We start from the raw sequence: 57,671 nt of genomic DNA, 5'->3' as shown, positions 1-57,671 counted from the left end.
ATCGGCCGAGGGTCCAGACCTGCTGTGGCGCAAGCACGGCTGGCCCGGCGGCGCCGCGAGGCGGTGTGAGGTGAGCGCACGGGCAGGTGCCTCGTCTCCGATCTTCCGAGTCCTCGCAGCGGGCGGAAACACTTCGATTCTGTGGTGCCCAAGTGGTGCACGCTCCGCTTCTACGGGGACGCACCATTGCATGATCATGGAAAGAGCTTGGGTGCAGATCTTTTGAGGGTGTCTGGCACGAGCGTGACCTGCGGGTTCGTGATCCAGCACGGCTACGCCGTGTCAGTTACGCCCGGCCGTACGGCGCCGACGCGGACCAACGGGTGCTGTGAGAGACAGACGGGCAGGTCGGCCGCGATGGGCTCCGTGGGACGATGGACTCGATCCGTACAAAACCGCAGGTGGGCCAGACCCTCAAAAGATCTGCACCCATCGAGCATCGTGAACTCCTCCCTGCGCGCCCAGCTGGTCATGGACGCCATCAGGCACGCCGTCGACTGCGACTTCCAGATCGCCTCGAACCTGATGGGCGAGATCCTCCGGAACAGCAACGGGCAGCAGATGTACGGGGTGTGCTGCGGTCTGGCGGACGCCGCCCGCCAGACCCTCGTGCGTCTCTACGGACACCAGGGCCCCGAGACGATGTGGGCCCTGGCCCCATCAGACCCGGCCGACGAACCCCAACACCCCGCGCACACCTTCTCCCTGCGCTTCATCGGTGCTTTCGCCAACAGCGACATGGAGACCTGCAAGGCCCTGTACCTGGCCGCGGCCAACGCCAGCGCCGACGACTACGCCCACTCGGTGATCGCGCTGCTCGGCGACGTCGCCCGCCTGGCCCGCCGCGCGCTGCTGGAGCTCGCCGAGGGCGGCGAGGAACCCGCGTCCCACCCGCACTGACCCCTAAGCCGGGCCGTACCCGCGGTGCCCACCACCCCCGCGGGTACGGCCCCCAACCGCGCGACCCTGCGGAAAGGAACGCAGCTATGCCACAACAGTTGACCTTCTTCGACGACCCCGCGCCGCCGCTGCAGCCACGGAATTCCGTAGGGATTACTGGACTGTGCGGCCTGGGCATTTTGTCTAACTGCCGATCTGGAGCATGACACCGTCCTTCTCGATCGGGGCGTTCGGCTTCAGGTTGAAGGTGATCGACTGGAAGGGCTTGGGCCTGCGAACGCGAATGCTGCCGTTGGAATCATCAGGCGCCGTGTCTGTGCGGTTCTTCGCCACGCCCATAACTACGTTGTTCGTGACCGTGAAACCGTCGTCGCCGCTCAGCTGGGTGACAATCGTATCCGTCGGAAACGTCAGGATTGAGCCGAACGATCCCAGGTAAAAGACGACATCCTGCACCTCGGCGCCCAAGTCGACCGTGAACTCAGGGTCGGTGGGCTTGCTCTCGAGTTCTATCGCGTCGGAGGTGGGCAGCGATGGATTGAAGGAGGGCGTTCCAAAGCCGGTGTACTCCTCGTTGAGGTCCGCTTCACCCAGGGGCCCGGTGACCGTCACCGGTCGGCCGTCCAGGGTCCCGGTGGCCTTCTCGTCGCTCTCGTGGGACGTCCAGTCGACGAACTGTCCCCTTCTACCGATCTTACCCAAGCACTCGTCGAGCACGTTGCGGACGATTGTCTGGAGGTCCGTATCGATGATCAGGCTGCCGCCGAAGGTGATGGAGCCGACAGAGAAGACCAATCCACCGGCGGCTGTGGTGTAGGTGGTCATGTCGGCACCGTACGGGCCGTGATCGCCGGCGTTGGTGCCGCGAGCGAGCAAGACGGTTCCGGGCGGTGGGGCGCCGCGGTCGTCGAGGGCCGACTCTATTTGCACGATCACGCCGTCGGGGGCTTCGCCGGGAATCGATGTGTCCATCTCTATCCCGCTGGCTCCGCCCCCGGCGAGGCCATCGGCGCCGATTTCGCTGAAGTTGTCGAGCCCTGTGTGGTTGAAGAACCGGTGGTCCGCCGCGAGCACCTGGTAGGGGGCGAAGGTGCGGCTGCCGACCCGGGACCCCACGCCCAGGAGTTCCCGCTCCGGTCGCGGCGGATCCAGGTTCACGAGGTAGCAGAGTGGTCGGAATGTGTTTTCGTCACCATTGAGGGCAACCATGCGGTTGTTGTCGAGGTCGAGCTCGACGCGTTCGAACAGGCTGTTACCGCCGAGATTGAGGAGGTTGCCGCCGGTGTCCAGATAGCCCTCGAGTTGGTCGAGCATCTGGTCGGTCCAGTATTCGGTGTGAGTATTGAGGACCAGGGCCGAGTAGCCCGATAGGTCAGGGATGCCACTGTGGAAGTCGGTATCGGTGTAGACGTCCACCCCGTAGCCGGCATCGACGAGCCATCCGAGCACCCAGAGTTCGGCGACGGTACGGTGCTTCGGCACGATATCGTCATCAATGGGCGTCGCGAACGGGTTGGGCCGCTCAAAGCTCAGGAACGCGCCGACCGGGGAGCTGTATTTCGACCTGCCGCCCCAATTGTTGTATGCGTTCCATGTGCTGGTGCTGGCCAGTACGGCAATCCGACCCGGCTTTACCGCAGCCGGTTTGACAACGAACACGATGTGACTGTCCAGACCAGTCGGGCTGCTGCATCGAGCCGAATACATACCCGACTCCCAGTCTTCCGGGATGGTTAGTGAGAATGTCGGGGCCCAGGAACAGCCGTCCTGCCAGGGGTTTTCCGGAGTCACCTGCAGGCCGCCGTCTATTGGTTGCGGGTCTCCCATGGCTGCCACTTCGTCGCCGTGAATTCCGATCTTGAGGAAGGTCACTTCGTAGGTGTCCTGTCCCGAGGTGCAGAAGTCGATCGTCTCGCCCGGTGCGGCGGACAGGGGAACGCAGTAGCCGTCGGTCACCAAAGAAGTGAGAAGGTAGTCGTCACTCCCCTTGTGGTCGTGAACGCCGCCTGCCGGGCAGGGGCCCATATCCCCCTCGGGATTGCCGGCATAGGTCAGACCCTGGCACTTTTTGCACCGCATCCATTCCGGCTGCTCATACGACTCGGGCGGCCTGTTCTCGCTCAGTACGTAGTCCAGTCCGCCCCCCAGCTGCTCATGCAAGCCACCTGCGGGGCACCGCCCCGGCCCTTGAGTGGAGTCTTTGGTATACGTCAAACCCATACAGTTCTTGCAGATCACCCACCCTGGCTGCTGATCTTCTCCAGCAGTAACACTCGCGGTCAGGACGTAGTTCCCGCTGCCCGCGTGGTCATGTACGCCGTCAGCCGGGCAGAAGCCCGACTGAGGGAAGCCTGCCCAGGCCAGGCCCTGACACTTGTTGCACCACATCCACAACGCTTGCGTGGCCATTCGAATCCCTCCGACCGGTCTGCCATAACCGCACCGAGTTCTAGGTCCTGGAGTTGATGGAGTCGCCGTTCAGATGTGCACTATCCGGTATGCGAGGCAACAAAGGTCGTGCTCACCAGTCATCGCAATGCTTCGTCTGGCGTTTTCCCGAAGAGGCCCTCTTGCTCAAGGGGTCATCTCATCCGAATCCTTCACCGCCGGTAGGACGAAGTCGCTCAGGCGTCAGGACTGAAGCCACAATGCAGCCCTCACTTCCATGACACCATCGTCCGAGCACTCATGCAAAGGGTGAGCGAGGACGGACCGGTTAGTCATTGGGTGTAGATCTTCTGAGGGTGCCTCGTTGGGGTGATTCGCAGAGGTTCGTGATGTGGCCGGTCATGCCGACTTCTACCGTCGCCGAGGTCGAGCCCGCCGTGAGGCGTGCGGGTGCTGAGCGAGGGTGGGTGTGGTGTGCCGTCGTTGATGGAGGCGTTGGAGGCCAGGCGAGCTGAGGTGCTGGGTCAGGCCGAGCGGCTTCGTGAACAGATCGCTGGTCTGTCCGAGGAGTTGTCGCGGGTCGAGGAGCGGCTGGCGCGGTTGCAGATCGCGCGGGAGACGGTGGAGGAGGTGCTGGCCGCGCCGTCTTTGCCGGTGCCGGGCACGGACGCCGCGGGTGGGGGCGACGGCGGGGTCGCCGTGGCGTTGGTGAAGGCCGAGGCAGAGCTGGACGTGACGGTGATGTCGCCGGAGTACCGGGCGATCATCGCTTTGTTCGCGACCTCGGGAGCGGCGATGCGCTGCAAAGAGGTCTGCCAGCACCTGGGTCTGGGGACCGAGCCGCGGCACGTCGAGGGGATGCGCTCGAAGCTGAAGCGGCTGGCGGAGCGCGGGATCCTGGCCGAGCCTTCGTCCGGGCTGTTCAAGGTCGACGGCAGGAAGCAGGGGTGGTGAGCGTGGTGGGATCGGCCCAAGGTGCGCTCGCGGAGTGTGAGGACGCCTTCGCCGCCTCGGCGGGTCTGTTCGCTGCGGCGTGTGCGGAGTTGGCGGCTCCGGAGGCGGCGGTGATGACGCACGCGCAGTTGGAGGACCTGCTGGGGGCGCGGATGCGCGAGGTCACCCGGCAGTTGTTCCAGGACCACCTGATGCTGCGGGCCAGCAACGAGGTGCGTCGGCAGGAGGTCGTGGACGTTGCCGGTGTCGGGCGCTCCCGGATCGAGCGGGGTCGGCACCGGACGCTGGCCACGGTGTTCGGCAAGGTCACCGTGGCCCGGATCGCCTACCGCGGCACCGGCGTGGCGGACCTGCACCCGGCCGATGCGGTGCTGAACCTGCCTGACGGGATGCACTCGCACGGGCTGGCCAGGCTCGCCGCGATCGAGTCCTCCCGCGGCAGCTTCGCCGACGCCTGTGAGCGGATCAACGCCGTCACCGGCTCCGGAGTCGGGCACCGGCAGGTGCAGGAACTCGCTGTCGGTGCCGCAGTGGACATCGACGCGTTCTACGACGCCCTCGTGCCCCTTCCGTGCACCGACGCCACGGCGCTGATCTTGTCGGTGGATGGCAAGGGCGTGGTGATAAGGCCCGAAGCGCTGCGCGAGGCCACCGCGAAGGCCGCGGCGGCCAAGGGCGGCAACGCAATGAGGATCCGTCTGGCGTCCGGGGAGAAGCACGGCAGGAAACGGATGGCCACCCTGGGAGCCGTCTACGATGCCGAGCCCGCGCCGCGCACGGTGGACGACATCATCGCCGATCCCGACCGGCAGGACGCCGCCCACGGCGCGGCGCCCGAACGCCGCCAGGGGCCGAAGGCCCGGTCGAAGTGGTTGTGTGGTTCGGTGAACGACACCGCCGCGCAGGTGGTGGCCGCCGTGTTCGACCAGGCGGAGCACCGCGACCTGGGCCATCGGCGTCCCTGGGTCGTCCTGGTCGACGGTGCCCGCCATCAGATCGACCTCATCAAGGCCGAAGCACAGCAGCGCGGCGTGGACCTCCACATCATCGTCGACCTGATCCACGTACTCGAATATCTATGGCGAGCGGCCTGGTGCCTGCACGACAGCGGCGATGCCTCCGCCGAGAGCTGGGTCGCCCGCCACGCCCGCATGCTGCTGGGCGGCGGCGTGCAGCAGACTGCCACCGCACTCGAGGCAGCCGCCCGCACCGCTGGACTGCGTGGCGCCCAGCGCAAGGGCATCGACGAGGCCGTGAACTACCTGACCGGCAAGGCCGAGCACCTGCACTACGACACCGCCCTGGAACGCGGCTGGCCGATCGCCACCGGGATCATCGAGGGAGCATGCCGGCACTTGATCGGCGACCGCCTGGACATCACCGGCGCCCGCTGGGGCCTCTCCGGCGCGGAAGCCGTGCTCAAGCTGCGTGCCGTCCGCGCCAACGGCGACTTCGACGCCTACTGGGCCTGGCACGAGCAGCAGGAATTCATCCGCAACCACCAGGCACGCTACCGCGACCGGCTCATACTCACCGCCTGATCGACAGCGCCCTCATTGGATCTGCACCCAAAGAGCTTTCAGTCGGGCAGGCCCAGGTCGTCCAGGGACTCCCCGGCGGCCCACTTCTGCAGCTGGTGGCCGCCGAGGAGGTGGACGCCGCCTTGGCGGGAGGCCCACAGCACATCGGCGCGGCTGTACGCGCCTTTGCTGACCACGACCCGGATCAGGTCATCGACCCCGGGGCGGCCCGCCTCGCGCAGCGGAGCGGGACCGGTCGGCACGTCCTCGTCCGCTGCCTCGTCCGCCGGGCGGAACCGCACGTCGAGCCGGCGGCCGCCGCGGTCGCGTGCGTACAGGCGCGGCCGCCTTGCGACCGGCATGGCGATGACGTGCCAGCCGTCCCGGAGCAGCATCCGTTCGGCGGCCGCCGCCAGGCCGTGGTCATCGAGCCCCGCGAGTTCGGCCGGGGTGTAGAGCCCACCGCGCCGGCGGGCGGCCGCGCGGCGCCAGCGGACGAGGAGCACAGCGGCGGCCGCGAGCACGGCGATGCCCAGCACCAGGCCGACGACGCCGAGTTCCGCGTACATCCAGGAGAGGAAGCCCACCGGCAGGCCGATGGCCAGGCCGAGGCCGACGAAGCCGGGCAGCACCTCCCAGAAGGTGGGCCCGTACCGGCCCTGTGCCCGCAGTTCTGAGACCGCGCGTTGCCGCTGAGAGCGCCGTGACCCGGGCACGGGAGGACGCCTCCACCACAGCTCCACCTGGGTCAACTCCCCATCACCACCCGCCTGTCCGTACGTGTCCGTAGAGATGCCCGCTCACGCGGTCGACCCGCCGGCCAGGGCGAAGTCCGGCCATAGAATCAGCCAGGCGAGATGAGCTGAACCGCTTGCGCGGAGTGTTGGGGAACCCCAACACGGACGGAAGGAACCGTACATGACGACCTCTCAGCACCAGCCTTTCGCACCCGGCGGTCGAGCCGATGACCCCAGCAGGCTGAGACTGGAGCCCAGGGAAACGGACGGACGGCGTACTGGCCGGACGGAGTGAAACACCTACACCCTCGCGTTCCACGGCGGGAAGCATAGATCGCGGACGAGGCGGACACCGCCATCCTGGCCATGGACGCGATCCAGTCCGGGGAGTGACTGGAACAGAAACCGGCTGTGCCAAGCGCCCGCGCCTCCGATGCGGCACGGCTGCACATCGACACGTGGATCGCCCCCTCCCACACGCAGGCCGCCCGGGTCGCCGACGGCAGCCTGGACCTGGCCGTGTGCTGGGTGCGAACTCAGGACCTGGAACAACGCGGCCTGAACGCCCGGCTCGTCGGTGCCGACCGGCTCTACGCCGTGGCCGCCGGCGACGACACCAGCGCGGTGCGCGCCCGGGACAGCTCCGTCCTCCTCGACGACGACACCACGTCATGGCAATCGTGGAATCGCTACGCCGAACAACTCGCCCACAACACCGGGGCACGCGCGCAGCACACTCCGACGGCGGCATCACGGGCCCCGCTTTCTTCGATCACGTCCGCCGCAGCAGCCGTCCGATCGTCAACTCGCCCAAGGGCCAGACCACCCCGCTGCCGCCCGGACTCGTCCAGCGCCCGCTGATCGGACCTGCGATCTACAGGACCTGATCGCTGGTCTGGTGCCGCAGCGCAGCCCGCGCCTCCGTTCTCGCCGCGGTCGACGCCCTCACCGAGGGCGTCGGTGACTTCGGAATCCATGCGTCGGACGCCTGGCTGCCCGACGGCGACCCGTACAAACGCGGTAGGGGCCTCAGCGGGCCCCGGCCCTGAGCGCGGTCCTGCCGGATCTCTGTTTACACCCTTTGACACCCGTCGACCGGTCGTCTATTCTGCGATAGACGACCGTTCGGCTAGTGATCGGTCAGCAAAACCCTCCCGTCGAAAAGGTCATCGTGAGCACGCAGGATCAGAAGGTCGCAGTCATCACCGGCGCATCGCAGGGCATCGGAGGCGCGCTCGTCACCGCCTACCGCAAGCTGGGCTACGCCGTCGTCGCCACCTCCCGCAGCATCGCCGAGTCGGAGGATGCAGACATCCTTACCGTCCAGGGCGACATCGCCGACCGTGCCACCGCGGAGCGTGTCATCGCCGCGGCAGTCGAGCGGTTCGGCCGGGTCGACACGCTGGTCAACAACGCCGGGATCTTCGTCGCCAAGCCCTTCACCGAATACACCGAGGACGACTACGACGCCGTGCTCGGCGTGAACGTGGACGGCTTCTTCCGGATCACCCAGCTCGCGGTCGAGCGCATGCTCGAACAGGGCGGCGGTCACATCGTGCAGATCACGAGCAGCCTGGGCGACCAGCCCGACTCGAAGGTAACCTCCGTGCTCGCCTCGCTGACCAAGGGCGGCCTGCAGTCGGCGACCAAGGCCCTGGCCATCGAGTACGCCACCCGCGGCATCCGCAGCAACGCCGTCGCCCTGGGCACCATCAAGACCCCGATGCACCCCGAGGAGCACCACGAGTTCCTCGCCGACCTGCACCCGGTCGGCCGGATGGGTGAGGTGAGCGACATCGTCGACGCGGTGGTCTACCTTGAGAACGCCCCGTTCGTCACCGGCGTCATCCTCCCCGTCGACGGCGGCCAGACCGCCGGCCGCTGAGCCGTCAGGCGCATCTGCCGCCCGCCCGACGATCCATACGGCAGCGCCCGTCCCGGAGCCTCCGCAGCACCGGTATGCCGGTGCTGCGGACGGTCCGGATCCGGCTCGCACGGTCCGCGCCCGGGGCACCACCCACGCTCCGGCCGCGCGGCCCCGTCACCAGCGGGCGGATACGGCCTGTCGCGCCGCGGCCGACGAGGCGCGCCCCAGCAAGCGATGGCCGGGGCGCGAGGCGTCCTGCTTTTCGGAATCTCCGCTGGAAGCTCCGCAGTCTTCGGCCCGTTCGGCGCCGAAGACGACCCGATCAGCGTCCGTCCGCATTCGGTCAGTGACCCGACGAGGCGGCCTCCCCACCTCACAGGAAGAAGAAACTCCATGGCTTCGCCGCTGACCGCTCTCGGGGTGGACGCTCCGATCCTGGCCGCCCCCATGGCCGGCGGGCCCAGCACTCCCGCACTGGTCACCGCGGCGGCGCGGGCGAACGGCCTGGGATTCCTCGCCGGCGGCTACAGGACGGCAGATGTGCTGGCCGAGCAGATCGCCAGGGTCCGCTCGGACGGCGTCTCCTTCGGAGTCAACCTCTTCGCGCCCAACCCGCTGCCGGTCGATCCGGAAGCCTTCCGCCGCTACGCCCGCGCGATCGCCCCCGAGGCCCAGACCCACGACGTCGACGTCCAGGCTGCCGGCATCGTCGAGGACGACGACCACTGGTCGGAGAAGATCGACCTGCTGCTGTCCGACCCGGTACCGGTCGTCAGCTTCACCTTCGGGGTCCCCGACGCAGCCGTCATCGCCTCGCTGCGTGCCGCTGGAACCCTGGTCGTCCAGACCGTCACCTCACCCGAGGAGGCCCGCCTGGCGGCGGAGGCCGGCGCCGACGTACTGGCCGTGCAGGCCTCGGCCGCCGGAGGGCACTCCGGCACGCTCACCCCGCAGCGCATCCCCGCCGCCATCCCGCTGCCCGACCTGCTGGCCCAGGTGCGCCAGGAGGTGTCGCTGCCGCTCGTCGCCGCAGGCGGGCTGGCCACCCCCGCCGACGTGGCCGGGGCCCTGCGCGCCGGGGCCACGGCGGTCATGGTCGGCACCGTGCTGCTGCGTGCGGACGAGGCCGGCACGTCGCTTCCCCACACGGCCGCGCTTGCCGACCCGGCACGCCACCGGACGGTGGTGACGAGGGCGTTCACGGGCCGGCCCGCAAGGGCCCTGGCCAACGACTTCACCGACCAGTACACCGATCTCGCCCCCACCGGCTATCCGGCGCTGCACCATCTGACCAGCCCGATGCGCAGGGCTGCCGCGGCGGCCGGCGATCCGGAGCGGATCAACCTGTGGGCCGGTACCGGGCACCGCCACGCCACCGCCGAGCCCGCTGCTCGGATCCTGCGGCGGCTGGCCTCCCGGCTCTGACCACGGCGCCCCCAGCTCCGACCACGACACCGTGCCGGGAAACGCCCCGCGGGACGACCCGGAGGACGCGCTCCCGGGCGGTTCCTCAGCGCAGGATCTGACCGAAGACGACGGTGAAGAAGACCTCGAACGCCCGGGGCGAGCGGTCGGCCCGGGCAGCAATCAGCGCCCCTTCCCAGGCGCTCAGCACGAAGCGCGCCAAGGTGGTTGCTTCCAGGGTCTTCGACACATCGCCCGCCTGCTGGGCCTCGGCGATGGTGGAGGCAGGGCATCGGCCCAGGTTTCCAGGCTCCGTCGCACCGACTCGCACACTGCCTCGCTGTGGTCGGCGACCTCGACGGCGAGATCCCCCACCAGGCAGCCTCGGTTGAACTCGGTGTCGATGTTCTCGTCGCGCAGGAACTCGCAGTGCAGGCGCAGCCGGGTCAGCGGCGCAACCGAGTTGTCGCGCAGGGTCTCCAGCCGACGGCCGGCGCCGTAGCGCTCCAGGGCCCGACAGCCAGGGCTTCCTTGCTCTCGAAGTGGTTGTAGAAGGACCCCTTGGGAGCTCCGGCGGCATCGGTGATGTCCTTCACGCCGGCTGCCGCATAGCCGTGAATGTGGAATTGCTCCACGGCTGCCGTGATGAGGTTCTCACGCAGGCTGGCTCTGGCCACTGTCAGCGCCTCCAAGCGGCAATATGGGCGATCGTCTCGTCATGGCGCCGATCTCCTGCCGAGCCCGCCTGATGCTTGACCATCACACGCCTTGCACGGGATGGGCCTTGGCCACATTCAAGGCGACCGGTCACTGGGGCGAGGATCTCCCGAGCAAAGGATCGACATGTCCGGCCACGCCGAGGTTGAAGGCGCCGGACAGCGGGCCTTCCGCGTCGGCGTGGCCGGACAGGCTGGTCCGGGAGCGCTCCACCGCGGGACCGCTGCCGCTGGGCACACAGCAGAGCCGGCGGAGCCACCTGCCACACCCCGCGGCCGGCATCACGCGCCGGCCGCTGCCTCCTGTGGCGCGCGAACACGCAGCAGGGCGAGGCAGTTCGCCCAGAGGGCGCCGAGCGGGGACAGGTTGTTGTAGAGCTTCGCGAACAGTACCTGGCCCTCGAGCTGCGCCACGATGCCCTGGGCCGCTTCCCGGGGGTCGGCGACGTCGACCTCTCCCCGCCGAAGGGCTTCGGCGACGACCGCCTCGACCATGCCCACCTGGGCATCGAAGATCTCCTGCAGGCGGCGGCGGATCGATTCGGTCTGATTGCTCAGCTCCAGGGTGAGGTTGCCGAACAAGCACCCCGAGATGGTGCCGCAGGTCTTCTGGCCGTCGCGCTGAGCGGCCTCGTTCTCCTCGAACAGTTGCCGCAGCCGCTGCAGGGGTTCCGCATCGCTGTCGAGGATGCGGCTCCAGTCGCGCCGCTCGCCGGCCCAGTGCTCGTCGAGGACCGTGAGCGCCAGGGCCTCCTTGGACTCGAAGAAGTAGTAGAAGCTGCCCTTGGGCACACCAGCCGACTTGCAGATCTCGGCCACACCCAGCGCTGAGTAACCGCGCAGTTCGATCAGTGACTGCGCGGCGGTGATGATTTTCTCTCTGGCGTCACTCGTCCGTCCCATGTTGCCAAGTATACGACCGCTCGACTAAATTATACTAGACCGGTCACCTAGTGACGTTTTGAGTCGACCTGGTGACATGAGGCGATCATTGAGCCAGGTGCCGCCTCGCTATCCCTTACGCATGGACAAGAGGTAACCCGATGAGCAATCCGATGCACGACGTACCGCCCGCACCCACACCATCAGGCGGCGACAGAACCACTCAAAGACTCGCCTCGACCTCCTCGGCGGTGGGGTACGACTCCTGCGCGCCGGGGCGCGTGACCGCCGCCGCGCCCACCCGCGCCGCGTACGCCGCCGCGTCCGGCAGCGACGAGCCCGTGCCCAGCCGCCATGCCAGCGCCGCCGTGAACGCGTCGCCCGCGCCGGTGGTGTCCACCGCGTCCACCTTCACGGACGGGACACGGGTCATGGACTCGGCGGTCGCCACCAGCGCGCCCTCTGAGCCGAGCGTCACCACGACCGACCGCGGGCCGAGCGCCAGCAGCGCGGCGGCCCAGTCCTCGGGCGAGCCGTCCAGGGCGGCGCCCGTGATGACCCGTGCCTCGTGCTCGTTCACGATCAGCGGGTCGCACGCCGCCAGCACCTCGGCGGGCAGCGGCCGGGGCGGCGACGGGTTCAGTACGAAACGGGTGCCGGACGGCAGGTTCCGTACGACCTCCACGACCGTCTCCAGCGGGATCTCCAACTGCGCCGAGACGATGCGGGAGGCGTGCAGGAGGCTGGCGGCGGCGCGTACGTCCTCTCGTGTGAGGCGGGCGTTCGCACCCGGCGAGACCACGATGCTGTTGTCCCCCGACGGGTCCACCGTGATCAGCGCGACCCCCGTGGGCGCCCCGCCGACCAGCACGCCCACGGTGTCCACGCCGGCCTCGCGCTGCGACTGGAGCAGCAGCCGGCCGTGCGCGTCGTCGCCGACCTGGGCCAGCAGCGCCGTACGGGCGCCGAGCCGTGCGGCGGCCACCGCCTGGTTCGCGCCCTTGCCGCCCGGATGGACGACGAGGTCGGAGCCGAGCACGGTCTCCCCGGCCGCGGGCCGTCGCTCGACGCCGATCACCAGGTCGGCGTTGGCCGATCCCACGACCAGGAGGTCGTAGTCGTACATGAACTGTCTCCCAACGGATCCCCACAGATCCCTATAGCGGTGAAAGCCGGTGCCACGACCGCGGACCGCGCCGCGGTGAACGAGCCGCACCGTGCGCGGCCCGCGGTCGAGGCGACCGGAGGGGCGCGGTGGTCAGCCGGTGAACCCCGCCACGTTCTCCTGCGTGACCACCTTCACCGGAACCATCACGGTCTCCTCGACCTTCTTGCCCTGGGCGGCCCGCAGCGCGTTGTCGACCGCGATCCGGCCCAGCTGGCTCGGCTGCTGCGCCACCGACGCGTACAGCGTTCCCGCCTTGACCGCGGCCAGGCCGTCGGGCTCGCCGTCGAAGCCGACGACCTGGACGGACCTGCCGGCCTTGGAGCCGAGCGCCTTGATCGCGCCGAGCGCCATCTCGTCGTTCTCGGCGAAGACGCCCTGGATGTCCGGGTGGGCCTGGAACAGGTTCGTCATCACGTCGAGCCCCTTGGCGCGGTCGAAGTCGGCGGGCTGCTTGGCGACGACCTGGATGCCGGGGTAGGCCTTCAGGCCTTCCTCGAAGCCCGCGCCGCGCTCACGGCTCGCGGACGTGCCGGCCAGGCCCTGCAGGATCACGATCTTGCCCTTGCCGCCCAGCTTCTCGGCCAGCGCCTTGGCGCCCAGCTTGCCGCCCTCGACGTTGTCGGAGGCGACCAGCGCGGCCGTCTTCGCCTTGTTGACGGCGCGGTCGACGCCCACGACGGGGATGCCGGCCTTGTTCGCGCCCCGCACCGCGGGGCCCGCGGCGTCCGAGTCCACCGGGTTGACGATGATCGAACCGAGGCCCGAGCTGGTGAAGTTCTGCAGCTGGTTGGCCTGCTGCGAGGCGTCGTTCTGCGCGTCGGTGACGGTCAGGTCGACGCCGAACTTCTTCGCCTCGGCCTGGGCGCCCGTCTTGGTCTGCACGAAGAACGGGTCGTTGAGCGTCGAGAGGGACAGGCCGACCTTCGGCGTCGTGGAGGACGAGCCGCCGTGCAGGAAGGACATCGCGCCGACCACGGCCGCCGCGACCACGGCGGCCAGCACGTACGTCATCGCCTGCTTGCCTTTGCCGCCCGGAGACGTCGTACCGGCCGCCACCGGCGTGGCCCCCGCCTTGCGCCGCACGGTGTCCAGCAGGACCGCCAGGGCGATCACGGCGCCGATGACGACCTGCTGCCAGAACGCCGACACCGAAAGCAGGTTGAGACCGTTGCGCAGCACCGCCAGGATCAGCGCGCCGATCAGCGTGCCCGACGCCTTGCCGGTACCGCCCGCGAGGGAGGCGCCGCCGATGACGACCGCGGCGATCGCGTCCAGCTCGTAGCCATTGGCGGCCTGCGGCTGCGCCGACGAGAGGCGCGCGGCGAGCACGACGCCCGCGGCGGCGGCGAACAGCCCGGAGAGCGCGTAGATGGCGAGCTTCTGCTTCTTCACGCGCAGACCGGAGAGCCGGGCCGCCTCCTCGTTGCCGCCGATGGCGTACATGGAGCGGCCGATGTACGTACGGCCCAGCACGAACGCGGTGATCAGGCCCATGACGACCATGACCAGCACCGGCACGGGCAGCCAGCCGCCGAGCGTGTCACCGAGGTGCGAGACCGAGTTCGGGAACGCGATCGGGGAGCCCTGCGAGATGACCAGCGACAGACCGCGGCCCACCGACAGCATGGCGAGCGTCGCGATGAACGGGGGCAGCTTCCCGTACGAGATCAGGATGCCGTTGACGAGTCCGGCGGCGAGGCCGGTCGCGATCGCGAGGAGCACCGCTATTGCGACCGGAACCCCGGCCGACGTGGCGCTCCAGGCGAGCACGGTGGCCGACAGTGCGGCGACCGAACCCACCGACAGGTCGATGCCCGCCGAGACGATCACGAAGGTGACGCCGAAGGCGAGGATGGCGGTCACGGCCGCCTGGACGCCGATGTTGAGCAGGTTGTCGGTCGTCAGGAAGTCGCCGGACAGCGCCGACATCGCGACGACGAGGACGAGACCATGGGCGTGCCGGCCTTCGCGGCGTCCAGCATGAGCGGCGACCCGCCGTCGGTCGGCGAGACGAGCAGGCCGTCGATCCGCCGGTCCAGCAGGGTCCGCACATGGTGGTCCTGGAGGTCGGGCCGCTCGTCGGCGTTGCCGATGATCACGCTGTAGCCGAGGGCGCGGGCCTCCTCCTCGACGGAGCGGGCCAGGTGCGTGAAGTACGGGTTCAGTACGTCGCTGATGACCAGGCCGAGGGCGCGGGTCTGGTCGGTGCGCAGCGACCGCGCGACGACGTTCGGGCGGTAGCCCAGCGCCTTGACGGCTGCCAGCACGCGGGTGCGCCGGCCACTGACGGCCGAGCGCAGTAGGCACCGTGCTGCTCCACGCCGGAGAGAGTGGTTCCTCACCGGTCTGTCAGGCTGTGTCGTAGCACGGTGCCGACCCGAGGCACGTGCCGAACACCTTCTCGTAGAGCGCCCTCGTCGGGGTATGCCGGATGCTGGAGCCGCGCAGCTCGCCCTCGCCACTCCGGATGGAGATTTCATGAGTGACAAGATCGCCCTGGCGACGTGGCCCACACCGATGGAGCCGATGCCTCGCCTCGCAGCGGCCCTGGGCCTGCGCGAGGACGACCTTTGGATCAAGCGGGACGACCTGATAGGCCTCGGAGGAGGCGGCAACAAGGCCCGCAAACTGGAATGGACCGTCGGTGCCGCACTGGCAGCAGGCGCAGACACCCTGGTCACCACCGGTGCCACACAGAGCAACCACGCCCGTCTCACCGCAGCCGCGGGTGCCCGCCTGGGACTTGACGTCGTGCTCGTCTTTCCGGGAACACCTGACAGCGTGGCGAACGGCTCTGGCAACCTTGTTCTCGACAGTCTCCTCGGAGCGAGGGTCTTCTGGGCGGGAGACAGTGATCCCGGCAGCATGGCCGACGTCGCCGCAGATGTTTGCCGGCAGTTGAGCCGCGACGGAGCACGGCCCTATCTGATTCCCTTCGGAGGCTCAAGTCCCCTCGGAGCACAGGGATACGTAGAAGGCGGCGAGGAACTTCGCGCCCAACTGCCCGACGTGGAACACGTTGTCGTGGCAGTCGGCTCCGGGGGCACCATGGCCGGTCTGATCGGTACACTCGGGGAGGAGCGTGTCCTCGGCATCCACTGCGGGGCGGTGGCAGATCCGGCCGTCACCGTAGCCGATCTCGCAAACGCACTCACCCACCGCAGCATCAATCCCGACTCCCTGCGCATCCGCACAGACCAGGTCGGCGGGGGCTACGGGGCACTCAACGAACCCGTCCTGGAAGCGATGAAGACCGCCGCAGCCACTGAGGGCATCGTCTTGGACCCCATCTACAGCGGGCGCGCCATGGCCGGATTGATCGCCGCCATCCGGGACGGCGACATCCGCAGGGGCCGATGCACCGTGTTCCTCCACACCGGTGGGCTTCCGGGTCTGTTCGGACATACCGAGGCCGTGCACCGATCTGTCACAACATTGCAGTCCTACAAGCCCGTTTGAGCGGGCGCTCGCGGCCAACCTCCTTGCCGCTGCGAGCGCCGCTGAGCCGTTCCTGATCCGGCGGCGTCCCGGCCGGCCCACCCGCACGGGAGCACCGACTCGGCGGACCGATGTGTGCGCCGGTCAGGTCGGCTGGCTGCCGACCACACGATGACGTCTCCGCCGCCGGTGAAGCCTCTGTTCAACACTTCTGACGCCCGCTCGGCGGCGACGAGCTGGAACCCACCCCGTGAAGGTCTGATACCGCAGACGGCGCGATGTACGCGGACGGTGTAGGACTCTGAGGTGAAAACTCTCCCGGGGTTGATCGTCGTGCTGCGGGAGGGGCGGCGGTGACCTGCTAGCCGAGCTTGCGGAGCTTGTCGAGGTGGTGGGCAGCCTGACGTTTCGGAGACTGGCGCTTCCCGAGCACGGTGCGGTGCAAGACCGCCCACGCCACGGCCTACGTCGCCCTCGGCCATCGCTATGCCTGCCGCCTCAACAGCCCCCGCCAGCCCGCATGGAGAACCGGCCAGGCCCTCGGTATCACCCGCCTCATCTCGCTGACCCACCGGCGGCGAACGAGGTTCTTGCCGACGTCCACCAGGGCGTCGGCAGGATCCTCCTCAGCCGCCCGCAGTCCCTCAATGCCCTGACCACGTCCATGGTCACCGCCATCGACTGGGTGCTGGCCGACTGGGAGCGGATGCCGCTCACCGCCGTGGTGCTGGCGAGTACGAGCCCGAAGGCGTTCTACGCCGGGGGACATCCGGGCGATCCGGGAGCACAGCCTCGCCGGGTACGCCGAGGCATGCGAGAGGTTCTTCGCCACCGAGTACCGGCTCAACGCCCGGATCGCCGAGTTCCCCGTCCCGTTCGTGTCCCTCGTCGACGGCGTCTGCCTGGGCGACGGCCTCGGTCTGGCCGTGCGCGGAAGCTTCCGCGTCGTCACCGAGAACGCGGTGCTGGCGATGCCCGAGACGGCCATCGGGTTCTTTCCCGACGTCGGCGCCGGCCACTTCCTGCCGCGGCTGCCGGGCGCGATCGGTATGTACCTGGGGCTGACCGGCCACCGGCTCGACGCAGCCGACGCGCTGTACACCGGGCTGGCCACGCACTTCATCCCGGCGAACCGGCTCGACGCGGTCGCGGACGCCCTGGCTGATGACGTCGGCACCCCGGTGGATACCGTTCTGGAGCGCCTCGGCCAGCAATCCCCGGTGGGGGACAGTCAGTTGGAGAAGGTGCGAGAGAGCTTGACTGGGCGTTCGGTGCCGTTAGCCTCGCCGGGATCAGGGAACGGCTGCACTGCCTCGACAGCCCGTGGGCAGCGGCCACGCGGGACACTCTCGACGCCGTCTCGCCGCAGAGCCTGCGCATCACCCACGCCCTGCTGGCGGGGCGGCCGGCAGGCAGCGCACATTGTGTGAGTGCCTCGATGCCGATCTCCGGCTCGCGCGGTCGACCATTCGTACCCCCGACTTCCTGGAGGGAGTACGAGCGGCCTTGGTCGACAAGGACCGCACTCCCGCATGGCAATACGGGTATTGACCAAGCAAAGTCGACAACTCGGCCGTATGAACGGCAAGTTCACACGGCCGAGTTGCGTAACTGCTCAGGGGCGCAGGGCCACCCAGTCTCCGTGCGGCGAGATCCGCAGGAGGGAGGACAGGCCCGCTTCGCTGAACGCCAGCTCGATGTCCGTCAGCCCTTCGGCGAAGTGGGTCCAGCCGTCGTAGTGGGCCGGAATCACGATGCCCGCGTCCAGGACGGCTGCCGCCGCGGCGGCCCGGCAGCTGTCCAGGGAAAGGGGCCGACCCTCGAATTTCGCGGGCACGCGTGCCGCCCCGGCGTTCAGAACGGCTGTGCCGATGTTCGGTACGCGGTGGGAGATTTCCGCGACTGTACGGATCGAGGCGTTGTCGCCACTCACTGACCGGGCTGGGCGGCGCCCCGGTGAGCGGAATGAAACGGAGGCGGGGTGCTGGGTGCGGCGCTGCGCCACCTCGGGGACGATGCCGATGCCATGGTTGGCACTCCTGGTCCTCGGGCTGTCCCCGCCTGCCTGCCGGCATCCACGTGATGAAGAGCCTGCCTCACCCTCACTCGGGATCGGCGCTCGTGCCCTGATCAGCGGCATGCCGATGCCTCCGATGCCCGGCGAAAGCACCCTTTCGATCGTGATCGACTGGGGACCTCGGTCATACCGGGCACGGAGGCCGGGAGCCCCATTGCGGGGCAACGTCTCGGATGTGGCAGGTTGTGCATTTGCTCAATTCGAACCGTCTCACTTGTGGCGGATGAACCTGGTGTCGTCGGGGGCGGGCCGAATCATTCTGGGTGAGGGTCATTCGATCCCCTGGTCCGGCAGGCACCTGAGAGTCGACCGGACCGGAAAAGTCCACCGATGTGGGTGCGTACGTGCCCGCAGCGGACTGAGCGAGCGGGAGAGCTACAGGTGAACACGCAGCATGATCACGGGGATGCGGATGTGCTCATCGTAGGTGCCGGCGCCTCCGGTGGGGTGGCGGCACTGGAGTTGGCCAGCCGTGGGTTTCGTGTGGTCTGCCTGGAGCAGGGCGACTGGGCCCTTCCCGATGACTTCACCGGCGGCAAGCCCGAGTGGGAGCTGACCCGCCTCAAGCAGTGGCACCCCAGTCCGAATGTGCGCGGGCGGAAGAGCGACTACCCGGTCGACACCAAGGAGAGCCCGATCGAGCCGTTGATGTTCAACGGCGTGGGTGGCAGCACTATCCTGTTCTCCGGACATTGGGTCCGGGCACTGCCCTCCGACTTCCGGGTCCGGACCCTCGACGGGGTCGCGGATGACTGGCCGTTCACCTACGAGGACCTGCGGCCGTTCTACGACGAGGTCACCCACCACATCGGCGCGTCCGGACTCGACGGCGACCCGGCTTACCCGGACCCGCACACTTTCCCGCTGCCGCCGATGCCGATCGGCAAGTACGGCCTCGCCGCGGCGAAGGGCATGGACAAGCTCGGCTGGCACTGGTGGCCCGCCCCGAACGCCATCGCGTCGCGTAAGTTCAAGAACCGGCCCGCGTGCCTGCGGTACGGCGCCTGCGAGTCGGGATGTCCGACCGGAGCGAAGGCGAGCACCGACTTCACGCACTGGCGCGACGCGATCGCCGCCGGTGCTGTGTTGGTGACCGGGGCCCGGGTGCGACAGCTCACGGTCGACAACCGGGGTCTGGTGACCGGCACCGAGTACGTCGACCGCGCGGGAGTCGTGCGCCACCAAGCCGCAGGCGTGACCGTGCTGGCCGCCAACGGGATAGGCACCCCGCGACTGTTGCTCAACTCGGCCTCTGCGCAGTTCCCCGACGGTCTGGCGAACTCCTCGGGCCTGGTCGGCAAGCGGCTCATGGTGCATCCCTACGCCTCGGTGTACGGGACCTACGAGGACGAGCTCGAGACCTGGCTCGGCCCGACCGGGCAGGCACTGCAGTCGATGCAGTTCTACGAGACCGACACCAGCCGCGGGTTCGTGCGCGGGGCGAAATGGAACCTGATGCCGACCGGCGGCCCACTCACCCACACCTTGTGGGAGCCGGGCCAGGACTGGCGCGACGCCTTCGGGCCCGCCTTCCACACCGGGTTGCGCACAACCTTCGGCCGGTACACCGAGTGGGGGATCACCACCGAGGACCTGCCTGAGGACCACAACGAGGTCGTGCTCGACCCGGACGCCACAGACTCCGACGGCATCCCGGTGCCCAGGATTCGCTACACCATCAGCGAGAACACCGAACGCATGCTCAAGTTCCACGTCGACCGGGCGGCCGAGGCCCACCTGGCCGCGGGCGCGACTTCGGTGCTCCCCATCCCCGTCGTTCGGGAAAGCGGCTGGCACCTCCTGGGCACCACGCGCATGGGTACCGATCCCGCCACCTCCGTCGTCGACGAGTACGGCCGCGCGCACGACGTGCCGAACCTTTTCATCATCGACGGGAGCGTGTTCGTCACCTCGACCGGCGTCAACCCGACCGCGACCATCATGGCGGTCGCGCTGCGGTCGATGCGCCACCTCGCCGACAACCGCCACAACCAGCCCGCCACCGACTGAGGACCCCGTGATGCTCGATCCCGACCAGCGGCGTAGCTTCGCCGCACTCGCCGACGTACTGATTCCCGCGTCCGATCCGATGCCCTCGGCCACCGCCGCAGGTGTGCCGGATGCGCTGCTCGACCAGGTGCTCGGCTACCGACCGGACCTGGCCGAACCGTTCGCCGAGGCGGTTGCCTGGTGCAAGGGCAAGGACCCGGAAGCTGCTCTGGACGCGCTCTCCGTGCAGCAGCCCGAGCAGTTCCAGGCCCTCACTGTGCTGACCGCCGGCGCCTATTTCCTGAGCCACCAGACGAAGGCCGCGCTCGCCTACGACCCCCCGCCGCGCACGGCCCTCGACGACGTCGACTCCTACATCGACATGTTGGCCACCGTCGTCGATCGCGGCTTCGCGATCCGTTGAGCTCGCGGCCTGAGCATCTGCACAACCAGGTCGGCGCGCTTCTGAGCAGTTGGACCGGTGCACCCGAGGTGGGCGGACCGGTCGTGAACCCGGGAACACGAACGAAGGATTGCAAGATGATCGAGGCGCAAAAGCAGATCCCCGTGGCTCACCTGGGAGGCGACCTGGCGCCGGTCGGTGCGGAGACCGCGGTGTTGACGCACTTCGTCAACGGTGCCAGCTGGGAGGGCACCGGGACGGAGACGCAACCGGTGTTCAACCCCGCGACGGGACAGCCGATTGCACAGGCCCTGTGCGGCACGCCGGCCGATGTCGACAAGGCGGTGGCCGCCGCCAAGGCGGCGTTGCCCGGCTGGCGGCAGCGGACGCCGAAGGACCGCGCCGACGTGCTGCTCAGGGCCGCGGCAGTGCTGGAAGCCAACGCCGAGGAGCTGGCGCACCTGGAGTCGGTCAACACCGGCAAGCCGATGCCGCTGGCCCGCGACGATGTCGCCGGGACGATCGACACGCTGCAGTTCATGGCTGGTGCGGTCCGGACGCAGCTGAGTCTGAGCGCCGGAGAGTACGTCACCGGCCGCACGTCGATGATCGTGCGGGAGCCGGTCGGGGTAGTGGCCGCAATCACGCCGTGGAACTACCCCCTGCTCACGGCGGCATGGAAGATCGCGCCGATCCTGGCGGTCGGGAACACGTGCGTATTGAAGCCGTCGGATCAGACACCGCTGACCGCCCTGCGCATGGCCGAGCTTCTCGCCGAGGTGTTTCCCGAAGGGGTGCTCAACGTCGTCACTGGTGCCGGATCGGTGGTCGGCGAGGCGCTCGCGACTCACCCGGATATTGCGCTGGTGTCGGTGACGGGCAGCGTGCGGAGCGGACAGGCGGTGGCCAGCGCGGCCGCAACCACGCTCAAGCGCGTGCACCTCGAGCTCGGCGGTAAGGCACCGGTCATTGTGTTCGCGGACGCCGACCTGGACGCGGTCGCCGAAGGCGTCCGGTTCGCCGGCTTCGGCAACTCGGGCCAGGACTGCGGCGCGGCCTGCCGGATCCTCGTGGAGCAGTCCGTCCACGACGAGCTGCTGAAGCGTCTCGTGCCCCGGGTGGAGTCGCTGGTCGTAGGCGACCCGGCGGCCGGGGACCACATCGAGATGGGGCCGCTTGTCTCGAAGACCCACCGCGACAGCGTGCTCGGCTTTCTCGACCGTGCCTTCGCGGAAGGAGCGCGGGCGGCGACGGGCGGGAGGGCCCCGGAAGGCGACGGCTACTACGTGCTTCCGACGGTGCTGGTGGACCTCCCGGACGATGCCGAGTCCACTCGTGAGGAGATCTTCGGGCCCGTGGTCACGGTGGAGACCTTCACCGATGAGGATGCCGCGGTCGAGGCAGCCAATCGCACCGCCTACGGGCTGTCTGCCTCGGTCTGGACCGAGGACGCCCGTCGCGCCGCCGATCTGCCCGGGCGGCTGGACTTCGGCACCGTGTGGGTCAACGACCACCTCGCATTCGCCACCGAAATGCCGTGGGGCGGGTTCAAGTCCTCCGGCTACGGGCGCGACCTGTCGGCGTATGCGCTCGATGACTACTCGCGTACCAAGCACGTCATGTTCAACCGGGCTCGATGCGCTGACGAGACGGAGCAGGCATGAGTGGGCAACTGGCTGGGCGGCGCGAGTCCGCCTCCAGCATCGAGTCGGCAACGATCCAGCCGGTCCCGCTCGACCAGCGGCATGGCACGAACCGGGACATGTTCACGATCTGGTTCGGCACGAACATCATGATCCTGTCCATTGTCACCGGAGGTCTTGCCACCACGCTGTTCGGCCAACCAGCCTGGTCGGCCGCGCTGGGGATCGTCGTCGGGAACCTCTTCGGTGCGATCTTCATGGCGCTGCACTCCGCCCAGGGTCCGCGGCTCGGGGTCCCACAGATGGTCCAAACCAAGGGGCAGTTCGGCTCCTGGGGTGCGCTGCTGATCGTCCTGATCGTGGTGGTCATGTACCTCGGGTTCTTCATCTCGATCCTGGTCTTCGGAGGACAGTCGCTGGCGTCGGTGATTCCGCACCTGAGCAGCAAGGCCGGCATCGTGCTGCTCGCGGCGGCCAGCATCGCGGCCACTATCTGGGGCTACAGGCTGATCCACGCCTATGCCCGGATCATGACCTACGCCTCGGGTGCCGTCCTGCTACTGGCGTTCGTCTGGGCGTTCGTCGTCCACCCGGTGCCGCACACCTTCTTCGGCACCGGTGAGGCCACCCTGTCCGGGTTCGTGAGCACTGTGTCGGTGGCCGCGGTCTGGCAGATCGCCTACGCACCGTACGTCTCGGACTACTCCCGTTATATGCCGGCCAAGACCGGCTCCAGGCCGGCGTTCTGGATGAGCTACTGGGGCACCAGCATCGGCTCGATCCTGCCCATGTTCCTGGGCGCGGGCATCGGGCTGCTCCTGCCCGGCGCGGACCCCATCGCTGCCTTGACCAAGGCAACCGCCGGGATCAGCCTGCTGGTCGTGGCCGTGTTCAGCATCGGGGTCGCCGCGACGAACGCGATGAACCTGTACTGCGGCACCCTGTGCACGATCACGATCGCGCAGACTTTCCTGCCGCGCTTCACGGCTCGCAGCCGCGAGCGTGCGGTGGTCGCGACCGGACTGTGCACGATCGCGCTCGCCGTAGCCCTCACCTCCGGGAGCGACTTCGTCGCCACTTACAACAACTTCCTCACCCTGCTGCTCGGCTCCCTGGTCCCGTGGACCGCGGTCAACCTGGTCGACTTCTACCTGGTGCGCCACGGTGACTACGCCGTCGAGGACTTCTTCAAGCGCGACGGCGGTCGCTACGGCCGGGTGAACTGGCCCGCGGTGCTCTGCTACCTGATCGGTGTCGCTGTGCAGATCCCGTTCATGATCATCGGGACCGCCTACACCGGCCCGATCGCCAAGGCGCTCGGCCACACCGACATCTCCTTCATCGCCGGCCTGCTCGTCGTCTCGCCGTTGTACTACTTCACGGTGAAGGCTGTGGCCCGGCTGCGGACGGCCGTGGCTGTCGAGGAAGTTCCGGCGCTCGTCCAGGGCGAGACCGGAGCCTGAGCACACCGGTGCGCCGGGCACCTGGCCCGGCTCCCCGTCGCAGCTTGTCCCCAATCTTGATCGGAGTCACCCCATGAGCGACCACAAGCCGATCGGTGCCCTCGAAGCCACCGTGGTCCCGCGCTTCGCCGGCCTCGGCACCTTCGCCCGGATCCCTTCCATCGACGCCGTGCCCGACTACGACATCGCGGTGCTCGGCGTCCCGTTCGACGGCGGTACGTCGTACCGGCCGGGCGCCCGGTTCGGGCCGATGGGCATCCGGCAAGCGTCCCGACACCTGCGGCCGCGGTTCCACGTCGAGCTCGATACGGCGCCGTTGGAGGCGGTCCAAGTCGTAGACGCCGGTGACGTGCCGTGCACGCCGTACTCCATCGACGAGGCGATGGGCCAGATCGAGCGGTATGCCCGCGAGGTCGTCGGCCAGCGTGACCGGCGCCTGGTGACGCTCGGCGGTGACCACACCGTCGCGCTGCCGATGCTGCGCGCGGCACGGGACAAGCACGGCCCGATCGCTCTGATCCACTTCGACGCCCACCTCGACACGTGGGACACCTACTTCAAGGCTCCGATCACCCACGGCACCGTGTTCCGCCGCGCGTTCGAGGAGGGCCTGCTCGTCGAGGACAAGTCGATCCACGTCGGCATCCGCGGTCCCATCTACGACCAGCTCGACCTCGTCGACGACGCGTCGTTCGGCTTCAGGGTCATCCGGGCCGGGGACCTCGACGTCCTGGGCATCGACGGAGCCGTCGATGTCGTGCGGCAGCGGGTCGGTGACGCCCCGGTCTACCTCTCGATCGACATCGACGTGCTCGACCCCGCGTTCGCGCCGGGCACGGGTACGCCGGAGATGGGCGGGTTCACCAGCCGTGAGCTGCTGCATTTGCTTCGTCGGCTCGACGGTCTCAACCTCATCGGGGCCGACGTCGTCGAGACCGCACCGGCGTACGACCACGCCGAGATCACCTGTGTTGCGGCCGCCACGGTGGCCTTCGACCTCATCACCCTGATGAGCAAGACCGATATACGCACTCCTGACCGCCCGGCTGCCGCCACGGCCTGACGCTGGCTGCGCAGTGCTGGGAGCGTTGGTCGGGCGACCGCTAGCCGTATGGGTCGCACGTTGCCTTCCGAAGGACTTCCACCTTCTGTGACCGCTTGCTCCCTCATTGTCGATCCACTGCTCAGTGTGCTTCCCGGCTCACACTGAGGATCACCCGTCTTACTGTTCCAGGGTGGTTTTAGCTCTTATGGCCACCGTGTTCCACCCAGGAGACGGCCCGTGGCAGGCCGGTCAGTGAACGTGACCGAGCGCTGACCGCGCCTGCCACTTCTGCACGAATAGGTGATATCGACCGCTGCGTGGACTATTCACTATGGTGATTAGATGATTTATGTTGCGGAACTGCTGGAGATGCCGCACCTGCGGCTTCGCCTTTTGTCTGGCCGAGACGGGCTGCAACGGGAGGTCAGCTGGACGCACACCTGCGACCTGCCTGAGCCGTGGCAGTGGCTGACCGGCGGAGAGCTGCTGATGACCAACGGCATGTCCTTTCCGAAGGCGGCTCGCGAGCAGGAGGAGCTTGTGAGACGGCTTGTGGACGCCGGTGCCAGTGCTCTCGCGATCGGCGAACAAATGTACTGCCCGCCGCTCACCGCGCGGTTCACCAGTGCCAGCGATTCGCTCGCCCTCCCGGTGCTCTCGGTGGAGTACCCAATGCCGTTCGTCGCGATTTCGCGCGAGGTGGCGGCGGCCAACCTGCCGCAGCAGTCGGACCGGCTGATTCGAACCGAGCGGATATATCACGCCCTGCAACGCTCGGTCACCGAAAAGCGTAAGCCGTCCCAGCTGACCACCGCATTGTCGCAGCAGCTGGGCTGTGAGCTGCACGTGTGCCATCGCGAGTCCGCCGAACCGTGGTTTCCCGACAGCCCTGAACCCGACGCGAGACTTCGCAAGGCCCTATCGCAGGCCGAACCCGGATCCCGACAGGTCAGCGCCGGCGCGTTCGTCACGCGTCTGAGTGACGGCCGGGAGCTGCGTCTGGCAGACATTCCCACCCAGACCGGTGCCGTGCTCGTCCTGGTGTCTGACGGGCGGAACGTGCTCGATGCCATCCTCATGCAGCACGCTGCGACCGTGATTGCCCTCGAGATGTCCCAATCGCTGGTGGACTTGGAGCACTGCCGCCGCCAGGGTGCCGAGTTCCTGGCCCGGCTCATGGACGGCGGTGCCGAGCCCAGGGGCGGACACAGCCAGCTCCTCGAGGCCGGGATCGACCCGACCTCCGCGATCCTGTACGCCGTATCCTCCGACGACAGCGCCCGGCTGTGTCAGTTGCATGTCGGCTTGTGGCGCAATGGGGTTCCGCATCTGGTCGTGCACCGCTCTGGTGCTCTCTACCTACTGGCGCCAGACGAGGAGAGGGTGCTGCGCGTCGTCCGTTCAAACGTCGGTCCCTCCGCATCGGTGGGAGTGAGCGCCGCGATCAAGACCGTGGATCGCATCCCCGAGGCGGCACGGGAAGCACGCTGGGCGAGCCGGTCAGCCGAGCGTGTCGAGACACATACCTTCCGCTACGGGGAGGCAACGCCGTTCCTCGGCGTTGCCAGCATCGAAGACGCGATCGCACTCGTCGACCGAGTGCTCGGGCGGCTCCTGGAGTACGAGTCCAGCCACCGAGGCGAGCTCCTGCCCACTCTCGAGAGCTTCTTCGACAATCAGCGCTCCTGGCAGAAGACGGCGGACGCCTTGCACGTGCATCGGCAGACAGTGCTCTATCGCATCCGCAAGGTCGAAGACATCACCGGCCTCGACCTCGACCGCACGCGGGACATCGCCGAGCTATGGCTTGCCCTGCAAGCTCGTTCGATGCTGCCGAGTGCCGCTTAGCCGAAAGCACTCATAGGGGATGTGTCCTGAGAAGTGGTGTACGGGCTCCCACCTGATCCGGGCGTTCGCCCCGGCGTCGGAGTGAGTGTCCGGAGGCAAGAACGGCCACCGGCTGATCTTCGAGATGTTGAAGACCCGAAGGAGATCAGCACGATGACCGCACCAGACAGTCTGCCCACCATGCGGCGACTGGTTGTTGGGACGTCCACGATATCCTGCCGACCAGCCAGCAGCCGGAGCTGGTAAAGGACTTCCGTGACTGCGGTGTGACGGCGTTTGCGATGGAGCTGGAGCCCCGCGTCTCCCGTGCGCAGTCCATGGACGCGCTGGCCTCGCAGGCCGTGGTGTCCGGCTACCGCTGCGCAATCGTCGCGGCCGAAATGCTCCGACGCTTCTTCCCGATGAACATGACGGCCGCCGGCACGATCCCGCCCGCCGAGGTGCTCGTGCTCGGTGCCGGTGTCGCCGCCTACAGACGACGGCGACCGCGAAGTGTCTGGGCGCGGTCGTCAAGGTGTACGACGTGCGCGCCGCCGCGGGACGACATCGGCGGTCGCTGCTGCACTCAACAGCCGACCCCGCAAGACCCTTGGCCGGAAGGCACCCGCCGAAGCCCTATCCACTTGATGCCGAACATCTCGGCATGGGCGGAGACGAAGTCCCAAGCGGCCGTCTTCACTCATCTCCCGGGCATCCGGTTCACCACGATCCACCCCGGCTTCGTCACCACCGAGCGCATCAGCGAAGACGGCCTGCCGGACCGCGACGCCGGGGTGGATGCCGATGCGATGAGGCAGAGAGGCGGACGGGGCCGGCGGTGTGCGGGCTGGGCCGTGGGGTGGATAACAGCGGTCCCTTCCCTGCCCTGTCTCCGTCATCCGCCACCTGCTGCCTAAGCAATCTCCAGGCGAGGTGGGTACGCCCCCGGTGCCGGAGGGGAGCGTCGGGGACAACTGGTGGCGATGCGCGCGGACTTCGATCGAGCGGACCGTGTATCCGGTTCAGGCAGCTGATCACCGCGCATGAGCTGCCTCTGTTCTTCTCGCCGACTCGCTGAGCGCTGTGGCGATCGACGATCGGCGGAAGTCGGTGCGCCAGACGTCGATCACATCACCGTGGTCGTTGGTGATGAGGTACTCGGGCCACCGGTCAAATGCCGAGCACGGGTGCGAGATCCCGAACTCGACGACATCCGTCACCTCAAGATTCCATGCGTCGGAGAGCACGGTGTGGTGGTCGTACAGCGCGCGCACACGTCCGCGGACATCGGACTTGTCCTGTCCGGCCGCCGTGCTGGCGGACAGAAGGATCGGCGTCTCGGTGTCGTAGGGAAGGTCGCGCTTCCCGGCTCCGACCACGGCGGTGCCGTCCTCGGCGGCGGACACGACGACCGCGCGCACGGCCAGGGCTGGGACGAGGCCGGGAATCGGGCTCACACGTGCGTAGACGCCGTGATCGTGCGTGACATAGCAACCGGACCTGAGCAACCGGATTGTGCCCGGAACGTCGTCGTCCGTCGGGAGGAAGTCGACGACACGGTCAGGAAAGGCCGATCCGCCCATCGAGTACACGGGGCGGTCGGTCTCGAAGAGTTCGGCGACGTCGAGGTAGACGTCGCGGACCCGGCGGCAGTGTTCGTCCACGGCCGCAAGCGTTTCGTCGGTCCTTGTGTTCGGGGCGACGCCTTCGTACCCGGCGACTCCCACGAGCCGGAGTCCGGGAGTCGCTCGGACGAGCTCCGCTGTGCGGCGGGCCTGCTCCGGGTCGCGGATACCGGTGCGGCCACCCGGGGTGCCGATGTCCAAAAGCACCTCGAGAGCGGGGCCGTGCGCGCCGAACACCTGTTTTGCTGCGGCGATCCCGGCCGCGGAGTCGACGAAGCACCGGATCTTCCGTTCCGGCTCGGCGGCGAGCCAGGCCCGAAGTCGCGCCAGTCCGAATGGATCGACGATCTGGTTCGCGATGAGGACGGTGTTGTGTCCCCAGCCGAGCACGGTCGCGACCTGGTCGACGGTGGCAACGGTGACGCCGGCGGCGCCGGCCGCGATCTGTCGTTCGATGATGGGAGCGGACATCGTAGTCTTGACGTGGGGAGCAAGCGCGACGTCATGGGTCTTGCACCAGTCGGCCATGACGCGGATGTTGTGATCGAGGGCGGCGGCGTCGAGACGCAGTTGGGGGTATGCGGCGGGAATCACGGCTGTTCCTTCAGGTGGCTGCTCGGCAGGGCGTCAGCGCAAGTGGATGGACTCAGGGCTCACAGCGCGCTCGGTGCCCGGGCCGGGACGTGCTCCTTGCGGGCGGCGTTTCGCGACGACATCCGGTAGCCGCCGATGAGAACCGCTGCCCAGACCGGCAGGGCGTACAAGGCGATGCGCTGGCCCTTGTCGAACGCGAGGAGAATCGTCAGAGCTGCGAGGAAGGCGAGGGTGGCCCAGCACAGGGCCTTGGCGTAAGGGAGCCGGAACGTACTCGCGGGTGCCTCACCGCGTTCGACGCGACGCCGGTAGACGAGGTGGCAGACGACGATGACACCCCAGCTCCAGATTCCTCCGAGGGTGGCGACCGACGAGATGTACGAGAACGCCTTCTCCGGGACGATCGCGTTGACCGCGACGCCGACGAGCATCAGAGTGCCGGAGGCGATGATGGCGGCCGCAGGCACGTGACCACGGCTGGTCTTCTCGAACACCTTGGGTGCGAGCCCGTCCTCGGCGAGCTTCTTGAGCAGGCGTCCGTTGCTGTACAGCCCGGCGCTGCACGCCGACAGAGCGGAGGCGAGGACGACGAAGTTCATGACGCCGGCGGCCGCGGGAAGACCAATGTGCGAGAAGCTCTTGACGAAGGGGCTCTCGTCCGCGCTGAACTGATCCCAAGGGAACAGTGACATCAGCACGATCAGGGTGCCGACGTAGAAGATCCCGATACGCCAGGGCACGGAGTTGATCGCCTTCGGTATCACGGACTCCCGGTCCTTGGTCTCGGCTGCGGTCATGCCGATGAGTTCGACGCCCTGGTAGGAGAAGACCACGATCTGGAAGGCCAGAAGGACCGCGAGCAGCCCGTGCGGGGCGATGCCTCCGTGATTCCAGAGGTTCTCGATCCCGCCTGCCTGGCCGGCTTGGCCGACGTTGAAGACCAGTGCGAAGATGCCGCCACCGATGAGGGCAAGGATGGTGACGACCTTGATCGATGCGAACCAGAATTCGGCCTCCCCGAAGAATCCGACCTTGGCCAGGTTCAATCCGACGAGTGCGAGCAGCGCGATCAGTGCCGTGAGGTATTGCGGCATCGACGGGAACCAGAACTTGACGAAGACCCCGGCTGCGGTGAGCTCGGCCATCCCGATGATGGTCCAGGTGATCCAGTAACCCCAGCCGGTGACGAAACCGTATGCAGGGCCCAAGAACTCGCGCGCATACTCGGCGAAGCTCCCCGCGACGGGCCGGTACATCAGCAGCTCGCCGAGGGCACGCATGATGATGAAGATGAACACGCCGGTGACCGCGTAGACGCCGATCACGGCCGGCCCGGCGTAGGAGATGCCTTTCCCGGATCCGAGGAAGAGCCCGACTCCGATAGCGCCACCGATCGCGATCATGCGGATGTGTCGTTTGTTGAGTCCTTGCGCGAGGCCGTCCTCGTTCGCCCCTTCGGGGGAGCTGTCGACTGTCATGATGTGTCCTTGTTCGAGGTCAGTGTTTGGTTATAGGTGTTCTGGGTCGGCGAGGACAGTCGTGGCAGACCGTGCCGGGCGTCGCTCGGTCGGGTCCGGCCGGGTGTCGGGGGTCAGGCAACCTCGACGATGAGTTCGACTTCGACGGGGGCGTTCAGTGGCAGTTCGGCGACGCCGACAGCCGAGCGTGCGTGTGTACCGGCATCGCCGAAAACGCTCGCGAGCAGATTCGAGGCGCCGTTGACGACGTCGGGCTGGCCGGCGAAGTCGTCGGCGGAAGCGACGAACCCGGTCACCTTCACGACCCGCACGACCGAGTCGAGGCCGACGAGGGCATCGATCGCAGCAAGTGCATTCAGAGTGCAGATTTCCGCTGCCCTCGACGCGTCCGTCACCGAAACCTCGCGGCCGACCTTTCCCGGTCGTTCGATCGATCCCCGCACCAACGGCAACTGGCCAGAGGTGTAGACCAGATCACCGGTCCGCACCGCCGGAACATAGGCGCCGATCGGCGTGGCCGTCGACGGCAGTTCGAACCCGAGCTCGGCAAGGCTTTCCGCCCAAGACGACATGGACGATGCGGAGACGGCGCACCGCGCGTCGTCGGATGCACCGGTGGTGGATGGTGTCGCGAACATGTAAACACTGCCTGCTTTCGGGGTGGGGCGTTGATGTGCACCAGCGTGCTGCGCATCACCACGACGTGCATCGTGCGGCCGCACCAATCACGACCGAGGCGTGGTGCGGATTCACGAACGACGTACGGTTGGGTGCAGCAGGAAGCAAACGAAGGGTGCCGATCATGACCAGCCCTGGAGCCAGGCTCGACAACGTCGTGAGCAACCTCGCCGGCACCCTGCTGGAGGTTCTTGCGGGGACCGTCGACGGAACGACGTTGATCACCGACGTCGTCGTCGACGATCCGCGGGAACAGGTACCGGTTCGCCCCGGGGCCATGCTTCTGTGTACCGCCGCCGACGTCCGAGATCTGCCGGCCTTGCTCGATCGTGCGGTCACACGTCAGGCTCCCGCCCTCGTGGTACGTGCGCCGCTGGATCTCGAGCCGGAGCTGCGTGCTCGCATCGAACGCAGCGGTGTGGCCCTGCTCGGCCTCGCCGGCGGAGCAACGTGGGCACAGCTGGTCGTCCTGCTCCGCTCGCTGCTCTCCAGCAGTGCGAGCGGCGAGGAACTGCTGGCCGGAATGCCCGCGGAAGACTCGTTCGCCCTGGCCAACGCGATCGGATCACTGCTCGACGCGCCGATCACGATCGAAGATCGCGACTCACAGATTCTGGCGTTCTCCGATCGCCAGAACGAGGCTGATCAAACACGGATCGAGACGATTCTCGGACGTGGCGTCCCCCAGCACGCCCGCCTCGCGCAGGAACGAGCGGGCGTCTTCAAACGGCTCTACGCCGGCGAGAAACCGATCTTCATCGACACACCGCAGATCGAAGGAGTGCCAGGTCTTCCGCGCGTGGCGATAGCCGTACGAGCAGGTGACCAAGTGCTCGGCTCGATCTGGGCGGCTGTCCCTGGGCCCCTGAGCGACGAGAAGGAGCAAGTACTCGTCGATGCCGCGAAAGTCGTTGCGCTGCACCTGCTGCGGCACCGTATCGGTGTAGACATCGACCGGCAGGTTCGCGCGGACCTCATCGCAACCGCATTGACGGGAGGCGCCCCGGCGTCGGGCGCGATCGAGCGTCTCGGACTGGCGCACCGGACCGTGACGGTGCTCGGCCTGTCCCTTCCGAATGGGAACTCGGCCGACACTGCCGTCTCCGGGCAAACGCGACGGCAGACCTTGGAACGGATCACCGGCTCCTTCGCATTTCACCTGTCGGTCGCGGCACCCGGCGCGGTTGCCGCATTGGTCGGCGACGTGTGTTACGCGATTGTGCCGGCGCCGATCCGGAAAGGAAAAGAAAACGTCACGGCCATGGCCCAGCGGGTTTCGAACGATTTCCTCAACCGTGCACGGGACAGACCTGGAGGAGCGGCGATCGGCATCGGTCGCGACGGCTCGTCATCCGATCCGGCCGACCTCGCTCGCTCGCGGCACGATGCGGACAGAACCCTACGTGTCCTGCGCCAGGAACCAGCCGGCCGAGTCGCGATGTTCGCCGACGTCCAACTCAACGCACTCTTGCTGGAGATCGGTGACCAACTGCACAATGAGGGCGGACTGCTGGACGGCCCCATCGCCCGGCTGCATCACCACGATCGAGAACACGGAACCACGATGGCGGAAACCGTGGCCCAATGGCTCGACCACCTCGGCAACACCCTGAACGCATCTGCGGCCATGGACGTACACCCCAACACATTCCGATACCGCCTTCGCCGAGCGGCAGAGATCGCGCAACTGAACCTGAATGATCCCGACGAACGCTTTGCGGCGATGCTCGAGTTCCGGCTCACTCGGCAACGACCGTCCGCGGAAGCCACCGCCGCAACTTGACGCTTATCCGAGTGGGATGTCTTGTCAGCGGCGACCGCGCCCGGCCGTGTGCGGGGCCGGGCGACCGGCCCGCGGACGCGGATCTTTTTCAGCACGGAAACCGCGCCCCGCCCGGCGGCAGTCAGCCAGGTTTTCATGTCCCCAGCCCGCCGGCAGGGGCCGACCTCTCAGCAGTTCGCGAGCCGTAGAGCTCGTCCGCAGACCGAGATCCCTGTCGGTCGCCGGAGACACTAACGGCTCATGAGATGGCGTGGCTCGAGCACTTCGTGGCTGCGGCGTTCGGGAACACCGGGCACCATCATGGAGTGTCGCGCCGGCTGCGCGTCTTTGGCCGGGATCTGGCGCATCGATCAGCCTACTGGCGCACCCACGCTGGATCCGGCGACATCGGGGATGCCGAAGAACGGTGAGGATGAACAGCACCGCGAACGCGCCCAGCGCGAACTGCCCGAACGAGAACACGCTGCCGAGGATCACGTGCGGCGCCGCGTCGTTCCAGATCTGCTTGACCGATGGCAGCGCCTTGCCGATCATGATCCCCGCGAACACCACGTTGATCATGAGACCGGGCAGCCGCGACATGACGTCGACCGCCTGGGCGGGGACGAGGCTCCAGCCGGTGAGCCCGAGCACCTGCGGCCCCAGCAGGAGGATGAGGAAGCCGGCGATGACGCCTCGCGGGCAGGTACAGTCGCGCCAGGACGGGCACGAACCGCCGGATCAGCAGCGCCACGACCTGGGCGATGCCCAGGTAGACGAACCCGAGCCCGACCCACTGCACATCCGTGTACTCACCGAAGATGAGCACAGTCCGGCGTATGGGGCCGGCCGGTGCGACGAGCGACCATGTCGCTCCCCGCGCGGAGCAGGCTCAGCCCTCCCGCACGGCGGCGGTACGATGCGCGCGAGCCACACGCGCCAGGCCGCTTGCGACTCCCGCACCCACCAGTGCGAGTGCGGCCATCAGGATGAACACCAGGTGGTACCCCGCCGCACCCGGGTTGGCATCGAGGATCGCGCCGTACACGAGGAAGGCGAACATCCCGGGGGCGTAACCGACGAGGCATGCGATGCCGAACGCGGTGCCGCTGACCTGGTTGGGGACGCCGACCTCGTCCATGGGCGCCCAGAACACACCGCGCATCGTGAAGATGATCAGTGAGAACAGCAGGCAGGCGGCCATCGCGGGGATCTGGTTCTCCCTACCGGTCGGCAGCAGCAGGATGATCGCTGCGATGGGGATCAGGCACACGAACGCGAGACGGAGGTACCTGCTGGCCCCCTTGAAGACCTTGTCGACGAGTACGCCGCCGAGCGGGCCGCCGAGGATCTTGAGGCCGTACTGGTTGATGATGCCGTAGGCGCCGGCGAGGGCGGCCGGCAGTCCGTACACGTACGTGAGGTAGGGGATGAAGTAGGTCAGACCGCAGTACACGACGTACGCCATGAACACGGTTGCACTGACCCACCACAGTTGCGGCAGCCGGGCGACATCCAGGATCTCGCTGAGGCCGACGCGCTTCTTTTTCGGCGTATCCACGGCGGACTCGGGGCCCTGGTCACGCAGCAGGAAGAACAGGAGCACGCCGACGGCGATGTCAATCATCGCGTAGAAGGCGATCGCGGCACGGAAGCCGGCGGCACCCGAGCCGAGCAGGGCGAAGACGCCGAGGGCCGAGAAGGCAACCAGTGTGTCGACGACGCCGCGACCGCCCTCGAGGAAGCCGAACAGCCGCCCCTGTTCTTCCGGCCCACCCAGGCGCCGGATGCTCTTGAGCAGTGCCGGCCAGACCAGGCAGTCGGAGCAGACGGCCAGCACCGCGAAGATCGGCACCAGCTGCCCGTACCCGGGGAACGTGCTCATATAGAGCCCGAGCCCGCCCGCGCCGATCAGTCCGAGCGGAATCAGGATGCGGGTCGAGAACCGGTCAGCCAGGTACCCTCCGACCACGAACAGTGCTGTCGCGACGATCGAGTTCACGCTCAGTAGCGCACCGATCTCGGTGTTGCTCAGCCCCATCTGCTGCTGGATCGGGACGTAGAAGACGTCCTTGATGTTGGCGAGCTTGTAGATGGTGCCGCCCGCCATCACGAGGACCGCGAAGCGCGCCCATTTGGCCTTGTCGAACCCGGTCTTGGCCGGCGCGGTCGTCATCATGGTGTCCGTCATCGCGCGCCTGCCGGGGCGTCGGCGGCGGCCAGGCGAGCTGCGGCGAGTTCGCGCATCCGGGCGAGCAGCCCGCGCACGTGGACGACCTGGTCGACGGCCCAGCCGGGCTCGGCGGCGAGCAGGTCGGGCAGCGTCCATCCTTCGGGAAGGCCCGTGGTGCTCAGTTCTCGGTAGGGGATGAAGGGGTCGTCGCCTTCGCTGTGATGGCGGAAGGCGGGCGCGTAGTACAGGTTCTCCTGTTCGAGCGCGAAGGTGATGACCTGCGGCTCGTCGTCGCCGAGTATGAGCAGGTCGAACAACATCCGCGCCCCCGGCAGGTCGTCCTCCGGGCTGCCCTGGAGCACGCCGCGGTGGCCGAACCCGTCGCCCTCAGGAAGGACGTGCACGCCCTTCAGGTGCGCTTGCAGGATATGCGGGGCCAGCTGGGCCAGGGCGTCCATCGGCCGTTCGCACGCGTTGATCATGTTGCCGAAGTCGAACATCGCGTGCAGGCGGGGGTGGCCGACGGTGCGCAGCAGCTGAGCGATCTCGCCGGAGCGCAGTTCTTCGTGCTGCTCGAACGAGAAGTGCAGGCCGTGAGTGTCGGCGAGGTCGCCGAGGCGGCGCAGGTCGTCCTCGACGCGCGACAGCACCTGCGACAGCTGCCCTTCGTAACGGGAGTAGACGCGAATGTGCTGGACGCCGAGGATGCCGGCGATCCGGACGGCCTCGTCCACGGGTTCACGCTCGGTCGTGCTGATCTCGAGGTGCAAGGCCAGGCCGTAGTCGCGGGCACGGGCGGCGAAGGCCCGAAGCTGGTCGTCGTTCATTCGGCTCAGGCTGCGCTCCTCTCCGTCGAGGACGTGGATGCAGACGCCGGCCAGATCGTGCTCTCGGGCGAAGTCGAGGACGTCGTCGGGGCTGTAGGCGCCGTAGGTGAGGTTGGTGAGCAGGGCGTACGCGTGACCGAAGAGCCGGACCCGGTCGATCCGGTCGATCAGCACCCGCGCGCGCTCGGTCGTCAGGTCGGGGATCTGTTCGATCTCGGCTGCGGTGAGGTTCGGACTCAGGAGCGTTCGGAAGTGCGCATCGAGGTGGGGCATCGTTGTCTCCTTAGAAAGCGGGTCGCGACCGTGCGTCGCCGCAACCCCTTCTTCCTATCAACGCAATGGATGGTGCGTTAGAGCCATTGACAGCCCAGTTCTGCGGACCAATTCGGCGGGCCCACCTCTCGGGCTACGCCTCGGCAGCTCCGCCGGATTCGAGCCGTTCGAACGCCTCTGCCATCCGCGCTACGGCACGCGCCATGTGCTCGGCTGCGGTGCCGGCGAACCCGATCAGCAGTGCGGGCGGCAGCCGGCGCTGCACGCGATACTCACCCAGGGGATACGTGAAGACGCCCTGCCGGGCGAGGCCGCGTGCGCAGTCGATGTCGTTGACGGATGCCTCGAGCCACCCCATCACGTGGAGCCCGGCGGCGACCGGCCTCGCCGTCAGCCGATGCGCGAGCTGCGTGTCGAGCTGTTCGAGCAGGGCGTCCTGGCGGGCGGCGTACAGTCGGCGCGTGCGCCGGAGGTGGGTGTGCAGGTGCCCTTCGGCGAGGAAGTCGGCGAGCGCCGCCTGCATCACGGTCGCGGGGGTGCGACCGATCACCGAGCAGGCCGACGTGAACGGCTCGACGAGGTCGTGGGGCAGCACGGCGTAGCCCAGTCGCAGCGACGGCGCCAGCACTTTGCTGAATGTGCCGACGTAGATGACGTGTCGCGCTTGGTCGAGTCCGAACAGCGGGGGCAGCAGCGTGCCATGATAGCGAAGCTCGCTGTCGCAGTCGTCCTCGACGATCCAACTCCCGTGCGCCTGTGCCCACGCGATCCACTCCCCGCGCCGCGCCGGACTCATGACCGTGCCCAGGGGATGCTGCCGGGACGGCGTGAGGTAGGCGAGGCGTGCCGATGGGTCGCCCCCTGCCGCCACCGCGCCCGCGTCGTCGACCGGCACGCCCTGGACGCGGCATCCCTGCGATTGGAACGCGAGCCTTCCGGAGATGTGGCCGGGGTCTTCGACGAGCACCGTGTCGGCGGGGTCGAGCAGCAGCACCGCGAGGACATTGAAGGCCTGTTGGGCCCCGGAGGTCACCACGATCTGCTCGGCGCCGCAGCCGAGGCCCCGCACGTCGTTGAGGTAGTCGGCGATCGCCTGGCGCAGTGGCTCGTACCCGTGCGGGTCGCCGTACCCGATGGCGGCTGCGTCGGTGCGCGCTGCGTGCCGCGCCAGCAGCCGCCGCCACACGCCGGCAGGGAACGCGGATGCCGCGACCTGGCTGGGGACGAACGACTCGGTGTCTTTCGGATCCCACGAGTGCGGCGCCTCGCTGAACAGGCTGGCACCGCGTGCCGACGTCGCTGCGCCGCGCTCGGACAGCTGCGGGCGCGCAACAGGCGCCGGTGCCATCGCGGCCGTCCAGAGTGCGTCCACATACGTGCCGTCCCCCTGGCGTGCACGCAGGAACCCCTCGGCCGTGAGCTGCTCGAACGCGGTGACCACGGTCAGCCGCGAGACGCCGAGCTCGGCGACGAGCGTCCGCGTCGAGGGCAATCGGGTTTCCGGCGGCAGGGTGCCGTCGAGGATGAGTCCCCGCAGATGCCGATACAGCTGCAGGTGCAGCGGCAGGGCGCTACCGCGGTCGAGCTCGACCGTGGCCAGCATCCGGCCCCCGGCACCTTTCATGATGCGCGGGCGCGCCGGTGGGTCTGACATGCCCTCATCCTAGCTAGTACTCCAGCAGCGGTTCGTGTCCTGAGCTGGCGGTTGTCGTTGTCCTGGTAGGGAGGGGATTATCGAAGTCGCTAGCTGGGCTGCTGAGTTGGAGTAGATGTTCGCTCGGTTGGCAGGCAGGTTCGCTCGTGCTGATCTGCGATGGCGGATGCGGGACTACGTCCGCGGTCTGCTGGGGCGGGCGGCACGTAAGAACGGCTGGCAGCTCGCGGAATGGGCAGGACATCACACTCCGGACGGCCTCCAGCGGCTGCTGAACAGCAGCGTCTGGGACGCGGACGCTCTACGCGACGACGTCCGTGTTTACGTCGGTGAGCGTCTCGGCCCGGGCGGTGTGCTGATCATCGACGACACCGGGTGTGCGCCACGAGGCGCTGAGGAATCGAGCGGGGAGGGAGAATGCCGCCGAGGCGATCGGATCGTCGTGTGTCGAGGTTCGAGAGCTGCGCCGGATCGGCGATCGGCGCCGGCAAGGGGTTCAGCGGGCGGGCGTTCGCGATGCCCTGGTGAGGCCGGTGGGAGTTGTAGAATTTCTCGAACTCGCACAGGGCATGGAGCAGGGCCCCGGAGGGCGTTGTCACGTTGTTGGGTGTGTGGGTGTCTGACGGTGTGTCGAGGTGTGGTGGGGCCGGGTGCCGGCCCTTGGCTCAGGCCGCGGCAGGCCGGCCGGTGACGCCGGTGATCTGCTCCCAGATGGTGAAGCGGACGGTCATTTCGGCGCGGTGTTGGGTGCTGGTCATCAGGTGGCGGCGGGGCCGGAAGTGGGGTGAGATGCCGCTGAACGCGGACAGGAACCGCTGCGCGGCGCCCACGCTGCGGAAGCCTTTCATCGCCCGTTCGCGTTGCCGGGTGGGCTGATGACTGTTCTCGCCCGGTTGTTCAGGCCCTTGTGGGAACGGTGCTCGACGGAGGGCATGACCTCGCGGTGGGCCGCGCCGTAGGAGCGGAGCTTGTCCGTGACGATCACCCGCGGCACCCCGCCCGTCTTCGTCAGCAGCGTGCGGAAGAAGCGCCTGGCCGCAGCCGTGTCCCGGCGGCTCTGCACCAGGATGTCCAGCACGTTGTCGTCCTGGTCGACAGCCCGTCACAGGTACCTCTGCTCACCGTTGATCTTGATGAAGACCTCGTCCAGATGCCACTTGTCGCCGGGCTGGGGCCGTCGGCGGTGCAGTCCGTTGGCGTACTGCTGACCGAACTTCAGGCACCAGCGGCGGACCGTCTCGTACGAGACGATCACGCCGCGCTCCAGCATCAGCTCCTCGACCTCACGGAAACTGAGCGGGAACCGGAAGTACAGCCACACGCAGTGCGAGATCACCTCGACCGGATACCGGTGCCCCTTGTACGACGGCGACATGCCCTCCACGGACGACCCCCTCCACCGTGATCAGCCCGAGGATCCTCCCACCCTGTCAGCCAACGTGACAGCGCCTCTGGTCCCAGTATCCGGAGACTTCGAGGAGCAGGTGCCGGAGGTAGTTCTTCAGGATGGCTCGGTGGAGCGGCTTCTCTGTCCGTGCAAGGTATTTCTCGACGTTGATCGGCCAGTGGGTGACGTCGAATCTGGCGGGGACGTTCATGGTGGTCATGGCGTCGTGGGTGGTCATCCGCGCGGTGGGGGACATTGGTGCGCTCCATCTCACGTGTTTGAGGGCGTGTGGCCACAACCAGGGCGTGTGTCGGCCACGGGTGTGGTCGCTCGCTCGCTCGTCGGGGTGTTCTTCCTGGGGCGCGTCGGCGGGACCGGTCTGTCTCGTGTCAGGTGCGCCGCCAGGCTTGAGTTTTCGGCCCGGCCGCACATCAGGCCGCCGATCGGCGGCCACCGTGGGGGTCTGCCGGGCCGAATTCTCGTACAGAGAGGTCGAGGGCCTATACGGCAGCCGGCAGCGCGCCGAGCTGCTGCATCAGCGAGAACAGGTTCGCGACGCCCCAGTGCTCGGTGATCTTCCCGTCGCGTACCCTCATGGCGTCCACGGTTTCGAAGCTGATCTGCTTGCCGGTGGGCGCGATGCCGAAGAACTCGCCCTTGTGGGTGCCGTGATACGTCTTGTACGTGGTGACGAGGTCGCCGTCGGCGGACTGCCAGTGGATGACGGCGTGGAAGTCGGGAAAGGCCTCGCGGAGCACCTGGTACAGCTGGCGTGCGCCCGCCTTGTCGGCCGTACGTCCCGGCTGCGGTGTGTGGTCGAGGAAGTCGTCGGCGAACAGTTCGTCGAAAAGGGCGAAGTCCCCGCCGCCCTGTACCTCCTCGGTGTTGCGACGGACGATTGCCTTGGCGGCCTCGCTCGGATTGTTCTCGCTCATGGGATTCCTTCGTGGATGGTGCGGTCGGTCGTTTCGGCTCGCACGGGTCTTGAAAAGGCGTCAGATCACCGAGGTCAGGCCGCCGTCGACGACGAGCGCGGTTCCCCGGTTACATAGCCCGACAGCTCCGATCCGAGGTACGCCACGGCGTCACCGATCTCGGACGGCTGCCCCAGGCGCCGTAGCGGAGTCCGCTGCCGGAACCCGTCCGCGGCCTGCGCGATGTCGGGTGTGGACCGCAGGAGATGGGTGTCGATGGTGCCGGGGCACACGGCGTTGACCCGGATGCCGTCGGGCCCCAAGGCGTCGGCGAGGGACTTGGCCATCAGGATCACCCCGCCCTTGCTGGTCGAGTAGGCGACGGTGAATCCGGCGCCGACCAGTCCGCCCATGCTGGCCATCAGCACGATGCTGCCGGGCGTGGCCCGGTCCTTCATCTGCCGTGCCGCGGCTTGGGCGCCGAACAGGACACCGTCGAGGTTGACCGCCATCAAGCGGCGGTAGTCGGCCTCGGCGACGTCGGCCCCGTCCGCGCCGAGCGTGATTCCGGCGTTGCACACCATTACGTCGACTCCGCCGAACTCGCCTGCGGCGTCCACCAGGGCGTCGGCGTCGGCGCGGCGGGTGACGTCGGTGGCGACGAACCGCGCCGGGACGCCCAGCGTTTCGATCGCGCCAACGGTGGGCTCGCCGCCCTCGCGGCCCGGCCCTGGGCGGTCATGCGCACCATCGAGCCGCGTGCGTCGTCCTCGCACGGCTCGCGGGCGACCATGCCGCGCGTCTCCATGCGGCTGATCTGATGCGACAGCCGACTCCGTTCCCAGCCCAGCTCGACCTGGAGCTCCCGGGCCCGTAGGACGTCGCCCGGCGACTCGGACAGGGGGACGAGCACCGCGTAGTCGGCTCCGGACAACACGGAGTCGCGGGCGAGCTGCCGGTCCAGGGCGCTTTGAAGCTGGCGCTGCAGGTCCCGGTACTTCTTCCAGACAGCCGCCTCACGCACGTCGAGCCAGCGTGGTTCGTTCATGAGGCCAATCTTCTGGGTGTGTGTCCACTGGTTCGGAAATCGTAGCCGGAGGCGCTCAAGCGGTTTCGCGTGGTGCCCGAAGGCAGCGGCAGTCGGGCTGGACCGGAGCACGTCTACAGAACCCGGCGCAGCCAGCGCAGCCGGGCCGCGCGGGCGGCTTGGGACAGTGCCGCGCCCGGCACCATGGCGTCGAAGCCATGGAATCCGCCCGGCCACACGTGCAGCTCCGCGTCGCCGCCGGCGAGCCAGAAGCGGGACGCGTACGCGACCACCTCGTCGCGGAACGTCTCGGCGGAGCCGACGTCGATGAACAGCGGCGGCAGACCGGCCAGGCTCGACGCACGTGCTGGGGCCGCGTACGGGGAGACGTCGGGGCCGCCGCGCGCCTCCCCGAGCAGCGCGGTCCAGCCGGTGTCGTTCGACGGGGCGAAGGCAAAGGGCCGATTCGATAACAAATCCCGACCTGTGCGATCTGATGTGCGTCACTCTGCCGGTCGGTGGTCGGGGTCGGCCGCTTGGGTGCGATCTCTCGGTTCCGTGTCAGTGGCGGTGATATCAGCGGTGAGGCTAGCCAGGCTCGGGCTGTTTGACCTGGTCGCTGAGGTGGTTGTGGTGGCCGTGTTGCTGACATGGGGTGAGAGATCCGGCTCAGGGTGACTGTCGTAAGGCATTACCGAGCAGGTGAACCTACTGTCATGGGCGCGAGGGATCGCACCCACCCCATCTCGGAGAAGGTCATCATGAGCACTCAGGGCCGGAAGGTCGCAGTCATCACCGGCGCCTCGCAGGGCATCGGCGCCGGCCTCGTCGACGCCTATCACAAGCTCGGCTACGCCGTCGTCGCCACCTCGCGCACCATCGCCCCGTCCAACCGTGTGGGCGTCCTGACCGTCCAGGGCGACATCGCCGAACCCGCAACCGCCGAACGTGTCATCGCTGCTGGCGTCGAGCAGTTCGGCCGTGTCGACACCCTGGTCAACAACGCGGGCGTCTTCGTTGCCAAGCCGTTCACCGACTACACCCAGGACGACTACGCCGCCGTGACCGGTGTGAACCTCACCGGCTTCTTTCGCATTACCCAGCTGGCCGTCGCGCAGATGCTCGCCCAGGGCGGCGGCCACATCGTCAACGTCACCACCAGCCTGGTCGACAACGCCGACTCCCGAGTCCCCTCCGTGCTGGCCTCGCTGACCAAGGGCGGCCTGCAGTCCGCCACCAAGTCCCTCGCCATCGAGTACGCCATGCGCGGCATTCGGGTCAACGCCGTCTCACCGGGCACCATCAAGACCTCTATGCACCCCGAGGAGACCCATGACGCCCTGGCGGCCCTGCAGCCGGTCGGCCGGATGGGCGAGCAGAGCGACATTACCGACGCCGTGATCTACCTGGAGAACGCGCCGTTTGTCACTGGCGAGATCCTCCACGTCGACGGCGGAGTGAGTGCCGGCCACTGACGCGCAGGACACCGCTCGCGACACGAGACCGGGATGTCCCGCTGACCAGCAGGGAGCAAGCAGACTGCGGCATCAGCACGGCCCTCGACATCGCTTTCTGACACATCGAGCAGTTGGCCTCGCACCCGCCGTGACTCACCGGACCCAGCAGTTCTGAGCTCCGATTCCATCAGCAGGAGAACCCTGATGAACCGCACGCTAGACAGCGAAGCAATCCTGCGCGATGTCCTCGACCGGTGGAAGGCCGCCGTCGACAGCCACGAACCGTGGCAGGCTGCCTCCCAGTTCACCGAGGACGCGATTTTCCAGGGACTGCACCCTTACAGTGTCGGAAGGCCGGGCATTGCCGCTTACTACGACTCCCAGCCCATTGGGATGACAGCCACGTACCGTATTCTCGAAATCAGATGCCCGGCCGACGACGTCGTACTCGGTTACCTTGGCGTTGACTTCTCGTTCACCGACCGCCCAGGGACCTGCCGATAAATAACTCTGCTTTTTCTGAGGGTAGTTGGACCGTAGAGTGTGGGTGTGTCGGAGGGGATCGAAGCGGGGCTGGGGGATGTGTTCCGTCTGCTGCTGCCGCATCGGATGAGCGGCAGCGGCGCCTGGTGTTGGGTGCTGCGGCCCGTGTCCTGGGGCACGGCGGGATCCGCACAGTGGCGGGTGCGGCCGGGGTGGCGGAGTCCACTGTGTCGCGCGGCGCACGTGAGCTGGAGCAGGGCGAGACCCCCGAGGGTCGGGTCCGGACGCGGGGTGCGGGACGGAAGGCATTGCGTATGCCGATCCCGGGCTGGTCCAGGCCCTGCTGGCGCTCGTCGAGCCGGATCAACGCGGTGATCCGGAGTCGCGGCTGCGGTGGACGGTGAGGTCCACGCGCAACCTGGCCGCGGAGTTGACCCGTCAGGGGCACAAGGTGGGCTTGGCACCGTCGCCTCGCTGCTGAAAGCCGAGGGCTTCTCGTTGCAGGGCACCTCGCGGACTATCGAGGGAGCCCGCCACCCGGACCGGGATGCGCAGTTCCGCTACATCAACGACCGGGCCGCGTCGTTTCTTGCGGCCGGGCATCCGGTCATCAGCGTGGATGCCAAAAAGAAGGAGACCCTGGGGAACTACGCGGTCATTGGACGCGAGTGGTCCCCGGCCGGACAACCAGTCGAGGTCCGCGCCCACGACTTCCCCGAGAAGGGCGCCAGGAAGGCGGTGCCGTACGGGATTTACGACATCGGGGCGGACGCCGGCTGGGTGTCAGTGGGCTGCGACGGCGACACCGCCGTCTTCGCCGTGGCCACCTTGCGCCGCTGGTGGGACGGGCAGGGGCGGCACCGATACCCCGCAGCCTCCCGTCTGTTGATCACCGCCGACGCTGGGGGCTCCAACGGCTACCGGGTCCGCGCCTGGAAGAAGGAGCTTGCCGACTTCGCGTACGACGCCGGCCTGAAGGTGAGGGTCTGCCACTTCCCGCCGGGAACTTCAAAATGGAACAAAATAGAACACCGGCTGTTCTCGCAGATCAGTATCAACTGGCGTGGCAGGCCACTGACCAGCCACGAAGTCGTCGTCAACACCATCGGAGCGACCCGCACCCGCAGCGGACTGACCGTCCACGCCGAACTCGACCCCGGCGCCTACCCCACCGGCATCACCGTTCCCGACGAAGTGGTGGCCGCCCTGCCCCTGACCGAGCACGAGTGGCACGGCACATGGAACTACACACTGCACCCCGAACCACCGACCCCGCCGCCCTCTCCACGTCACGAGGACCGCAGCCAGCCGGCCGACCGGGCCCCCGGCTGGCTGCACCACCCCGTGATCACCGGGATGCAGGCCCACGAGTTCGCCCAGCTCCTGACCGGGGCCGAGCAATACATCCTCGACCATCCGCCGATCAGCCTGCACCACAAGCGGGCCCGGCACCGCACCCTGCGCCGAGGCCCGCTCTCGCTGTCCGACCGGCTCCTGGTCACCGTGATCCGACACCGCTGGAAGACCCAGGTCAGAGCACTGACCACCCTGCTGAACTCACCGGCAAACGCAGTCGGTGACGCGACCCACGAGATCACCCCGGTCCTGGAAGGACTTGGCCACCCCATCAAGTCCGCCCCGATCACGGCAGCCACCGCCCAGGACCTCGCGAACCTCATCGGACTGACCAGACCCAAAAACAATCAGTAATTTATCGGCAGGTCCCTGACCGACCGCCCCACTCTCAGCGTCAACCTCGGCGTCCTGGTGAATTGTACGGAGGAGGGCTGGTACATCAGCCACTATCAGGTCTCCCGCCTCGACTATTGAACTTGATTGGGTCTGTCAAACGAACGGCCTTGTCACGCACTTGGGTGGTGACGGAAAGTGAAATCAGCCGAGGAGGATGCGGTGACGGAGGAGGTCGAATCCCGCTCTGCTGTACATCTGCCTCGCGATCAGCTTCGCTTTGGCGTTCACACCCTCGGTCGGACCGTTGTTGTACGGAAGGGTGAGCCCCGCCACGGCCGCGTCGTGGTCTTGCTCGAGGCTGGTGAGGAAGGGTGCCAGCTCGGGTAGCTGGGCCTTCCGGACGTCGGCGATCCAGGCGTCGAGGTCGCCTCCGCGGCGCTCGCCCATGAGCTGGGCGAAGTCGTGCACGAGCCGGGCCAGGGCGGTCATCTCGGCGCAGGCCGCGATGAGTTCACCAGATGCTCATGCCGCTTGTCGGACGGTTCCCGGGCCGGGTCGTGATCCAGGAGGTGAGGCGGCGCGGGGAGGGCATGATCCGGTCGCTCTCATGGCGGCCCTGGTTGAGGTACTTGTGCAGGAGGTTGAGACTGCGGGTGTAGCCGAGAGCACGGATCTCCTCGAAGAGGTGCTTGACCGGGACCCCAGACTCCTCGGTACGGCGTCGGCGCAGGTGCTCGTGGTAGGGCCATGCTGAAGGGATCTCCTGTCGCGGAGAGCGTGCAGGTCTCCGCGTGCTCACCGAAGCTGGAATGTAGCGGTCACCTCTCACTGAAGCGGAGACATCATGAGCGTTGCCGTTCATCCCGACCGGCGCCAACGGCCTCACCAACAGACTGCGCTTCGAGGCCGATCACCCGCGGCCATCGCCGACGCCGAAGTCGTCCAGGAGCTGACACCTGGTGAACGCCCACCCAGATCGCGCCACGGACAGGCGAGAGATGTCGCAATCCACACCGGACCCGGAAGGCCCTCACTCATTCAAGATCACCCAGTCGTGATCACTGTCACCAGCCTCTGTGGACAGAGCAACTAGCCATCCGCCACCAGCCTGCGCCCCCTCGCGGTCGACTTGGCGTAAGCATCAGACATGATGAACAGTAGCTATATGGCTATATGGGGCAAATCGAACAATGTGCTCGTACACCAGGCCGAGCCGTACAACGCCGAATCGCCTCCCGGCGCCCTCGCAAGTCAGATCACCCCTCTGGACAGCTTCTACGGCCGCAACCACGCGCCGATCCCGCGCATCGACCCGGAGAACTGGCGGCTGCGAGTGGACGGTCTGGTCGATCGCCCACTTGAGCTGTCGATGGACGAACTGCGGCGCCGCTTCCCCGAGCGGAGCGTGGTGGCAACACTGCAATGCGCGGGCAACCGACGCGCGGACCTCATCGAGGTCCGCGACATACCCGGCCAGGTCGCCTGGGGCCCCGGAGCCATCTCCACCGCGTACTGGAGCGGGGTAAGCCTGGCGGATGTGCTGGCCGAGGCCGGAGTGCAGCCGGAGGCGGCCCACATCGCCTTCACCGGTGCCGACGTGTCACAGCAGGCCGAACCACCGCAGCCCTTCGGCGGCTCGATACCGGTGGCGAAGGCAACATCCAGCGAGGTGCTGCTGGCCTGGGCCATGAACGATCAGGCACTGCCCACCGCGCACGGCGCGCCGCTGCGCGTGGTCGTCCCCGGGTGGATCGGCGCCCGCAGCGTCAAGTGGCTCAAGCACATTAGCGTTCAGGCCGAACCGTCCGACAACTACTTCCAGATCGAATACAGCATCCTGCCCGCCGAAGCCGACCCTCACCAGGCCAAGCAGGCAGACGGCATCACCCTCGGCCCGATCGCCATCCACTGCGCCATCCTGCAGCCCGGCAAGGACGCCCAGCTGCCGTCCGGACCGACCGAGGTTGCCGGCTTCGCGTTCGCCGGGGACGATAGAATAGTTAAACGCGTGGATGTCTCCGCCGACCACGGCGTCACCTGGGCCCACGCCGACCTGGACCCGCCGGAGAACCCCTGGACGTGGCAGCACTGGCGCGCCACGCTTACCCTGCCCCCGGGCGAGGCCGAGCTCATCGCCCGCGCCTGGGACTCCACGGCGGCTGTGCAGCCTGAGTCCCCGGCGACCGTCTGGAACCCCAGGGGGTACGCCAACAACGCCGCGGCTCGCCTGCACGTCACATGCCGTCCCTGACCCGGACGCTTCGGTCGAACGATTCAGCGATTGACACGGACCGCTGGGCACCTCACCGCTGCCCGAATGGCGGCACCATCTGTTGCACCAGAGGTTGCGTCTACGGGCGGAGCCTGTCAAATCTCGTGAGACACGTCAGGCTGCGTGTTCTTCCTGGTGTTTCTCCTTCGCGGGTTCGTTGATCCAGGCCGTCTTGGGCAGGCGGGGTGGGGTCGGGGGCCGGCGGAATCGGTGGGGGTTGGTGGCGTAGGCGTCGGCCAGCACCGCGGTTGGCTGGGCCCGGATGTCCTTCGCTGTGCCGTCGTGGACGGAGGCGGGGGTGTGCAGTCCGATGCCGGAGTGCCGGTGGATGGTGTTGTAGTAGGTGAAGAACCGCTGGCAGAAGGCGCGGGCGTCGGCCAGTGAGCCGAACCGGCCAGGGAAGACCGGGCAGTACTTCAGGGTCTTGAAGTTCGCCTCGGAGTACGGATTGTCGTTGCCCTGCGCCACGCAGGAATCTCGTTCTGGCTTGCATCCGGCGTCGACCCCGCAGAGTGCGCGCGTAGGGCCGGACAGAGCATCCAGGTCCTCTTCCGCTACTACGCGAAGTTCCTGGCCGAGGCGCGGAACCACGCCAACAGACTTATAGAGCAGTCGATGCAGCGTTGGGAGGGGCCGATGGATGACGAGCAGGGCATGTGACCGGGGCTTGGCCCGTGTATGGCCCGGAACAGCTGGTCACAGGTGGGATAGCACTGGGAGGTATTGGGAGCAAGGGTGCATTTCGGCTGGGTGCGGCTCTGCTGAAGGGAGGGCCTGAGCTGGGAGAACGCTGATCGGGCTGTGTGTGGGGCTGCTCAGGGCCGTGCGAGTGTCATACTCACTGCCTCATCCAAACACATGGTCAAGCGTCAGTCGTTTTGCCCTGCGGGATGGCGTCCCGGGGGACATCCCGGACGGGCTCGATATGGCTCACATACCCGTCCGGGTCGATGTCGCGTACTTCGACCGAAAGGTGGACCTCGAACTGCGGGGTAGGCCCAAGGTGTGTACGGACGAGCGCGAGGACGGACTCGCTGAGCGCGCGTTTGACCTCGGCGCTACGGCCGACCTTCAGCGCGATCTCGATATGGATCGCCTGGTGGGTTTTCTCCGTGCCGCCAGCGATGTACCACTCGTCCTGAGGGTAGACGAAACGGGTCCGGCACGCCTCGAGGCGCGCGCCGCTGATGGCGACGATCATCGACTGCAACTCCGGGGCGAGTTCTTCCTCGCTGAAGGCGGCTGCATTGGTGTACGTCACGGTTACGTGTGGCATGGACATAGCATATTCGCCAGGTGCGGCCCTTCTGGAGGGAAGGGCTGAACTGGGAGAACGTTGATCGGACTGTGGGGAGAGCTGCTCGTCTCTACCGTGGTGACGGAGGAGGGGTGGCTGATGGGCTCGCTGTTCGAGGAGTTGGAGGCCCGGGAGTCGGCCGCGCGGGAGCGGGCGGACGGACTGCGGGCGGAGCTGGCCGAGCTGACGGCATGTCTGGAGGACGCCGAGGCGGATCTGGAGCGTTTGCGGATCACGCGGGAGACGGTGGCCGAGGTGCTGGCCGAGATGAACCGGCCGGAACCGGTGGTGCCGGAGCCCGGGCCGGAGCCGGCTGCGGAGGAGGACCGGGCTGGTGGTGCGGCCGTGGTGTCGGCGTATGCGGGTGCCGAGCGGCGGGTCGTGGGGGTGCTGTCGGTGCCGAAGTGGCAGCCGGGCATGGAAGCGGGTGTGCTGCCGCGGGAGTACCGGGACCTTCTGGAGGTCGTCCAGGATGCGTCGGGTCCGGTGCGGGCGAAGCAGATCGTTCCCCGGATCGGCCTGCCGGTGCAGTCGGGGAAGATCGAGGGGACCCGGGCGAAGCTGAAACGGCTGGTGGAACGAGGCTGGCTGGACGAGGACGCACCCGGCTTGTTCACCTCGTCCCACCGCCGGAGGCTGGATTCGTCCAACTCCCCGTAGAAACAGGACTCTTCTTCCTACATTCGGAGGTGTCAACCAAACCGAACCAGGAGAGAAGAGCCCTGGGATGGAACAGTACGACACCGGCGCTGCCGCTGACCCGTTTGCCCGTTCGGTCGACGCCTTCGAGACGCTGACACGCACTCTGTCGGGCAGCCCGGCCGCCGGTTGGACCCACGCCGAGCTGGAGGAACAACTCGAGACGGCCGGGCGGGAGCTGATGCGGCTGCTGCTGCAGGACCACCTCGACCTGCGGGCCCTGCGGGAGGAGGAACAGACCCGGAACGCGGGCCGTCCCCGCCCCGTCGGTCCGGACGGCATACCGCGGCCCTGGCGGGAGGCGAGACATTCCCGTCGGCTGGCCTGCCTGTTCGGGCTGGTGAGGGTTACTCGCGTCGCGCACCGGGGACCGGGCGTGTCCAACATCCACCCCGCCGACGAGACGCTGTCCCTGCCCGCGGGCCGGCACTCCATGGGACTGCGAGCCTCGCCGTTACCGAAGCCGTCCGCGGCTCCTACGACCAGGCCCAGGCGGCGGTCGAGCGACGCTGCGGGAAGGTCCTGGGCAAACGCCGCCTGGAAGAACTCGTCACCGAAGCTGCTGTCGACGTCGACGCGTTCTACCGGGCGAGGATTCCGCTGCCGTGCAGTGTGGACATGCCCCTGGTGATCCAGGTCGACGGAAAGGGCGTGGTCATGCGGCCCGATGCGCTCCGCGAGGCCACCCGTCGCGCGGCCCTCAAAGCCGCGGCCCAGGGACGGCGGGGCCGTCTCGCACCGGGTGAGAAACCCAACCGCAAGCGGATGGCCACCGTCGCCTGCGCGTTCGACACCCGCCCCGCCCCACGCCGTCCCCACGACGTGATTGGCCCGCCCGAAGGCCGCAGTGGAGAACGCACCCACCGCCCGGGGCCGAAAGCGGAGAACAAGTGGCTGACCGCATCCCTGGTCCGCCCGCCCGAGCAGGTTGTCGCCGAAGCTTTCGCCCAGGCCCAGGCACGCGACCCGCACCATCAGCGGCCCTGGATCGTGCTGGTCGACGGAGCCCATCACCAGCTCGACCTGATCCACACCGAGGCCGAACAGCACCAGATCCCCGTGCACATACTGCTCGACTTCGTGCATGTTGCCGAATACGTGTGGGCGGCCGCTCACACGTTCCACAAGCCCGGCAGCCGCGAGGCCGAAGCCTGGACCGCCGACCGTCTCACCGCGATCCTCGCAGGTCACGCCGCCCGCGTCGCTGACGGCATCCTCGCCCAGGCCGACCGGGAGAACCTCCCGCGCTCACGCAGCGAGGCCGTCACCGCATGCCACCGCTATCTCACCGGCCACCTCGACCAGCTCCGCTACGACACCGCGCTGGAAGCAGGCTGGCCCATCGCCACGGGAGCGATTGAGGGCGCCTGCCGTCACCTCGTCGCAGACCGCCTCGACATCACCGGCGCCCGCTGGGGCCTGCGCGGAGCCGAAGCCCTCCTCCAACTCCGCGCCGTCACCAGCAACGGCGACCTCGACGCCTACTGGGCCTTCCACGCCGCCCGCGAGCACGAACGCCTCTACCCCACACCCGACCAGGCAACATTCGACCTCACGGCCTGATCCCGATCTTCACTCGAATCGAACTGCACCCATTTCGACTCACTGCCTAGACGCGTGCCTCGAAGGGCGCCTGACTGGTAAATACCCTGGTCAGGCGCCCTTTTTCTGTGGCTAGAAGAAGCCCAGCTTCTTCGGCGAGTACGACACCAGGAGGTTCTTCGTCTGCTGGTGGTACCACGTCCGCGCCTTGCTTGACCAGGGAGTATGGCTCCGTTGACGGAGCACATGGGGAAGTTGGTCCGGGAATGGCCCGGATCTTGGTATCCCATGGCGAAAGCCGTCGCCGACTGCGCCCCCAATCTGGTTCGTGGCGGGCACCTTGGTGAGCAGCCCGGTCCCGTACGTCTTCCGTGGACGAGACCGAACTGCGGTGTCAGGACTTGGTGTAGATAGTCAACGATCCTGAAAACCCTGGACATTGGGGCAGTCAACGGGTTAGAAGGAAGGCTGCCTGCTGGCGTACACGGAGCAGCGTGGCGTAGCGGCGAGAGACCCCGGACAGCCCTGGAGAGGAACGCCTCATGTCCTTCGAGCCCGTGTACATATCCCGGCGCAATGCCCTGCGGGCCGGCGCCGGCGCAGCCGCCGTCGCCGGTCTCGGGGCTGGCCAGCTGGCCGGTGCGAGCGGTGCCTCGGCCGCCGCTCCGGCCGACCTGTCGGACACCGCGTACATCATGAGCTGCGACGAGTGGGGTGCCCGGCCGCCCGCCGGGGAGCTGTCGACCCGTACGGGCTCCACCCGGCGGATCGTGGTGCACCACATGGCGTTCCCGAACACCATGGACTTCTCCATGGAGGCGGCCATCGCCTGCGCCGAGCGGGTCCAGTACATCCACATGGACAAGAACGGCTGGTCGGACACCGGAAACCACTTCAGCATCAGCCGCGGCGGCCATGTGCTGGAAGGCCGGCACGGCAGCCTGGACGCGCTTGAGGACGGCGGATACCAGATCGTCAGCGCGCACGCCGTCGGCCAGAACACCCAGTCGATCGGTATCGAGAACGAAGGCACCTACATTGACGAGCTGCCCACCGGCAAGCTGTGGTGGTCGCTGGTTCAGCTCTCCACCACCATCTGCACCCAGTATGGCTTCGGCGCCCAGAACATCACCGGCCACTGGGACTGGAACAACACCCAGTGCCCCGGTGCGAAGTTCTACTCCACCTTCCCGCTGCTGCGCCTGCACGTCGCCAAGCGCCTCGGCCAGGACCCGAGCACCATCCCGGCCCGCACCTGGCCCGACACGTTCACCTCCTGCGCGGGCGCCACGGTCCGTACGCTGCAGCACCTGCTGAACACTCAGGGCTTCAACCTCGTTGCGGACGGGGCCTTCGGCCCAGCCACGCTGGCAGCGGTGCGCGCCTTCCAGACGGCGCACGGCTTCCCCACCGCCTCGGACGGCACGATGACCGGGCAGACCTGGGAGGCGCTGGCCCCGGAGATCGGCATGGGTGCCACCGGGTCTGCGGTACTCGGCATCCAGTCGATCCTGGCGACCAAGCTGTACGCCGTGAAGGCGACCGGCACCTTCGACCGGGCGACGTGGGTCGCGGTCGCCAAGCTGCAGGCCCTGCACGGGCTCCGGGTCACCGGGCGGGTGGACCTGAGCACCTGGTGTGCCGCGCTCGGCGGTGTGGTGGAGGAGAACTTCCGCGGGCTGAAGGGCCAGGCGGGGCTGGAAAGCGAGGTTGTCGTGCCGGAGGCCGAGTCCCTGCCCCCCGTGACCCTCGCGACGGACGGGGTCGTGGCGAGCGACGCACCCGCCACGCAGTTCGAGGAGTTCCCGGTCGACCAGGACGTCCAGGAAGGGTTGTAGGCCCTGCGCCGGCGGCGCCCGACCTCAGGGCGCCGTCGGGCCAGTACGGTGTCGATGGTCCCGAAGAACGCCGCGATCCCGGGCAGGTTCAGCCCCTTGGCCCGGGACGCGGCGAAGTTCTCGCCGCTCGCCCACTTCGATGTCCAGCCACTCGCCGTCCGTGAGCCCGTCCAGGCGGCGCCGAGGAAGCCCTCGCGGTGCGCCTCGAAGTCGGCGACGCCAGCTCGACAAGGAAGTCCCTGCCGACCTCGACGTGCACCTCATCCTCCACAACTACGTCACCCACAAGACACCCGTCATCAAGAAGTGGCTTCTGGCACATCCGCACTTCCACCTGCACTTCACACCGACGAGTTCGTCCTGGCTGAATCTGGTGGAGCGGTGGTTCGCCGAGCTCACACAGAAGAAACTCAAGCGAGGTGTCCACCGCTCCGTCCAAGCCCTCGAACGAGACATCCGTAGTTGGCTCGCCGACTGGAACGACAACCCCCGGCCCTTCGTCTGGACCAAGACCGCTGACGAGATCCTCGGCAAAGCCGCCACCTACGGCCGACGAATCTCTGACTCAGGTCACTAATGGCGCGTGCCCGAACCGTCGGGAGGGAATCCCGACGGGAGCCGGCGACGCCTACGTCGCGGCGATCGCTGCGCCGCTCCTCGCCGGTGGGCCGTGGCCGGCCGTCCTGCGCGAGGCCGTGGCGCTCCCGGCAGCCGCCGTTGACGGGCGAGGCCCCTGACCCGTGCGCCTCGTGTGGAGAACACGGGCGCACGGCGTCAGAAGCCTCGCTACTCGGTCAGCCGAACATTCCGGCGTACGGATCCGGCTCGCCGGTCCATGGGTCCAGGCCCGACTTCAACAGGCGTTGGTACTCGCGCTGGTTCAGGAAGACCACCGGGTGCTTGCCCCAGAGCGACACGTCGCTCAGGGGACATTCGGCGAAGTCGGCTCGCAGCAGGCGCACGAGGAACTCCGTCATCCCGCAGTCGTATCGGCTCCACAGGTTGTCGTCCCTGCTGCGAACCAGGACGGGCCATGCCTCGGGGTCGTCGCCCGAGGCATCCCAGCACAGGATGTCGGAGCTGGAATCGAGTCCCCATGCGATCAACTCGGGGGCCGTGTCCACCAGCTCGGGCGACTTCGGTTCCCTCGCCCAAGCCTGCTCGGCGTTCACCGTCTCCATGAGCATGTCGTCCTGGCCGGCTTCGGCCCCCTTGGATTCGGGCTTGAGTACGCTCACGCAGCTCTCGATCGACCCCGCTCCGTACAGCTCGACGAAGCGCCGGAAGTCGGACGGGAACTCCTTGCCCCACGACTCGCTCATCCGGCCCCAGTCGACCGACGTGTCGCTCACGGCCGTGGGCGGCATCAGCTGCCGAAGGGTCTCCAGTGCGTCCATCTCAGTCACCACTCCCTCTGAGTCGCCGCGTCACGGCATGGACCCGGTGGGAACGGGGTCGCCGGTCGTGTGATGGTTGTACATCCCGAGGTTGTTCCCCTTCAGGGTTTCGGTATGAACTCGTCGATACGGATCCCTGGCGTGCCGTCCGGGTTCGTTCCGTACGCCGTCAGCGTGAAGCCGTTGGGCACCGTGCGGTTGCCAGTGTAGTGCGCGGTCACCGAGTACATGACTTCCTGCCCGCCGGCATTGACGGCTTCCGCGACCTGGTTCTCGTAGTTCTTCATGTTGTTGCTGCCCTGGTCGGAGCCGGTTTGCCAGTCGTTGGCGCCGCGGGCACACGTGGCCAGGTTGTTCAGATCCGTACCCGAGCCACTCAGCTGCTTGCCGGGGAGATGGCAGGCGTTGATGTTCTTGGACGGGTCCCCCCCCGAGGTGCCCCGCCACGCGCTGGGCCCATTGGTAGCCCGGAGGGGCCACCGTCTTGACGTCCGTCGACGAGCCCTTGTTCGAGGCCAGGTAGTCCTTGTCCAGGCAGGCACTCACGCCCGTCGCACGGTTGCCGTTGGCCGCGTCCTGGGTGCCGTGCTGGCCCCAACCGCAGCTCGAGTCGTCGTCGCTGTCGTCGTCGCCGGTCCCTCGCGGCTCGGGTGCGGGCTTGGGCTCCGGCTCCTCCTCTGCGGCGTCTTCGATGGCGTCCTCGATCTTCTCCACCGTGTCCACCACGACCGTGGTGACCGCAGCCGTCACAACCGCTGCCACGACCACGACCGCGGCTACCACGAGCACCGGCACCAGGACGGCCAGGAAGGCGATGTGGCCGTCGAGCTCCACGTTGCTGGTGGGATTGCCACCCGTGAAGGCGTAACGGTTACCAGTGAAGGGATCGCTACCGAGCCCCATGCCGGCGAGGGCGCCGTTGTACATGTCCCGGGTCGTGAAGCGGTTCAGCCCCGGGCTGTAGTCGCGGAAGCCCATGTCGTAGGTGCCGGACTGGGCGTCCCACCGCTTGGCTTTGTACCGGTAGGAGTTGTACCGCTCCTTCGTCGGGTCCGCGACATCCGGCTTGTCGATGCCGGTGAACTCGGACGAGTCGTCGCTGCCGTACACCGTGTAGCCGTAAGTGGCCTTGGTGTCACCGCTGTTGTCGGTCAGCGTCTCGACGTCGGTACGACTGTTGTAGCCGTAGTAGGCGTCCTAGGCCGTCCCGTCCGCGTTGTGCTTGACTTGGGAGAGCCGTTCGCCCCAGGGGGTGTACTGGTAGGACTTGGTGAGCTGGCCGGAGACCTCCTCGCTGAGGACCTCGCCCGACAGCCCGAGGTAGTTGTAGTTGGTGGTCTTCCGTCCGCGGTCTTCGACGTCGTGCGGTCGATCGGATCGAAGGCGTACGTGGTCGACTTCATCGCGCCGGAGCCGTCGCGCTGCTGGGACTCGATGACGTGGTCGAAGCCGTCGTACACGTTCCGCGAGACGATCTTGCCACCGGCGGTGACGGACTCCTGGCGGCCGAACGGGTCGTAGTTGAAGGTGGACGCGGCCCCCGACGTGGTCGAGGTCAGCAGCCTGTTGCGGTCGTAGGTGAACGTCGAGGACGTGCCCTTGACCGTCTGGCTGACGACGTTGGCGTTGTCGTCGTGGACGTAGGTGTTGGTGCCCGCGCCGTTGCCGGTCTTGACGGACTTGGCGAGCCGGTCGACGGGGTCGTAGTGGCGGCCGACGACCGGGTCAGCGGCTTGGGGAACGCGTTCGTGAGGTTCACCCGGGCCTCGGTGATATGGCCGCCGCGCTCCTCGCCCACCGCGGCGAAGGCCATGTGGTGGTCTCGTCCGCGGGCACGCACCCCGGCGCCGAGGTCGAACCGGTCGTGGCACAGGTGCTTATGGGAGCGGCCCGCGTTGTGGCTGCACACGAACAGCACCCGGGCAGGCCGCCGCCCGGTGCGCCTCTCTTGTCCTGCCCGACGAACGCCTCGCGGCCGGCATCGCCCGCCTCGCCGTCCGCTACCGCGGATGCTTCTCGCCGGAGACCATCCAGCGCCTGATCACCGACTCCTACGATCTGGGCGAGCGCGTCCAGGCGCTTCCTGGCCAGGTGCTCGGCCTGCACCACGAGGTGCGTGCGGACGCGGGCGTGCTCGGCGAGCCGTTCGTAGGGGCGGGGATGCGGTCATGGGAACCCCTTCGGGGCGTGGGTCCTCACGGTTGGTGCGCGAGTGATGGGACGCACGCCCGGCATTCAATCTGATGCGGTGCCAGGAGGCGTTCTCATGGACTCGCGGCGCTCATGAGCGGGCGGCTCGTGGGGTGATGTCCTTCGGCGCCGTTTGGTCCGCGACTGGTCCGGGAGAGACTTCCTTTGGATGTCAGACAGTAGCGCGAAGACTCCAATTAATCACAGAGTGTAGCCGTTATTTCAGGTCGCCTGGAGCGCAACGGTGCCTCCAGGCGACCGACTTCAGGCTCTAGAAGAAGCCAAGCTTCTGAGGGCTGTAAGAACAAAGAATGTTCTTCGTCTGCTGATAGTGCTCAAGCATCATCTTGTGGTTCTCCCTGCCGATACCGGACTGCTTGTAGCCGCCGAAGGCGGCGTGAGCCGGGTACGCGTGGTAGCAGTTCGTCCAGACCCGGCCCGCCTGGATTGACCGGCCCGCCCGGTACGCGGTGTTGATGTCCCGGGTCCAGACGCCCGCCCCGAGCCCGTACAGGGTGTCGTTCGCCGTCTTGATCGCGTCGTCGAAGTCCGAGAAAGAGGTCACGGCGACGACCGGGCCGAAGATTTCTTCCTGGAAGACCCGCATCCGGTTGTCGCCCTCGAAGATGGTCGGCTGGACGTAGTAGCCGCCCGCCAGTTCTCCGTCGTACTCGATCCGCTGTCCGCCCGACAGGACCTTCGCGCCCTCCTGCCGGCCGATGTCCAGGTACGAAAGGATCTTCTGCAGCTGGTCGTTGGAGGCCTGGGCGCCGATCATCGTGTCCGTGTCCAGCGGGTGGCCGGGCACGATCTGTTCGGTGCGGGCGATGCCCGCCTCGAGGAACTCGCTGTAGTGCCCGCGCTGGATCAGCGCCCGCGAGGGACAGGTGCAGACCTCGCCCTGGTTGAGGGCGAACATGGTGAACCCTTCGAGGGCCTTGTCGCGAAAGTCGTCGTCGGCAGACCAGACGTCGTCGAAGAAGATGTTCGGGGACTTGCCGCCCAGTTCCAGCGTCACCGGCTTGATGTTCTCGGATGCGTACTGCATGATCAGCTGCCCCGTCGTGGTCTCGCCGGTGAAGGCGATCTTTGCGACGCGCGGGCTGGATGCGAGAGGCTTGCCCGCCTCCGCGCCGAAGCCGTTGACGATGTTGACGACACCCGGCGGCAGCAGATCGGCGACCAGGCTCAGCCACACATGGATCGAGGCCGGAGTCTGCTCCGCGGGCTTGAGGACCACCGCGTTGCCCGCGGCGAGCGCCGGGGCAATTTTCCACGTCGCCATCAGGATCGGGAAGTTCCACGGGATGATCTGGGCGACCACGCCGAGCGGCTCGTGGAAGTGATACGCGACGGTGTCGTCGTCGATCTCGCTGAGCGAGCCCTCCTGGGCGCGCAACGCGCCCGCGAAGTACCGGAAGTGGTCGATCGCGAGCGGGATGTCGGCGGCCAGGGTCTCCCGTACCGGCTTGCCGTTGTCCCAGCTCTCGGCGACCGCCAGCTCCTCGAGGTGCGCCTCCATCCGGTCCGCGATCCGGTTGAGGACCGAGGCGCGTTCACCGGCCGCGGTGGCGCCCCAGGCGGGGGCGGCGGCGTGGGCCGCGTCCAGGGCGCGTTCGACGTCCTCGGCGGTGCCGCGGGCGACCTCGGTGAACGGGCGCCCGTTGACGGGGCTCGGGTTCTCGAAGTACTGACCGAGGGCCGGCGGGACGTATGCGCCGCCGATCCAGTGGTCGTAGCGGGACTCGTACGAGACGATGGCGTCCTCGGTGCCCGGCGCAGCGTAACGGGTCATCTCTGTGGCCTCCCGGATCTGGTGCCGCCCGCCGTTGGACGGCCCTCGGCGGGAGGCTAGGGACGGGAACGTTGCAACCTCGTTGCGCCGGACAGCAGAGGTGTCAGCGCTGTTCGGCGTCGAGCGTGCGGGCCCTTGCCAGCAGCGCTGGCCGCTGCCCGGGAGGTGCCGCCGCGGAGAGCGCCTGCCACACCGG

General features: G+C 67.8%; 48 protein-coding genes and 13 pseudogenes (1 of these 61 only partly in view). 28 read left to right on the top strand and 33 right to left on the bottom strand.

The annotated features are described in order from the left end of the window. The first annotated feature begins 441 nt into the window (after positions 1-441). The gene (locus tag OH809_RS02985) at positions 442-900 is read left to right on the top strand and encodes a hypothetical protein (RefSeq protein ID WP_406424284.1); all 459 of its coding nucleotides are present in this window, start codon (positions 442-444) and stop codon (positions 898-900) included. Between the two features lie 183 nt (positions 901-1,083). Here OH809_RS02985 and OH809_RS02980 read toward each other — a convergent pair whose 3' ends face one another. Then, positions 1,084-3,060 carry a N,N-dimethylformamidase beta subunit family domain-containing protein gene (locus OH809_RS02980; RefSeq protein ID WP_406424286.1) on the bottom strand — a complete coding sequence of 659 codons (1,977 nt, stop codon included), beginning with the start codon at positions 3,058-3,060 and terminating at the stop codon, positions 1,084-1,086. A 744-nt stretch (positions 3,061-3,804) separates the two neighbouring features. Here OH809_RS02980 and OH809_RS02975 point away from each other — a divergent pair. Both OH809_RS02975 and OH809_RS02970 read left to right on the top strand, forming a co-directional pair. Next, positions 3,805-4,242, top strand: a complete 438-nt coding sequence (locus OH809_RS02975; RefSeq protein ID WP_406514828.1) for a hypothetical protein — start codon at positions 3,805-3,807, stop codon at positions 4,240-4,242. A gap of 5 nt (positions 4,243-4,247) precedes the next feature. Further along, positions 4,248-5,783, top strand: coding sequence for an ISKra4 family transposase (locus OH809_RS02970; RefSeq protein ID WP_406425408.1), 1,536 nt, complete (start codon positions 4,248-4,250; stop codon positions 5,781-5,783). 38 nt (positions 5,784-5,821) lie between these two features. On the opposite strand, the gene OH809_RS02965 is transcribed toward OH809_RS02970, so the two are convergent. Then, the gene (locus OH809_RS02965) at positions 5,822-6,478 is read right to left on the bottom strand and encodes a hypothetical protein (RefSeq protein ID WP_406424290.1); all 657 of its coding nucleotides are present in this window, start codon (positions 6,476-6,478) and stop codon (positions 5,822-5,824) included. 426 nt (positions 6,479-6,904) lie between these two features. Between OH809_RS02965 and OH809_RS02960 the strand changes: the two are divergent. The 3 genes and pseudogenes from OH809_RS02960 to OH809_RS02950 all read left to right on the top strand — a co-directional run. Further along, positions 6,905-7,548, top strand: a pseudogene (locus OH809_RS02960) (LysR family transcriptional regulator); the annotation flags it as partial. A gap of 122 nt (positions 7,549-7,670) precedes the next feature. Next, entirely contained in the window at positions 7,671-8,384 is a 714-nt protein-coding gene (locus tag OH809_RS02955; RefSeq protein ID WP_406424292.1) for an SDR family NAD(P)-dependent oxidoreductase, read from the top strand. 375 nt (positions 8,385-8,759) lie between these two features. Next, positions 8,760-9,791 carry an NAD(P)H-dependent flavin oxidoreductase gene (locus OH809_RS02950; RefSeq protein ID WP_406424294.1) on the top strand — a complete coding sequence of 344 codons (1,032 nt, stop codon included), beginning with the start codon at positions 8,760-8,762 and terminating at the stop codon, positions 9,789-9,791. An 85-nt stretch (positions 9,792-9,876) separates the two neighbouring features. Here OH809_RS02950 and OH809_RS02945 read toward each other — a convergent pair whose 3' ends face one another. The 7 genes and pseudogenes from OH809_RS02945 to OH809_RS02915 all read right to left on the bottom strand — a co-directional run bounded on the left by OH809_RS02945 (position 9,877) and on the right by OH809_RS02915 (position 14,843). Next, positions 9,877-10,101 carry a TetR family transcriptional regulator C-terminal domain-containing protein gene (locus tag OH809_RS02945; protein ID WP_406424296.1) on the bottom strand — a complete coding sequence of 75 codons (225 nt, stop codon included), beginning with the start codon at positions 10,099-10,101 and terminating at the stop codon, positions 9,877-9,879. Positions 10,102-10,115: 14 nt separating this feature from the next. Next, positions 10,116-10,175: pseudogene (locus OH809_RS02940) on the bottom strand (hypothetical protein); the annotation flags it as partial. Positions 10,176-10,216: 41 nt separating this feature from the next. Further along, entirely contained in the window at positions 10,217-10,447 is a 231-nt protein-coding gene (locus OH809_RS02935; RefSeq protein ID WP_406424298.1) for a TetR family transcriptional regulator, read from the bottom strand. Positions 10,448-10,577: 130 nt separating this feature from the next. Further along, positions 10,578-10,724 (bottom strand): hypothetical protein, encoded by a 147-nt coding sequence (locus OH809_RS02930; RefSeq protein ID WP_406424300.1) that lies wholly within the window; start codon positions 10,722-10,724, stop codon positions 10,578-10,580. A 44-nt stretch (positions 10,725-10,768) separates the two neighbouring features. Then, positions 10,769-11,389: a TetR/AcrR family transcriptional regulator gene (locus tag OH809_RS02925; RefSeq protein ID WP_406424302.1), complete on the bottom strand. Its 621-nt coding sequence runs from the start codon at positions 11,387-11,389 to the stop codon at positions 10,769-10,771. A gap of 202 nt (positions 11,390-11,591) precedes the next feature. After that, positions 11,592-12,494, bottom strand: a complete 903-nt coding sequence (locus OH809_RS02920) for a ribokinase (RefSeq protein ID WP_406424304.1) — start codon at positions 12,492-12,494, stop codon at positions 11,592-11,594. A gap of 132 nt (positions 12,495-12,626) precedes the next feature. Further along, positions 12,627-14,843: a substrate-binding domain-containing protein gene (locus tag OH809_RS02915; protein WP_406424306.1), complete on the bottom strand. Its 2,217-nt coding sequence runs from the start codon at positions 14,841-14,843 to the stop codon at positions 12,627-12,629. A 171-nt stretch (positions 14,844-15,014) separates the two neighbouring features. Here OH809_RS02915 and OH809_RS02910 point away from each other — a divergent pair, with 171 nt between their 5' ends. The 4 genes and pseudogenes from OH809_RS02910 to OH809_RS02895 all read left to right on the top strand — a co-directional run bounded on the left by OH809_RS02910 (position 15,015) and on the right by OH809_RS02895 (position 17,525). Beyond that, positions 15,015-15,995 (top strand): D-cysteine desulfhydrase family protein, encoded by a 981-nt coding sequence (locus tag OH809_RS02910; protein ID WP_406424308.1) that lies wholly within the window; start codon positions 15,015-15,017, stop codon positions 15,993-15,995. A 398-nt stretch (positions 15,996-16,393) separates the two neighbouring features. Further along, positions 16,394-16,540, top strand: a pseudogene (locus OH809_RS02905) (DNA helicase); the annotation flags it as partial. Continuing rightward, a pseudogene (locus tag OH809_RS02900) lies at positions 16,495-17,404 on the top strand (enoyl-CoA hydratase/isomerase family protein). The pseudogenes OH809_RS02905 and OH809_RS02900, both read left to right, overlap by 46 nt. Then, positions 17,298-17,525, top strand: coding sequence for an enoyl-CoA hydratase/isomerase family protein (locus OH809_RS02895; RefSeq protein ID WP_406424310.1), 228 nt, complete (start codon positions 17,298-17,300; stop codon positions 17,523-17,525). The pseudogene OH809_RS02900 and the gene OH809_RS02895 overlap by 107 nt, the downstream one beginning before the upstream one ends. A gap of 64 nt (positions 17,526-17,589) precedes the next feature. Here the strand turns inward: OH809_RS02895 and OH809_RS02890 are convergent, their stop codons facing one another. Further along, the gene (locus OH809_RS02890) at positions 17,590-17,907 is read right to left on the bottom strand and encodes a hypothetical protein (RefSeq protein WP_406424312.1); all 318 of its coding nucleotides are present in this window, start codon (positions 17,905-17,907) and stop codon (positions 17,590-17,592) included. Positions 17,908-18,465: 558 nt separating this feature from the next. Between OH809_RS02890 and OH809_RS02885 the strand changes: the two genes are divergently transcribed. The 7 genes and pseudogenes from OH809_RS02885 to OH809_RS02855 all read left to right on the top strand — a co-directional run. Continuing rightward, positions 18,466-20,061 carry a GMC family oxidoreductase gene (locus OH809_RS02885; protein WP_406424314.1) on the top strand — a complete coding sequence of 532 codons (1,596 nt, stop codon included), beginning with the start codon at positions 18,466-18,468 and terminating at the stop codon, positions 20,059-20,061. Between the two features lie 10 nt (positions 20,062-20,071). After that, positions 20,072-20,464, top strand: coding sequence for a gluconate 2-dehydrogenase subunit 3 family protein (locus OH809_RS02880; protein ID WP_406424316.1), 393 nt, complete (start codon positions 20,072-20,074; stop codon positions 20,462-20,464). Between the two features lie 116 nt (positions 20,465-20,580). After that, complete coding sequence (locus tag OH809_RS02875) at positions 20,581-22,107, top strand: aminobutyraldehyde dehydrogenase (protein WP_406424318.1); 1,527 nt, start codon at positions 20,581-20,583, stop codon at positions 22,105-22,107. Beyond that, complete coding sequence (locus OH809_RS02870) at positions 22,104-23,549, top strand: purine-cytosine permease family protein (RefSeq protein WP_406424320.1); 1,446 nt, start codon at positions 22,104-22,106, stop codon at positions 23,547-23,549. Before OH809_RS02875 ends, OH809_RS02870 begins: the two co-directional genes overlap by 4 nt. A 73-nt stretch (positions 23,550-23,622) precedes the next feature. Further along, a complete protein-coding gene (gene speB, locus OH809_RS02865; RefSeq protein ID WP_406424322.1) occupies positions 23,623-24,612 on the top strand; it encodes an agmatinase in 990 nt (329 codons plus the stop codon). 324 nt (positions 24,613-24,936) lie between these two features. Continuing rightward, positions 24,937-26,442 carry a PucR family transcriptional regulator gene (locus OH809_RS02860; protein WP_406424324.1) on the top strand — a complete coding sequence of 502 codons (1,506 nt, stop codon included), beginning with the start codon at positions 24,937-24,939 and terminating at the stop codon, positions 26,440-26,442. Between the two features lie 281 nt (positions 26,443-26,723). Beyond that, a pseudogene (locus OH809_RS02855) lies at positions 26,724-26,900 on the top strand (NAD(P)(+) transhydrogenase (Re/Si-specific) subunit alpha); the annotation flags it as partial. A gap of 555 nt (positions 26,901-27,455) precedes the next feature. Here OH809_RS02855 and OH809_RS02850 read toward each other — a convergent pair. The 3 genes from OH809_RS02850 to OH809_RS02840 form a co-directional block, all read right to left on the bottom strand. Then, the gene (locus tag OH809_RS02850; RefSeq protein WP_406424326.1) at positions 27,456-28,640 is read right to left on the bottom strand and encodes an alanine racemase; all 1,185 of its coding nucleotides are present in this window, start codon (positions 28,638-28,640) and stop codon (positions 27,456-27,458) included. Between the two features lie 59 nt (positions 28,641-28,699). Next, on the bottom strand, positions 28,700-30,118 hold the full coding sequence (locus OH809_RS02845; protein WP_406424328.1) for an amino acid permease: 1,419 nt from the start codon (positions 30,116-30,118) through the stop codon (positions 28,700-28,702). Positions 30,119-30,231: 113 nt separating this feature from the next. Continuing rightward, entirely contained in the window at positions 30,232-30,690 is a 459-nt protein-coding gene (locus OH809_RS02840) for a RidA family protein (protein WP_406425410.1), read from the bottom strand. Between the two features lie 230 nt (positions 30,691-30,920). Here OH809_RS02840 and OH809_RS02835 point away from each other — a divergent pair, with 230 nt between their 5' ends. Next, positions 30,921-32,579 (top strand): PucR family transcriptional regulator, encoded by a 1,659-nt coding sequence (locus OH809_RS02835; protein WP_406424330.1) that lies wholly within the window; start codon positions 30,921-30,923, stop codon positions 32,577-32,579. A gap of 24 nt (positions 32,580-32,603) precedes the next feature. Here OH809_RS02835 and OH809_RS02830 read toward each other — a convergent pair whose 3' ends face one another. From OH809_RS02830 to OH809_RS02815, 4 genes are all read right to left on the bottom strand, one after another. Next, positions 32,604-33,212 carry a hypothetical protein gene (locus OH809_RS02830; RefSeq protein ID WP_406424332.1) on the bottom strand — a complete coding sequence of 203 codons (609 nt, stop codon included), beginning with the start codon at positions 33,210-33,212 and terminating at the stop codon, positions 32,604-32,606. Positions 33,213-33,450: 238 nt separating this feature from the next. Continuing rightward, entirely contained in the window at positions 33,451-34,749 is a 1,299-nt protein-coding gene (locus OH809_RS02825; RefSeq protein ID WP_406424334.1) for an MFS transporter, read from the bottom strand. Continuing rightward, a complete protein-coding gene (locus tag OH809_RS02820) occupies positions 34,746-35,831 on the bottom strand; it encodes a sugar phosphate isomerase/epimerase family protein (RefSeq protein WP_406514827.1) in 1,086 nt (361 codons plus the stop codon). The genes OH809_RS02825 and OH809_RS02820 overlap by 4 nt, the downstream gene beginning before the upstream one ends. Positions 35,832-35,964: 133 nt before the next feature. After that, positions 35,965-37,485: a PLP-dependent aminotransferase family protein gene (locus OH809_RS02815; RefSeq protein WP_406424338.1), complete on the bottom strand. Its 1,521-nt coding sequence runs from the start codon at positions 37,483-37,485 to the stop codon at positions 35,965-35,967. A 115-nt stretch (positions 37,486-37,600) separates the two neighbouring features. Between OH809_RS02815 and OH809_RS02810 the strand changes: the two genes are divergently transcribed. After that, positions 37,601-38,176 (top strand): transposase, encoded by a 576-nt coding sequence (locus OH809_RS02810; RefSeq protein ID WP_406514826.1) that lies wholly within the window; start codon positions 37,601-37,603, stop codon positions 38,174-38,176. Here the strand turns inward: OH809_RS02810 and OH809_RS02805 are convergent. From OH809_RS02805 to OH809_RS02780, 6 genes and pseudogenes are all read right to left on the bottom strand, one after another. After that, positions 38,151-38,860, bottom strand: a pseudogene (locus OH809_RS02805) (IS6 family transposase). The gene OH809_RS02810 and the pseudogene OH809_RS02805 sit on opposite strands and share 26 nt — an antisense overlap. Positions 38,861-38,915: 55 nt before the next feature. Beyond that, positions 38,916-39,128 (bottom strand): hypothetical protein, encoded by a 213-nt coding sequence (locus tag OH809_RS02800; RefSeq protein ID WP_406424342.1) that lies wholly within the window; start codon positions 39,126-39,128, stop codon positions 38,916-38,918. 244 nt (positions 39,129-39,372) lie between these two features. Beyond that, positions 39,373-39,807, bottom strand: a complete 435-nt coding sequence (locus OH809_RS02795) for an ester cyclase (RefSeq protein WP_398631948.1) — start codon at positions 39,805-39,807, stop codon at positions 39,373-39,375. A gap of 74 nt (positions 39,808-39,881) precedes the next feature. Then, positions 39,882-40,469, bottom strand: coding sequence for an SDR family NAD(P)-dependent oxidoreductase (locus OH809_RS02790; protein ID WP_406516227.1), 588 nt, complete (start codon positions 40,467-40,469; stop codon positions 39,882-39,884). After that, a complete protein-coding gene (locus OH809_RS02785; protein WP_406424345.1) occupies positions 40,370-40,834 on the bottom strand; it encodes a MarR family winged helix-turn-helix transcriptional regulator in 465 nt (154 codons plus the stop codon). Before OH809_RS02785 ends, OH809_RS02790 begins: the two co-directional genes overlap by 100 nt. 113 nt (positions 40,835-40,947) lie before the next feature. Continuing rightward, a complete protein-coding gene (locus tag OH809_RS02780) occupies positions 40,948-41,289 on the bottom strand; it encodes an alpha/beta hydrolase fold domain-containing protein (RefSeq protein WP_406424347.1) in 342 nt (113 codons plus the stop codon). A gap of 285 nt (positions 41,290-41,574) precedes the next feature. On the opposite strand from OH809_RS02780, the gene OH809_RS02775 reads away from it, so the two are divergent. The 3 genes and pseudogenes from OH809_RS02775 (at position 41,575) to OH809_RS02765 (ending at position 44,463) form a co-directional block, all read left to right on the top strand. Further along, complete coding sequence (locus tag OH809_RS02775; RefSeq protein WP_406425414.1) at positions 41,575-42,288, top strand: SDR family NAD(P)-dependent oxidoreductase; 714 nt, start codon at positions 41,575-41,577, stop codon at positions 42,286-42,288. 186 nt (positions 42,289-42,474) lie between these two features. Beyond that, positions 42,475-42,759 (top strand): annotated as a pseudogene (locus OH809_RS02770) (hypothetical protein); the annotation flags it as partial. A gap of 54 nt (positions 42,760-42,813) precedes the next feature. Beyond that, positions 42,814-44,463 (top strand): annotated as a pseudogene (locus tag OH809_RS02765) (ISAzo13 family transposase). A gap of 183 nt (positions 44,464-44,646) precedes the next feature. Here the strand turns inward: OH809_RS02765 and OH809_RS02760 are convergent. Both OH809_RS02760 and OH809_RS02755 read right to left on the bottom strand, forming a co-directional pair. Beyond that, complete coding sequence (locus tag OH809_RS02760) at positions 44,647-44,934, bottom strand: transposase (protein ID WP_406424349.1); 288 nt, start codon at positions 44,932-44,934, stop codon at positions 44,647-44,649. Positions 44,935-44,956: 22 nt separating this feature from the next. Further along, positions 44,957-45,244, bottom strand: a complete 288-nt coding sequence (locus tag OH809_RS02755; RefSeq protein WP_406424351.1) for a hypothetical protein — start codon at positions 45,242-45,244, stop codon at positions 44,957-44,959. A gap of 366 nt (positions 45,245-45,610) precedes the next feature. Between OH809_RS02755 and OH809_RS02750 the strand changes: the two genes are divergently transcribed. Next, entirely contained in the window at positions 45,611-46,696 is a 1,086-nt protein-coding gene (locus OH809_RS02750) for a sulfite oxidase (protein WP_406424353.1), read from the top strand. Positions 46,697-46,831: 135 nt separating this feature from the next. On the opposite strand, the gene OH809_RS02745 is transcribed toward OH809_RS02750, so the two are convergent. After that, the gene (locus OH809_RS02745; protein ID WP_406424355.1) at positions 46,832-47,185 is read right to left on the bottom strand and encodes an integrase core domain-containing protein; all 354 of its coding nucleotides are present in this window, start codon (positions 47,183-47,185) and stop codon (positions 46,832-46,834) included. A gap of 394 nt (positions 47,186-47,579) precedes the next feature. After that, positions 47,580-47,993, bottom strand: a complete 414-nt coding sequence (locus OH809_RS02740; RefSeq protein ID WP_406424357.1) for a 5-carboxymethyl-2-hydroxymuconate Delta-isomerase — start codon at positions 47,991-47,993, stop codon at positions 47,580-47,582. A 60-nt stretch (positions 47,994-48,053) separates the two neighbouring features. Here OH809_RS02740 and OH809_RS02735 point away from each other — a divergent pair, with 60 nt between their 5' ends. The 4 genes and pseudogenes from OH809_RS02735 to OH809_RS02720 all read left to right on the top strand — a co-directional run. Further along, complete coding sequence (locus OH809_RS02735; RefSeq protein WP_406424359.1) at positions 48,054-48,674, top strand: hypothetical protein; 621 nt, start codon at positions 48,054-48,056, stop codon at positions 48,672-48,674. A 67-nt stretch (positions 48,675-48,741) separates the two neighbouring features. Beyond that, positions 48,742-50,276: pseudogene (locus OH809_RS02730) on the top strand (ISKra4 family transposase). Positions 50,277-50,797: 521 nt separating this feature from the next. Then, the gene (locus tag OH809_RS02725; protein ID WP_406424361.1) at positions 50,798-52,093 is read left to right on the top strand and encodes an N-acetylmuramoyl-L-alanine amidase; all 1,296 of its coding nucleotides are present in this window, start codon (positions 50,798-50,800) and stop codon (positions 52,091-52,093) included. A gap of 217 nt (positions 52,094-52,310) precedes the next feature. Then, positions 52,311-52,670: pseudogene (locus tag OH809_RS02720) on the top strand (transposase); the annotation flags it as partial. Between the two features lie 217 nt (positions 52,671-52,887). Here OH809_RS02720 and OH809_RS02715 read toward each other — a convergent pair. From OH809_RS02715 to OH809_RS02705, 3 genes and pseudogenes are all read right to left on the bottom strand, one after another. Then, positions 52,888-53,499, bottom strand: coding sequence for an SMI1/KNR4 family protein (locus tag OH809_RS02715; protein ID WP_406424363.1), 612 nt, complete (start codon positions 53,497-53,499; stop codon positions 52,888-52,890). Between the two features lie 92 nt (positions 53,500-53,591). Next, on the bottom strand, positions 53,592-54,032 hold the full coding sequence (locus OH809_RS02710; RefSeq protein WP_406425416.1) for a DNA/RNA non-specific endonuclease: 441 nt from the start codon (positions 54,030-54,032) through the stop codon (positions 53,592-53,594). Positions 54,033-54,306: 274 nt separating this feature from the next. Then, a pseudogene (locus OH809_RS02705) lies at positions 54,307-55,196 on the bottom strand (RHS repeat-associated core domain-containing protein); the annotation flags it as partial. A 247-nt stretch (positions 55,197-55,443) separates the two neighbouring features. Between OH809_RS02705 and OH809_RS02700 the strand changes: the two are divergent. Next, positions 55,444-55,512 (top strand): annotated as a pseudogene (locus tag OH809_RS02700) (arsenate reductase ArsC); the annotation flags it as partial. A gap of 51 nt (positions 55,513-55,563) precedes the next feature. Here OH809_RS02700 and OH809_RS02695 read toward each other — a convergent pair. The 3 genes and pseudogenes from OH809_RS02695 to OH809_RS02685 form a co-directional block, all read right to left on the bottom strand. After that, positions 55,564-55,629: pseudogene (locus OH809_RS02695) on the bottom strand (hypothetical protein); the annotation flags it as partial. Positions 55,630-55,951: 322 nt separating this feature from the next. Beyond that, a complete protein-coding gene (locus OH809_RS02690) occupies positions 55,952-57,475 on the bottom strand; it encodes an aldehyde dehydrogenase family protein (protein WP_406424365.1) in 1,524 nt (507 codons plus the stop codon). 103 nt (positions 57,476-57,578) lie between these two features. Further along, positions 57,579-57,671, bottom strand: partial view of a GAF domain-containing protein gene (locus OH809_RS02685; protein WP_406424367.1) — the 3' end only. Its footprint extends 1,158 nt past the window's final position; only the last 93 of its 1,251 coding nucleotides appear in the window; the start codon falls outside the window, past its right edge; the stop codon is at positions 57,579-57,581.

This window comes from Streptomyces sp. NBC_00873, assembly GCF_045207415.1.
Lineage (GTDB): Bacteria > Actinomycetota > Actinomycetes > Streptomycetales > Streptomycetaceae > Streptomyces.
This window is presented reverse-complemented; position numbering and strand designations above follow the sequence as displayed.

Coding starts and splice junctions, on each gene's coding strand:
- OH809_RS02950 (WP_406424294.1), top strand. CDS start 8,760: ATGGCTTCGCCGCTGACCGCTCTCGGGGTGGACGCTCCGATCCTGGCC.
- OH809_RS02925 (WP_406424302.1), bottom strand. CDS start 11,389: ATGGGACGGACGAGTGACGCCAGAGAGAAAATCATCACCGCCGCGCAG.
- OH809_RS02920 (WP_406424304.1), bottom strand. CDS start 12,494: ATGTACGACTACGACCTCCTGGTCGTGGGATCGGCCAACGCCGACCTG.
- OH809_RS02910 (WP_406424308.1), top strand. CDS start 15,015: ATGAGTGACAAGATCGCCCTGGCGACGTGGCCCACACCGATGGAGCCG.
- OH809_RS02880 (WP_406424316.1), top strand. CDS start 20,072: ATGCTCGATCCCGACCAGCGGCGTAGCTTCGCCGCACTCGCCGACGTA.
- OH809_RS02875 (WP_406424318.1), top strand. CDS start 20,581: ATGATCGAGGCGCAAAAGCAGATCCCCGTGGCTCACCTGGGAGGCGAC.
- OH809_RS02870 (WP_406424320.1), top strand. CDS start 22,104: ATGAGTGGGCAACTGGCTGGGCGGCGCGAGTCCGCCTCCAGCATCGAG.
- speB (WP_406424322.1), top strand. CDS start 23,623: ATGAGCGACCACAAGCCGATCGGTGCCCTCGAAGCCACCGTGGTCCCG.
- OH809_RS02860 (WP_406424324.1), top strand. CDS start 24,937: ATGATTTATGTTGCGGAACTGCTGGAGATGCCGCACCTGCGGCTTCGC.
- OH809_RS02845 (WP_406424328.1), bottom strand. CDS start 30,118: ATGACAGTCGACAGCTCCCCCGAAGGGGCGAACGAGGACGGCCTCGCG.
- OH809_RS02840 (WP_406425410.1), bottom strand. CDS start 30,690: ATGTCGTCTTGGGCGGAAAGCCTTGCCGAGCTCGGGTTCGAACTGCCG.
- OH809_RS02835 (WP_406424330.1), top strand. CDS start 30,921: ATGACCAGCCCTGGAGCCAGGCTCGACAACGTCGTGAGCAACCTCGCC.
- OH809_RS02825 (WP_406424334.1), bottom strand. CDS start 34,749: ATGACGGACACCATGATGACGACCGCGCCGGCCAAGACCGGGTTCGAC.
- OH809_RS02820 (WP_406514827.1), bottom strand. CDS start 35,831: ATGCCCCACCTCGATGCGCACTTCCGAACGCTCCTGAGTCCGAACCTC.
- OH809_RS02815 (WP_406424338.1), bottom strand. CDS start 37,485: ATGTCAGACCCACCGGCGCGCCCGCGCATCATGAAAGGTGCCGGGGGC.
- OH809_RS02810 (WP_406514826.1), top strand. CDS start 37,601: ATGTTCGCTCGGTTGGCAGGCAGGTTCGCTCGTGCTGATCTGCGATGG.
- OH809_RS02800 (WP_406424342.1), bottom strand. CDS start 39,128: ATGTCCCCCACCGCGCGGATGACCACCCACGACGCCATGACCACCATG.
- OH809_RS02795 (WP_398631948.1), bottom strand. CDS start 39,807: ATGAGCGAGAACAATCCGAGCGAGGCCGCCAAGGCAATCGTCCGTCGC.
- OH809_RS02785 (WP_406424345.1), bottom strand. CDS start 40,834: ATGAACGAACCACGCTGGCTCGACGTGCGTGAGGCGGCTGTCTGGAAG.
- OH809_RS02775 (WP_406425414.1), top strand. CDS start 41,575: ATGAGCACTCAGGGCCGGAAGGTCGCAGTCATCACCGGCGCCTCGCAG.
- OH809_RS02760 (WP_406424349.1), bottom strand. CDS start 44,934: ATGACCGCCCTGGCCCGGCTCGTGCACGACTTCGCCCAGCTCATGGGC.
- OH809_RS02750 (WP_406424353.1), top strand. CDS start 45,611: ATGGCTATATGGGGCAAATCGAACAATGTGCTCGTACACCAGGCCGAG.
- OH809_RS02740 (WP_406424357.1), bottom strand. CDS start 47,993: ATGCCACACGTAACCGTGACGTACACCAATGCAGCCGCCTTCAGCGAG.
- OH809_RS02725 (WP_406424361.1), top strand. CDS start 50,798: ATGTCCTTCGAGCCCGTGTACATATCCCGGCGCAATGCCCTGCGGGCC.
- OH809_RS02690 (WP_406424365.1), bottom strand. CDS start 57,475: ATGACCCGTTACGCTGCGCCGGGCACCGAGGACGCCATCGTCTCGTAC.